Here is a 57,671-nt window from a genome sequence, read left to right as displayed (position 1 = left end):
TGTCGGAGAGCGTGGGCGCCGCCTGCGCCATGGTCACCACGGCGTGCACCCGGGTGTCCCGGATCTCGCAGCCGTCCAGCGCCGGGGCCGCGTCGTCGCTGGCGAGGAGCCCGACCTCGCCGCCGAGCACGGTGGTGCCGGCCAGGTGCGGCCGGGCCGCCTGCTGCGCCACGACGGCGTACTGGCCGACCTCGTCGATGTGGCAGTTCTCCAGCCGCGGGGTGCTGACGCCCACCGCCAGCAGGGCCGCCTCCGCGATCCCGGTGAACGTGCAGTCGCGGAACACCGGGGCGCTCGGTCCGGACGTCAGGATCGCGTACCTGGCGATGTCGTGCACGCGCACGCGGGTGTACTCGCCCGCGCCGGCCTCGTGGACGATGCCCGCGCCGCCGGGGTTGCTGATCGCGCCGGCGCGCATCTGCACGGAGCCGCCGCGCACGTGGACCGCGGCCGGCGCCGTGGCGTCGATGGTGCAGGCCTCCAGGCGAACCCGGCCGGCGGCCACCTGGAGCAGCGGGATCCGCTCGTCGCCGCCGCGGATGGCGATGTCCTGGATCAGGACCTCGCCGCCGGCGACCAGGATGGCCGCGCCCGCGGGCACCTCGATGGTGACGGTGCCCGGGCCGTCCTCGGCGACCAGGACGACGTTCTGGCGGAACAGCGGCGCCTCGCGGTACACGCCGGGGCGTACCGCGACGGTGTCACCGGGTGCCGCCGAGTCCAGTGCCCGGGTGATGTCGGTGAGGCATCCGGTGTCCCTGGCCGACACCGACAGGACGCTGGTGGTCACGAATCTGCTCCTTCATGGCTGTCGCCGGCCGGTCGGGGCTGGAGCGCGAACGGGCGGCCGTCGGCCGCGAGGCCCAGCGGCCACGGCAGCGGCGGGGGCGTCGCGCGTTGCGACCGTGCGGCGAGCGCGTCTCGCAGCTTGCCGGCCACCCGCTCGTCGAGCCCACGTTCGTGACTCCCGAAGACGATCTCCCGCAGCAGTACGCACGGCACGCCGTCCGGCCCCTCGCCGGCGTCGAGCACCGCGAAGCGGGTGCCGGCGGCGAACATGGCCCGCCCGGCCCCGGCATCCGGCCCGCCCGGGACACCCAGGTGATCCAGCCGCCGCGCGGTCGCCGACCAGATCGCGTAGCGGCCCGCGCCGCCCTCCGCGCCGGCGTTCACCGACACCGTGGTGAACGCCGGCTCCACCAGCAGTTCTCCGGGGCCGTACCGGCCGGCCACCGCCAGCCCGGCGGGTGCCGCGGCGAAGACGGGACCGCCTATCGCCGGCAGTTGTCTCAGCCCCGCGCAGGCGCACCGGGCCAGCAACCGGACGTCCTCGTCGGGCGTCCCCCCGCCGCGCAGCGCGTCGTTGACCCGCTCGCCCACTGCGTCGAGCAGGGCCAGCACCGCGACGAGTCCGGCCATCGTGTCGTGCTCGCCGACCGCGCTGCGCAGCCCGGGGTGCAGCGACAGCGCCCGGGTCACCGTCCGGGAGTGCGCCTGGAACTTCCAGCCCAGCGCGGTGCGCAGCCGCTCCCGGTCCGCCTCGCCGGTGCGCGCCCGGATCCCGAACCAGGCCGCCCCGGGCCGCGCGGCGCGCGGCGTCGGCGGTGGGCCGACGTCCGCGCCGTTCCCGGGCGCACCGGTGGCGGCCGGGCCGCCTACCGGGGCACCGGCTACGGCCGGGCCGGTCGCCGGGGCATCGGCCGCGGCCGGGCCGGTCGCCGGGGCAGCCGCGGCGAGCGTGGCCACCGCTTCAGTCGAGGGGACGGCAGCGGTGGCCACGGCCGGCGGCCGGCAGGTGTCCAGCTCCAGCCGGGGCGGCTGGAACTCGGGCAGGACCATGCGCCGGATGCTGAGGTCGGGCCGGGGCACCTCGAGCACCGGAACGGCCAGCCCGAGCACGCCCGGCCCCGCTTCCGCAGACACCCCCCGCACAGACTCCGGTGCCGCAGGGCGCGACGTCGCCGCCGTCGGATCGGCGGGCGACGGGGCGGTTCCCGGACCGGCGATCACCGGCGGCGGTGCCGACCCGGGCGGGGGCGACGACACCGGCGACGACGGCTGGCGGTTCCGGTCACGGCCGGACGCGCGCTGACGTACGCGTACCGGCCCGAGTGGGGGCAGCAGGGGACCAGCCGGCTCCGGTTCGTCCCCGCCGTCCGGGCGCCAGCGCCAGAACAGCCCACTCGTGGAGGCGCGCCCGAAGGTGAAGCGGATGGCGGCGTCCGAGGCGTAGACCGGTGTCCCCAGGTCGACCGCGAGCTGGTGCAGCAACGGCCCGGCCCCGTCGGCCGGCGCGGAGGGCTGGGTGACCAGCAGCACCGGCCGGCCCCGCCACCGGGGGCAGTGCCAGATCGCCTGGGCCAGGTCGGTGCCGGCCAACGACCGGCCGCCCAGCTGGAAGCCGGACGGGCCGGCCTCGACCGCGAGCGCGAACCAGCCCGCCGGGCCGGGGGTGACCGATCCCTGGGCCTCCCACGGCCCCGGATCGAGCGCCGGCACCCGCGGACCGGCGCCCGGCAGGATGCGCGCCACCGCGGCGCCCACGGCCTTCGACGCCTGGCGCAGGTAGCGCGCCACCTGGTGTCCGGCCGGTACGCCCCCGGCCGGCTGCGGCAGTTTCCAGGACGACGGCAGGGATGCCCGCTGCCGTAGGACGAGCATGTCGGTCACGGCGACACCGGCCGCGGCGTCGCGTGGTCGTGCCGTGCCTCGGGCGGCACGCCCGGCAGCTCCGGGTGGGCCGGCGGCACGCCGTCGGACGACGGGACGTCGGGCGAGGAGGGTTCGGCCGGCGACGCCGGGTCGGCGTCGGCACCGGACGCCGGCCAGAGGACCGCCTCGGCGTCGGGCCGGCACAGGTGCACCAGGGCACGGTGCACGGAGATCTCGTCCAGGGGCTCGGCACGCTCGGCCCCGGTCAGGTGCGTGACCAGCTCCGGATCCGGGGCCAGGCCGTAGTTCTCCAGGTAGTACCCGACCGCCTCGCTCCACAGCCAGGTCCCGTCGGTGCGCAGGTGCATCGGCACCACGTCGCCACGGTCCGGGGACAGGATGTCGGCCATGGCGGCGCTGCTCCACGCGACGACCACCCCGCCGCGCAGCGCGGCGAGCAGCTCGTCGCGTCGCGCGGGATCGGAGACCACCGGCCGGTTGCTGGCGAACCACGGGCCGCGCACCGGATCGACGCCGTCGAAGAGCCGGGCGGTGGCCACCGGCACGGCCGGCCGCGCCGCCCACAGCAGCGAGCCGGACGAGCGGGCCAGCGTCTGGTAGAACGGCGCTCCCCCGGCCCCCCGCCAGCAGACCTCGACCTGCGCCTCGGCGTCTCCGGCCTCGACCATGCTGCGGCGCAGGCGTACGCCGAGCGCGGGGAGTCCGCCCGTCGTGTCGTCGACGCTGACCACGGCCACCCGCACCGGGTCCTGCCAGGGACGTGCGGTGTGCGGCATCCGCCACGCCCGCCACACGGCGCGAACCGCCGGGATCGCCGACGCCGCGGCCACCAGCGCCTGGTCGACCGGGTCGAGGACGTCGACCGGATCGGCGCTGCGGTCCTGCGGGAGCACCATCGACGCCAGCTCCTCCTGCGTGGTCGGCAGGTCGGACAGGAACTGCCAGGGTGCCTGCGGGCGGTCCCCGCGCAGTTCCTCCAGCGCCAGGCCGAGGTCGAGGTCCCCGCCGCCGAGGGCCAGTTCCTCGCGCATCGCCGAGATCTCGTCGGCGTCCAGTTGCAGCGGCTGGGACACCGCCTCGAAGGCGAGCGCCTGTACGACGTCCAGCCGCCGGCCGGCGGCCAGCGCGTCCTTCGCGTCGGTCAGCACCCGGTCCGGCAGCGAGCCGGCCAACCGCAGCAGCAACGCGTGCATGCTCTCGTCACGATCGGCGGCCCGGGTCGTTTCCGCCGCCACATCCAGGTCCGTGTCCACGTCCACGGTCACCGCCCTCCTTCACCCGGTGCAGGGTTCATCTCTGGCACGGCGGGAGCGGCCTGCGGAGTTCACGTGTGTCGCGGCCCGCGTTCGCCTACTTGTGCCGCCACCACGACTCGGTGCTGGTCCGGTCGTCCTTACGGAACTCCGTGCTGACCTGGCGGCCGTGCACGATCATTCCCGCGTACCAGGTGCGGGCCACGTAGTTGAACGGCCCCATGTCGAGCGGGCCGGCCTCCCTCGCGTTGGTGACGCAGAAGTCGAACACGTCCCGGCAGAACTCCAGCACCGTGTCCCGCCGGCCGCCCGTGAGCCCGCAGTTGAGCAGCGGGGCGGCCCGGTTGTCGGACAGGAACTGCAACAGCGTGGCGCTGCCCCCGTGGTGGTACACCATCCACGGGATGCACAGCGGCGCAGGCTCGTCGCCCACGTACAGCCGGTCGTCCATCTCCGGGAACGGATCGCGCAGCATCTCCACGTCGGTACCGTCGACGCACCACACCTGGTCGATCTCGGGGTGCTCGCGCAGGTACCGCCACCAGCACAGCCAGCGGTGGAAGTACGGCGAGCTGAGGTCCCCGCCCGGCGTCACCCGGACGTGCGTGACCAGGTCGGTGTCCGGCTCGTCGAGGCAGTCGTGCAGCACCACCAGCCGCCGCCCGTGCCGCTCGACGGAGCGGCGCAACTCGGCCAGGTCGGCGTAGTCCGGTGTCCAGGTGACGCCGCGCTGCGGGTCGGGCTGCACGGTGAGGTACGTGGTCAGCACCACGTTCTGCGCCGTCGCCGCGGCAACGGGAACGGTGCGGAACTCGCGGTACTCCGACGAGGTGCAGCTCGCCTCCGACCGGGTCCTGAGGTTACGCACCAGGTGGAAGCGCTCGATGTCGGACACGCTGGAGCCGACGTGGGTGCGCTCGTCGCAACTGAAGATGAGGTCTCCGCTGCCGACCACGTCGGCGAACCGGAACGAGGTCAGGCCGGCGTTGTAGATCCGGTGGGACAGGTCCACGTGCTCGTATCCCCACCGGCCGAACCGGGTGTCGTATCCGCCCACCCGGTCCAGCACCCGCCGCTCGAAGTAGAGCATGCAGCCGCGGGGATGGGTGTACGCCCGGTGCCGCTCGTCCCGGTAGATCTCCGTCGCGTCGGTCAGCCGGCCCCGCGCGGTGTCGGTGAACATGTACATCAGATGCGGCTCGGGGCTGTCGACGTAGGGCCGTTCCCAGCCGTCCGCGACCGGCCAGCAGTCGTCGTCGAACAGGAACAGGTGCGTGCAGCCCCGCTCGACCAGCAGTTCCAGGCACTTGTTCTTGGCGCGCGCGATGCCGACGTTGCGGTCGAAGCGGAACGTCGCCTCCTCCACCGGCTCGTCGCTGGCGTCGTCGACCACGACGATCGCGGCCCCGCTGGGCGCGTGCTTGCGGATCGCCTCCAACGCGGTGCGGAACACGACGCCCCGGTTGTGCGTCGTGATCCCGATGCCCACCGCCGGAAAGTCCGTCTCCTGCATACCCACCTCTTCGGTCGGGCGCCACGGCGCCACCACTCGGGCCGCCGCCCGGCCTCGGTCCCGGCCGTCGCGGCAGTGCCGGACGACGTCGTCGCCTGCCCTCCGCCACCGGGCCGCGAGGTCGTCCACATGGGGCACGGGATCGGGGCACCGCCGGGTTCACCGGTCGCCGCACGGACCAACGGCGGGGTGGCGGCGGCGCGGGTGCCAGCGCCGGGCGTAGGGATAACCCTCCCCAACCCGCGGGGCCGCACCATGTCGGGCGACCGGCCCACGCCGGCAGTGTCAGGGCATGGCCGAACGAGTGCAGCGCAACCGACACCGCAGCGCGCCGGAGAGCGACTCCCGCCTGCGTGAGCTGATGGACACCTACCAGCAACCGCTGCTGCGGTACGCGCAGCGGCTGACCGACGGCGACACCGGACGCGCCGAGGACGCGGTGCAGGAGGCGTTCCTGCGGGCATGGAAGCACCTGGACCGGCTCACCGGCGACCACGGATCGGTGCTGGGCTGGCTGCGCCGGGTGGTGCACAACCTGGTGATGGACGGGTACCGCATGAGGAAGGCCCGGCCGACCGAGGTGGACATCGAGAACGCCGCCGAGGTGGCCACGGCGGACCCGATGGCCGGCGTGGTGGACTCCCTGCTGGTCGAGCAGGTGCTGCACAGGCTGTGGCCGGAGCACCGGGCCGCGCTGGTGGAGACATACCTGAACGACCGGACCGCCGCCGAGATCAGCGAGACGCTCGGGGTGCCGGTCGGCACGGTCAAGAGCCGGGTGCACTACGCGCTGCGGGCGGCCCGCAAGGCGACGACCAACCACCTGCTCTGCGCCGCGTGAGCCGTTGGAGGCGACCGTGGCGGGGGCCCGTCGCGGCCCACGGCTCCGGTCGGGCCGGCCCGGCCGGAGCCGCCTACAGTAGCGGCATGCGCCGCTCGACGCAGCGAACCGACGGACCGCCCCCGACGCCGGGCCCGTCGGACCAGGTGGCGCGGGTGGTCGACGCGGTGCACAGCCTGCCGGGGCGGCCGCTGCCGGGAGCGCAGGCCGAGGCCCTGGCCCGGGCGCTGGGTGGGTGCCTGGAGGCCGCCAGGGTCACCATCGGGCTGTGGCTGCCCCGGCCGGCGGGCCACGACGCGGACGCGACGGCCGGGCACACCGTGCAGGAGCACCGGTGGGCCGCCACCGGCGTCGAGGCGGTGCCCGTGAGCCGGGCGACGCCGGTCCGGCTGTGCGACGGCGAGCAGGTCCTGGCCGACCTCGTGGTCGAGCCGCCGGCGGCGGCCGAGCGGCTGCTCCGATGGCCCGAGCTGTACGCGGTGACCCGCCTGCTGGTCAGCGACATCCAGGCCCAGCTGATCGCCGCCGACGCCGAGAGGCTGATCGGCCAGAGCGACCTGCTGCTGGCCGACGCCCGGCAGCGGGCCGCCGGCGAGATGGAGCACCAGCGGCACCAGCTGGAGCGCGACCTGCACGACGGCGCCCAGCACCACATGGTCGCGTTGCAGATGTCGCTGGCCATGGTGGAACATCAGCTGGACGCCGGCGACGCCGCGGAGGCGGGCCGGCACCTCGACCGGCTGCGGGAGTTGCTGGCCAGCACCGAGGAGGTGCTGCACACCACCGCGACCGGCCTGCTGGCGCCGTTGGCCGACCACGGCCTGGTGACCGCGTTGACCGCCCGGCTGGGCGCTCTCGACACGGTCACCCTGAACGTCGACGCGCAACTGGCCGGCCGCCGGTACCCGCCCGAGGTGGAGACCGCCGTCTACCTGACCTGCCTGGAGGCGGTCAGCAACGCGCACAAGCACGCCCCGGGCGCCGCGGTCACGCTGTCGCTACGCGTCACCTGCCGGGGCCTGAGCTTCAGGGTGGCCGACACCGGGCCGGGCTTCGACACCGGCGGGCGGATGCCGCTGCGTCAGCTCGCCGCCCGGCTGGCCACGGTCGACGGCACGCTGACGGTGCGGTCCAGCCCGACCGCCGGCACGCTGGTCAGCGGGTTCGTGGCGAGCTGAGCCACCCCGCCGGCACCGCCGGGCCACCCGCCCGTGCGTGCCTCGCGCCGGTCAGTCGGCGCCGCCGGTGAGCAGGCGCTCGCACGTCCGGACCAGCAGCGCGCACGCACCACGCCCGGCCGGTCCCGCGTCCGGCGTCATGGACTGGGTACGCCAGAACAGCAGCGCCCGGCTCGCGGCCCGGGCCACCTGGTCCGAGTCGGCGTCGCCGGCCAGGCCGAGCCGGGACCGTGCCTCGGGACCGTGCGCGCCGAGCAGGCGCAGCGCGTCGTCGTGCCCGCGCGGCAGCCGGATCCGCCGGCCCTGCAACGCCTGCAACAGGTCCAGCTCGGCCACCTCGTACGCGCCCGCGACGGCCGCCTCCACCGCCCGGGCGAACCTGTCGTCCAACTGCCTCGCGGCCAGGCAGGCCGCCAGTGCGCGCAGCGCCCACCGGGCGGCCGTCACCCCCGCCCAGGCGCGCACCCGGGCGCGCAGCGCCGCCTCGACCGCGGCACCGCCGCCCGGGGCCGCACGCCAGTCCACGACCGCGTCGCACATCGACCCCAGCTGCTGCTGTGATCCGGCCGTCGCGGCGGTGCCCGCGCGCGGCGCGCAGATCACCACCGGGCAGAACCCGTCTCCGCCCGGCGACCGCAGGACGGTCAGAAACTCCGACTCCGCCGTGCTGGCCGGCCCGGACAGCACCAGCACGACCGCGTCGGGGGGCCCGTCGACGGTGCCCGACCAGCGGCGCAGCCGGGCCGCGAGGTCGGCGTCGACCCGGTCGCGGTGGTGCAGCAGCCGCATCCCGCGCAGCGCGTCCACGGGTCGCTCGACGAGGACCCGGTCCACCCCGGCCGGTGTTCCCGGCCAGGCGGTGCCGGACCGGTCGGGCAGCCGGACCGGCCGCCACGGCGCCGCCCCGGGAGCCGGGTCCAACGTGACCCGCGGGTACGGCTGGTACTGGTAGCCGGTCGGCGGGGCCGCCCCGACCGGTGGATCCCAGCGGGCGGCACCGCCCGACCCGCACAGCACCGACACCAGCTCGGGTGCGGACACCCCGACCACCGCCACCCGGCTCCGGCCGTCCTGCCGGTCGACCGCGAGCCGTATCGACGGGCTGTCCGCAGGTGCCTCCCGGCTGGTCACGAGCAGGGTCAGCAGCCGGCGCGCGGTGACACCTGTCGGTAGCTCGGGTGCGCCGGCGGTGGCCTCGCCCGGCCCCGGCCCGGCCGGCTCCGGCCCGGCGGTCTGCGCGGGCACCGGCCGGTCGCCGCCGAGCCGCTCCGGCAGCAGGATGTCCACCACGGTCGCCGCTCCCCGACCGGCCCGGTCCACCCGCAGCCGACCGCCCAGCGCGGCCAGCCGCCGGGAGTCGTCCCGCAGCGCCGCGCCGACCCGGGCCGGGTCGGCGCCGGCCCGCTGCGCGCGGATCGTCAGCACGCCGTCGGACCGGCCCAGTTCCAGGTGCACCGGCTGCTCGCCACCGCTGGCGCCCAGCGCCGCCGCCGCGGACACGCCGGCCTGGAACAGCCCGGACTCGACCTCCCAGCCCTGACGCCGGCCCAGTTCGCCGCGGAGCACCACTGGCACCGGCAGCGCGGCGGTGACCTCCTCCAGCGCCGCGCGCACACCGGCGCCCCGCAGCACCTGCGGGTACACCCCACGGACGACGGCGCGGAACTGCTCGATCATCTCGCCCAGCCCGGCCCGAATGCCGCCTGTGATCACCGTGGCCTGCGGTGAGCCGGCGCGCAGCGCCCGTTCCAGGTCCGCGGTGCGGTCCAGGATCGCCCGCAGTTGCCGGCCGGGCGTCGCGGTGACCGCGGTGGCGAGCCGGTCGCGCTCCACCGCCTGCACCGTCAGCAACTCCGCCTGGGTCGCGCCGACCCGTCGTGCCGCCGCATCGGCCCGGGCCCGTGCGGCGGCGCAGGACGCGCGGTGGCCCGCCTGGCGCAGCAGCAGGCCGACGCAGACCGCCATCTCGCCCAGCAGCGCCGTCACGGCCAGCGGGCGCCGGGGATTCTCCGGGTGCGCCAGCACCACCACCCCGCGCCGGGCGCCGCCGTCGGTCACGTCCGCGGCCGCGACCACACCGGAGCAGCCCAGCAGCAGGTCCGGGTCGGCCACCAGGTCCGGCAACGCGTCCGTCACCCAGCCCCGGGAACGCCACGTGATCGCGGACGTCCATGACGGAGCGCCGGTGCCCGGTGGCGTTTCCGCCGGCAGCCACAGCGCCGCGTAGCGCACCGCGTGGGCCCGGGCAACCTCGCGCAGCAGCGTGCGCAGGATCGGCCGGTACCCACCCAGTGGGTCCTGCGGCCCCGCCGGCGCGGGCAGCGCACCCGAGGACGCCAGCCGGGCCAGGACGCTGAACGGCCCCGCCGGGCGGGACGGGTGCGCCGGCTCGCCGCCCGTGTCCCGGGGCACCGCGCTAGTCCGCCATCTGGCTCGAGCGCAGGTACGCGAGCACCGCCAGGACCCGCCGGTGGTGCGCGGCCGACTCGGCCGGCAGGTCCAGCTTGGTGAATATGCTCGCGATCCGCTTCTCGACCGTCTTGACCGACAGGAACAACTCTATCGCGATGCCGGAATTCGACCGCCCTTCCGCCATGAGTCGCAGCACGGTGCGTTCCTGCTCGGTGAGATCGGCCAGCACGCTGCGCACCGGAGGGCTCGGCCGGTCCACCAGGTTGGCGGCCAGCGCCGGCTCGATCACGAGCTCGCCGGCGGCGATGCGTACCAGCGTGTCGGCGAGCACGGCCACCCCGGCCACCTGGTCCTTGAGCCGGTATCCGATCCGGTCGGTGCCGATCTCCAGCAGCCGGAACAGGTAGTGCGCCTCGGCGTGCTGGGACAGCAGCAGCAGCCCGACGTCCGGATGCTCCGCCCGCACCCGCTGGGCGGTCTGTAGTCCGCCGTCGGCGCCTGGTGGCATCCGGATGTCCATGATGGCCACGTCCACGGGAGTGTGGGCCAGCAGATCGAGCAGTCGGTCGCCGTCCTCCACGCCGCCGACGACCCGGTGCCCGGCTGCGGACAGCAGCAGTTGCAGCCCCTCCCGGAACAGCGCGCCGTCGTCGGCCACCGCAACGTCCATGGCTCGCCTCCCGATGCGAATACCGACGATCTTGTCGCCCAGATTACGGCGGCGTATCGTGATGCGCTGTTGACCAGCCACGACGTTGTGAATGGTAACTGCGGCAAGCCTGGCGAGGGGAAAACTGGTATGTATGGAGTGGGTATCGACCTGGGTACCAGCTTCACCGCCGCAGCGACCGCCTCCGCCTGGGCCCTGGACATGGTGCCACTGGCCGGACAGTCGATCATCACCCCGTCAGTCGCCTACCTCGACGAGCAGGGCACCCTGCTGACCGGTGAAGCGGCCGACCGCCTCGGCCTGCAGAACCCCGACCGGGCGGCACGGGAGTTCAAGCGCCGCCTCGGCGACCCCACCCCGGTGATCCTGGATGGAGCACCATACTCCCCCACCGCCCTGATGGCCGCCCTGCTCCGGACCGTGGTCGACACCGTCACCCAGGCCCAGGGCGCCCCGCCCGACCGGATCGTGCTGACCCATCCCGCCGTGTGGGGCCCCTACCGACGCGAACAGTTCGCCGCCATCCCACACCTGGCCGGCCTACCCCGCCCACAGACCGAGCCGGAAGCCGACACCGACGGCCCGACCGTCATCACCGTCACCGAGCCGGTCGCCGCCGCCACCTACTACTGCTCCACCCAGCCGCTGCCCCCCGACGGCCTGCTCGCCGTCTACGACCTCGGCGGAGGCACCTTCGACAGCGCCGTGGTCCGCAACGGCCGCGACGGACTGGAGATCATCGGCACCCCCGAAGGCATCGAGTGGCTCGGCGGCGCCGACTTCGACCAGGCACTCATGGACCACGTCGACCGCCAACTCGGCGGCGCGATCACCGCGCTGGACCCCACCGATCCCGGCACCGCCGCGATCCTGGCCACCCTCCAACGCGACTGCATGCACGCCAAGGAAACACTGTCCACCCGCGAGAAGACAGACATCACCGTGCCCCTGCCCGGCGCCCCCCGGCACGTGACCGTGACCCGGGAAACGTTCGAGCAGATGATCACGCCACCCGTCGAAACCACCATGGAGACCTTCCGGCGCACCCTCACCGCCGCCGGCGTCACCCTGCAAGACCTCACCGCCGTGCTCCTGGTCGGCGGGTCATCCCAGATCCCCCTGGTCACCCAACTGCTGCGAGACACACTCCGGCGACCGATCATGACCAACACCCATCCGAAACACGCCGTCGCCCTCGGCGCCGCCATCCTCAGCTCCGACACCCACACAGCCCGGAACACCCCACCACCCCGACGCCCCACAGCCAACCCCCGCAACCCCACCGGCGCCGCAGGCACTGCGGCCGGACACGACAGCGACCCGCCCGCCGACACCGGTCGAACGGCAGCACCCGGATCGGCCGAGCCCGCGGACACTGACGCTGACACGGGCGCAGTGGCGGGCCCGGGTGCAATGGCGGGCACGGGCGCGGGCGCGGGCACGCCGGCCCCCAAGGCGAAGCGTGGCGCGAAGCACCGGGCACGGTCGGCGGTCCAGCCGGTCAGCGGCCCTGCCGGAGACACCCACCCGGCGAGCGTGCCGCCCCCGACGCGGCGGCGATGGTCACGGCTCGCGATCGCGCGCGTCGTCGTCGCGCCGGCCGTGGTCCTCGCCCTGCTGGGCGTAGCACTCGCGTCCGGGGCCGGCGACCCGAGCGACCGGCCAGAGGTGTCCGGCGCAACGTCCGGGACCGTCGTCCCGAGCGACCAGGCGCAGGCGCCCGGCGCGACGCCGGACACCACCCCGAGCGGCCAGGCGCCGACGCCCAGCCCGACGCCCCAACCCAGCACCCCGAGCAAACGACCCCAGAAGCCCAGCGCGGCGCCCCGAACCAGCGCCCCGGGCGGCCGGCCAACCCTCAAACTGGATGACGTCCAGGTACAGCGACCGTCGAAACTGTCCACGGTCCGCACCGCCGCGGTAGGAACCAAACACCTCATCGACCGGCCGCCCGTCTTCACCAGCCTCCCCGCCCCGCTCGCCGGAGCAGTGCTCATCCCCGGGGCCAGCGACGACAAGCGACTGACCTCCCCCGCGGACTACCTCGTCTTCAACGTCGCACACGACGCCACCGTCTACGTCGCCTTCGACAGACGCGGGGCGCCAGAGGTGGACAACTGGTGGCCGGCGTGGGTCAACCAGAAGGGCTTCAAGCGCACCAGCATGACCATCCCCACCAACGACAAGGACCAACGCCACTTCGTCGTATTCGCCAAAGAGGTGCCGGCAGGACGCGTCACGCTCGGACCGAACGCGGCAGATTCCGTCTACTCCACCGGCTACATCACACTCCTCGTCGCTGACGAATGACGATTCGAGCCCGCGACGCGGGCCGGTTCCGCAGCGCCTCGTGACTCATCCCCCGCCCACTGGGCCTGTTCCCTCAGGGCCGGCGACGTCGAGCGGAACAGGGCAGCGGCGTTGCAGCAGGCGACCCGTCGCCGCCCCGACTGTCGTCACCGTCCGGTCAGTTCCTGGGCGACCGGTGAGCCAGCCCATGAAGGGCGTGACCTCGCCAGCAGTGGCAGCAAGACGCAATGTCAGCGGCAGTTGAGCGCGCGGCTCACGTCGAATTCGTGACCCGCAGTCCCCTCTCCGGGAGGGTCCCGCCGTCATTGAGCGAGGCCAGCAGGCGGAGGCCGTCTTCGGCGGGGCTTTCCGGTGGCGCCGACAGGACTATCAGCTCCATGCCCGACTCATCGGGTAGGGCGAAGTTCTCCTGGTGCAGTTCCAGCAGTCCGACCAGCGGATGCCGGTAGGCCTTGCGTCCGTGTGTGCGGGCGCGCACGTCCGCCCGGGCCCAGAGCCGGCGGAAGCGCTCGCTGCCCATGGACAGCTCGCCGACGAGTGAGGCCAGGCGGGGATCGTCGGGGTGTTTTCCAGCAGCCAGGCGAAGGTGCCCGACCACGTCGAGGGTGCATTTTTCCCAGTCCGCGTAGAGGCCGCGCTCCGCTTCCTCGAGGAAGATGTGCCGGGCGGTGTTCAGGCCTGTCGGGTTTCGGCCGTAGAGGAGTCCGGCGAGGCGGTTGCCGGCGACGACGTCCATCCGGTGGTCCATGATCAGGGCGGGGACGTCGATGATCAGATCGAGTACGCGCAGCAGCTCCGCCCGTGGGCGACCGGTGGGCGACCTGGTGCGACGGCGGGGTTGCCGGGCGAGCCGGTGCAGGTGACCGCGTTCGGTCTCGTCGAGTCCGAGAACGCGGGCGAGCGCGTCGAGGACCTGTTCCGATGGCTGGGTGGCGCGGCCCTGTTCCAGGCGTACGTAGTAGTCGACGCTGACCCCGGACAGATGGGCGACCTCTTCGCGCCGCAGCCCCTCGACGCGGCGTCGGCTGTCGGTCGGGATGCCGGCGGCGGACGGGTCGACCCGGGAGCGCCGGGTACGCAGGAAGCCCGCGAGATCGTCCATGGCCGCAAGTATCGCTCCGGCGGCGCGGGTGCGGGTGGTCCTGCCATTACCAGGATGTCCCGTCCGACGGAACTCGCGTCCCTGAACGGCGGAGTCCCGGCCGTCGAGCATGGGTGGCGACACACGTCGTCGGAGGGACCAGCCATGAAGACGCTCATCGTGTACGCCCATCCGGAGCCGCGTTCGCTGAACGGCTCGCTGAAGGATGTCGCGGTGTCCACCCTTGCGGCCGCCGGCCACGAGGTGCGGGTGAGTGACCTGTACGCGATGAACTGGAAAGCGGTCGTGGACGCAGCCGACTTCGGCGGGTACGCCACGAGCCCGCTGCGGGTGATACCGAGTTCGGGCGGGGCGTACGACGCCGGCGCGCTCACCCCCGACGTGACGGGCGAACAGGAGAAGCTGCTCTGGGCCGACACGGTGATCCTCCAGTTCCCGCTGTGGTGGTACACGATGCCGGCCATCCTCAAGGGCTGGGTGGACCGAGTGTTCTCCTTCCACTTCGCGTACGGCGTGGGGGTGCACGACGAGACCCGCTACGGCGAGCGTTTCGGCGAGGGAATGCTGCTCGGGCGGCGGGCGATGCTCTCGGTGACCGTTGGCGGCCCGCAGTCGCACTACACCGATCGCGGGATCAACGGCCCGATCGAGGACCTGCTGTTCCCGATCCACCACGGGATCCTCTACTACCCGGGCATGGAGGTGCTGCCGCCGTTCGTGTCGTTCGGCGCCGACAGGATGTCCGATGGCGAGTTCGAGGACGCCGCGAAAAGGTGGAGGGAGCGATTGCTGACGCTGGAGACAACCGCGCCCATCGCGTTCCGGCGGCAGAACTTCGGTGACTACGAGATCCCGTCACTACGGTTGAAGGAGGGCCTGGAAGCTCCTGGCCGCAGGGGGTTCGGCCTGCATGTGCGAGGTTAGCCGCTCCGTGTCGATGCGACTCACCGCACACCTTCCGCAAGACCGCGAACACCGTCATCAAGGAAGAACCCAACACCAAGAACGCCGCGGCCCAGCTCGGGCACGCCAGCGAGGAGGTCACCGCCACCTACTACCTCGCCAAGCCCGTCCAAGCACCAGACGTCCCCGAACGCCTCGGCCACCTCCAGCCATCTGCCCACCGGCCATCACCTCCCACCCTGGGCGCGTGGAGGCAGCCTGCCCGATCCATCCTCAGAACCGACGCATCACCCGATCAACGTTCAGGACGAGGCACTAGCGGATGCGGTGCGCCGTGGGCCGCGCCGATCCGCCCGGCCGACGTTCGTGTCTCGTCGCGCCCAGGAACAACAGCGCCAGGGTGTCCCGGATGTCGGCGACGGCGGACGTCCGGTCGTTGCCCGCCGATTCGGTGTCGCCGAGGTGCTCCGCAACTCTGGTGTTGGAGCGGGAGTGAGCCCAGAGGGCGCCGGCGATCACGATGCAGCGGGCGGTGAACTGCAGCACGGCGGGGCGGCCGAGAGGTGCCAGCTCGGGCAGCGCGCCGAGCAGCCAGTCGCCGGCCCGGCCGAGCTGCTCGGATGTCGTCGCCTTGAACGCCGCGGTGGTCTCGACCCGGACGTTGCGTTCGAGGACGGCAGCCTGCACGCTGATCAGCTCGCAGAAGTGTGGATGCCGCTCCATCGTTGCGGCCACGGTGGCGGCGACGGCTCGGCAACGGTCGGCGTTCTGGCCCGAGACCGGCGGTTCAGCGAGCAGGTCCGTCAGCCAGGTCTCAGTCTCGGCGGCGACGAGGGCGAGCAGCACCGCCTCACGGGAGTCGTAGTACCGCAGCACGTTCGAGGCCGCGAAGCCGGCCCGCCCGGCGATCGCGTTGAGGGTGACCGCCTCCAAAGGCAGCTCATCCAGCAGATCACGGGCGGCGCGGAGGATGGCCGTGGCGCGTTCGGCCCGCTGCTCGGCCGTCCGGGCTCGCTGGAACGTCGATGCCATCCCACCATCGTACGGGATAACGGAACGACATTCTCTAGACAAGAGAACACCATTTTCTTATTCTGAAGTCATGACTGCAAGCAGCACCGATGCCGGCATCCAGGCGCACCGGGTGACCTTCGACTCGGCCGGGGAGACCCTCGCCGGGTCCCTCTACCTCCCCGGTCACGGCGACCCGTCCCCCGGACTGGTGATCGCCGGCCCCTGGCGGACCGTCAAGGAACAGGTGCCGTCGGTCTACGCCGAGCTCATGGCCAGGCGCGGCTTCGCCGCTCTCGCGTTCGACTTCCGCGGCTGGGGGCAGAGCTCGGGGCGCCCGATGCGGATGGAGGACCCGTTCAGCAAGGCCGACGACATCGTTGCGGCCGCCGCCTTCCTCGCTGGTCGACCCGAGGTGATCGCACGTGGGGTCGGCGGTCTCGGCGTGTGCGCCGGCAGCGGCTATCTGGCGCGGGCAGCAGCCTTGAGCGACACGATCCGATCGGTCGCCCTCGTCGCCCCCGGGCTGCCGAGCCACCCGACCGTCGTCGCCGAGGTCGGAGGCGAAGCCGGCGTCGCCGCGATCGAGCGGCTGGCCCACGACGCCCGGGAGGCATATGACCGTACGGGCCAGGAGACGCTGGTCACCGCAGTGCCCGCCACCCCAGAGAGCACCGTTGCAGGAGCCGACTACTACACGAACCCGCAACGGGGACTCGTCCCGGCCTGGGACAACCTGTTCAATCCAGCCTCCTGGACGTCCTGGCTCACGTTCGACGCCCAAGACGCCGCACCCCACCTGACCGCACCGCTGCTCGTCATCAGCAGCGACGCGGCGGTCAGCCCGAGCAGTGTCCGCGAGTTCATCGCGAAGGTGCCGCATCCGGTCGAACAGATCTGGATTCCCGGCGTGCCTCAGTTCGACTGGTACGACCAGCCCGGCCCGACCGGCCTGGCCGCCGACGCGGTCGCCGCCCACTTCGACGCCACGCTGCGGTAGGGACGCGATGGGGATCGACGAGAACAAGGCCATCGTCCAGCGATACTACGATCATGTTTCCCGGGGTGAACGTGCCGAGGCCGACGCGCTGTTCGCCGACGATGCCACCTGGTGGGTCGCCGGAATACCGGAGCAGTTTCCGATCGCCGGGCAGCGATCCCTGACCGAGCATCAGGCGATGCTGCGCGAAAAGCTCGCGCCCCGCCTCCCGAACGGAGTCCGCACGACGATCACCGGCATGACCGCCGAAGGCGACCGGGTCGCGGTCGAGATGGAGAACTTCGCCCGGACCGCCTCCGGCAGGATCTACAACAACCGGTTCCATCTCCTCTTCGAGATCCGCGACGGTCGGATCCATGCCGTGCGGGAGTACCTCGACACGCTCCATGCCGAAGACGCCCTCCTGGACGGCTGGACCGGGCGTCCCGATTAGGACGGCTGCTCGCTGCCCGGCCGGGCTCCGGCAAGGCGTTCAATTTCGTGCCAGAACTGTCCGTCGCTCGGCGCGCGGGCGAGCAGCACCGCCCGGACCGCGGCAGCATGAGCGCGCCGAGCCGATGCCGCCGCCGCCCGGCCCCGGTCGGTCGCCTCCACCGTGGACGACGTCGGCGTCGCGGTCCGGATGACCAGACCCCGCTCCGCCATGCGGGACAACTGCCGCGACAGCCGGCTACGGGACCACCCAAGCTGGTCGGCCAGAGCCTGCTGACGCGGTGGCACCGCAGCCTCGACCGTACGGGTGAGCACGGCGAAGTCGGCCGTGGACAACCCGGTCGCGTCGGCTATCTCCTGGCCGACGCCGGCCCAGACCTCGTCCGTCGCGCGCTTCCACAACTCCCATCGGCGCAGCTCGTCAGCGGTCAGCAGATCGGTCATGAGGTGACCCTAGCCCTTGTTTACATGGAAACACCAACGGCGTAGCCTGTTTACATGGAAACACGATCGAACGTCCTCGTCACCGGCGGAAGCCGGGGAATCGGGCTGGCGCTGGCCCAGCGCTACGCACGAACCGGAGCACGGGTGATGGTGACCGGCCGACACGCCGCCACTCTCAGGCGGGCCGCCCGGGACAACCCCGGAATGGAGACCGTCGTCAGCGACATCGCCGACCCGGCGTCACGGACCGAGCTGGCCGAACATGTCGTGCAGGTCATGCCCGACCTCGACATCGTGGTCAACAACGCCGGCATCCAGCGCCGCGTAGCCTTGGCCGCCGACACCGCCCCATGGACGGAGCGGGCCCGCGAGGTGGAAATCCTCCTCGGCGGCCCGGTCCACCTCAACGACCTTCTCATTCCGGTTCTGCTGGCCCACGGCCGACCAGCGACGATCGTCAACGTCACCTCGGGCGGCGCGTTCGTCCCGCAGCCCTTCGCGCCGCTCTACAGCGCGGCCAAGGCCGCCCTGCACAGCTACACCGTCAACCTGCGGTTCGCCCTGCGCGACACGGCGGTCCGCGTGACCGAACTCATCCCGCCAGCCGTAGCCACCACGCTGTCCGGCCTCAACGACCCGCACGGCGCGAGCGTCGACGACTTCGCCGACGCCGTCTTCCCCAAGCTCGCGACAGACCTGGAAATCGGATTCGGACCGACCGGCACCGACGAGTTCCGCACCGCCCGGCGCCAGGAACGGGACACCTTCACGGCGTTCGCGGCCCGCTTTCCGACCGCCGTCTACGCCGCGCCCCCTGCGCATTAGGCGGGGTCTTGGGCAGGCGGCGTGCGACGTCGTGGTTCGATGACGCGTGTCCGCAACAGGGCCTCGCGCGGACAGCGCGGCGGTGAGTGTTCAGGTTCCGGGGCCCCTGCCAGGGCCTGTCGGGGCCACACGGGCCGTCAGTTCCTCCGCGTCCCGGGTGCCGGGCGACGCGAACGAACTCGATGTGCGGCGAAGGCCAGGCCGGACAATGCAGTTCCTACGGCACGGAACGTATCGGTCAGGCGACGCCGCGAGAAGGAGTTCTTGTCGTTCTTCCGAGGAAAGTCCGCGGCTGGGACGCCAACCTCCAGGAACGAGCACAGCGGGTGCCATCCCTCCGCGACATCGAACACGAGAAGACGCTCGCTGGGAACGGTCCGCCGGACCTCGCTGATGTGTGAGTCGAAGGTCGCCAGCGCGTGGTCCCGGTCGAACCGGCTTCCACCGAAGACACGGTCTGCGATCACGCGATTCAGCTCCGCCGGAAAGTACCGGTAGGCCGGGTTGCGCAGGGCCATGGCGCCGAGGAGGACCGAGGCGAACGGTGAGCGAAGGAAACGCCAGGCAGCGAAGACGGTCTTCGTCGCACTGTCATACCATCTCTCCGGATCACGTACGGTCAATATGATCTTGGCTTCCGGATAGGCGTCGACAAGATCCCGCCAATAGGCGGCGCCGGGCCAGTCCACGGTTGCCCGGTATCCCGCGAAGATGGCGTCCCAGGCGGGCCGGACGGGGTCACCGAGGTCGACCCAGGCCTTCGCCCGTTCGGGTTGGCCGGCGATCTCGAGCATGTGATAGCAGGGGCCGAAGCCCAACATCTCGAGAGCGGCCTTCAACGACTCGGTACCGGTCCTGCCGAACCCGACCCCGATCACCCGCAACGACATCTGCACCATCCTTCAGCCCGAACAGTCTCCTGTGGCTGGACCGGGTGCGGACCACGGCCACCACACCCGGAATGACGGACGCCGGGTGGATCTCTTCACCGGGTGACAGCTCGAAAGCCGGAGTCTCGGCATCGCCCACACCAGCTGCACCGCGCGGGCAGGAGGCCCCGACCGCCACATGCCCTGGCGGGGAGCCGCAGACGTCGCCGCTTCGATGCCTCGTCGACCCGCATCCGGAGTCCCGCTCGCCTGGCGGCGGGTGGTGAGGTCAGGCGCCCCTATGGTGCGCCCGATCCGGGCCGGATCCGCTGCAGGCCGCCGCAGCCCGTAAGCGGCTCTCTCGCCACAGGGGTCTTCCGCGCCGTCGTCCAGAATCGGCTCCAGCGGAGCCTCAGCCGGACGATCGATGGCATCCAGCGGCTGGCGGTGAAGGCGAAAGCGACGAACATGCCCGGCGTGAGCACTTCCTCGACTACGCCAAGCAGCTCACGCCGCCGACCGGCGGTGAAAGCCGCCCACGGCAACCCACCGGCGACGCTCGCACTGGCGACCGCCTGCCCGACTGGGCGGTCATCGTGGCCTGACGAACCGTGTCCAACGGTCACGGTGACACCTCCTGGTTCGTGGATCTGCGATCAACTCTCGGCGGCTCCCGCCGACGGCACATCGGTCATCTGACTTCGATCACGAGGATCCATCCCGACTCGGACCCGGCGCTGATGGGCGCCCCGGGCCGCTGGTGCGGCTGCGATCCGGCCGGTCTTGGGCACTCGCCTGAGATCAAAGCGGGGCGGTTCGGTGCGCGGTCCGGGACAGGCGGACAACCCAGCCGTAACCCGGTGAAAAGCCTCAGCGAAGTTGCCGGAGCGAGGTGCCCGCTGACGCCGGGTCGAGGCACGCCGTCGATCGAGACGTACGCGGCGAGGAAGTCGGCGCGACCGTCGGGCTGGCGACTGCCGCGTGCAGCGCCGCGGCAGACGAAGGCCATGCCTTGTTCACGCATTCCATGGCTACTCTGCTGCGGTGGCAGGCTGGTCGCCCGGTCGACCTGCCAGGCGAGGGCCCAGGAGGGCGATCATGACCACGAAAGCGACCACGGTGGCCGAGGGTTTCCACTTCCTGGAGGCACCACGTTGGCGCGATCAGCGGCTCTGGTTCGCCGACTTCTACGGCCCCCAGGTCTGGTCCATCCGGGAGGACGGCGCTGACCTGCGGGCCGAGGCCGACGTGCCAGGGCAACCCTCCGGACTGGGCTGGCTCCCCGACGGGCGCATGCTGATCGTATCGATGCGCGACCGCAAGGTGCTCCGCAAGGAGCCCGACGGAACGCTGGTCGTACATGCCGATCTGGCCGGGCACGCCACCGGGCACGCCAACGACATGGTCGTGGACAGCCACGGCCGCGGGTTCGTCGGCAACCTCGGCTTCGATCTCATGGCCGGTGATCCGATACGACCAGCCGGGCTGCACCGCGTGGATCCCGACGGCCACATCACGCAGGTGGCCGACGACCTGTGGTTTCCCAACGGCAGCGTCATCACCCCCGACAACGTGCTGCTCGTGGTGGAGACGTTCGGCAACCGGGTCACCGCCTTCGATATCTCCGACGACGGGGACCTCAGCGGCCGGCGACCGTGGGCAACATTCGGGCCCCTTCCGATCGGCCACCGGGTCGATCAGGTGCTGACCGAGCTACGGGTCGCCGGCGACGGTGCCTGCCTCGACGCGACGGGCGGGCTGTGGATCGCCGATGCGGTCGGCAGCCGGCTGGTACGGGTGGTCGAGGGCGGAACGATCACCGACGAGATCAGGCCCGGCTCGCCGGTCTACGCGTGCGCCCTCGGCGGTGCCGCAGGGACGACCTTGTTCGCCTGCGCAGCACCCGACTTTCACGAGAACGCTCGCAGGTCGGCACGCGAGGCCCGCATGCTGGCAGTGCAGGTCGCTGTTCCAGGGTGCACACCGTGACGACCGCATCGAGACGACCGGTCGGCTGACGGGAGGTCTCCGGCAATCCTGCGGTCAGCCGGTCACGCTGCCCGAATGTCCGCTGCCAGCGGTGCCCAAGACGTGGAAGGCCAGCACCGACCCCGCCCTCACCTCGAAGATGCGCCGGTCCCCGGACCTCTACAGGCTGACTCCGCTGCTCGCGCCGCATGGGGAGCGCCGCCTGATCGGCCTGGATCCTGGCGACGAAGCGAGGATCAGGCAAGAAGTCGCGGGGATTGCTCTAACACACCGTGAGGCCGTCGAGGTTGTCTGGAGGGGTGAACACCCAGACACCCAGCCAGGCAGTAACCGTGGTGACCGGCGCGAGCGCCGGCATCGGACGCAGCGCCGCGGTCGAGATCGCCGCACGCGGGATGGGGGTGATCGTCACCTACAACTCCCGGCCCGACGGCGCGGAGGAAACCGTCGCGATAATTCGAGAGAACGGCGGCCACGGAGTCTCGTTGCCTCTGGACGTCGGGCAGAGCGACACCTTCCCCGCGTTCAAGAGCGAGCTCTGTCGCGTCCTCGGCGAGGAGTGGGGCACCGACAAGATCCACGCGCTTGTCAACAACGCCGGCTTCGGAGGCGGCCGCGGGTTCGAGGACATGAGCGAGGAGGCGTTCGACCAGTATTACCGGGTGCTCCTACGCGGGCCGTACTTCCTCACCCAGGCGCTCCTGCCGCTGATCCACGACGGCGGCTCGATCATCAACACCTCGAGCAGCTCCGTACGGCCCGGTGACACCGAGGCCGGCTACTCGGGATACGCGGCGATGAAGGGCGGCCTGGTGGTCGCCACCAGGTTCCTCGCGAAGGAGCTGAGCCCTCGGGGCATCCGCGTCAACTCGATCGCCCCGGGGCCGACTCGCACTCGCATCGGCGACGACGCGTTCGAGAAGCACCCGCAGATCATCGACGGCCTCGCCGCCAAGACCGCGCTCGGCCGTGTGGGCGAGCCGGAGGACATCGGCAAGGTCATCGCGTTCCTCGCCTCGGACGAGTCCGCGTGGATCACCGGGCAGGACATCCTGGTCGCCGGGGGCTACGCGCTGTGAAGACTGCCGGGCAGCGGTTCGGCACGGTGGTGCTCACCGGCGCCACGAGCGGCATCGGCGAAGCGACCGCCCACCGGCTGGCGGCGATCTCCGAGACGCTCATCGTGCTCGGGCCCGAGCCGGAAGAAGGGGCACGGCGCGTTCTCACGCAGATCCGTGGGGCCGGGCCCGCCGAGGTCCACTACGTCGGTGCCGACTTCACCCACCTCTCCGACGTCGTCGAGGCTGCCCGCTCGATCAGGTCGCTCGTCTCGACGATCGATCTGTTGATCAACGATGCCGGGGTCCCGGGCGCGGCGCAGCGGGTCGTCACCATGGATGGATTCGAGCGGACGCTGCAGGTCAACGCACTCGCGCCAGCGCTGCTGACTCGGCTGCTCGTTCCTTCGTTGGCTGAGGGCGCACGAATCGTGAACGTGGGGTCGTCCGCGCACCGCCTCGAGCGGTTCCACTTCGACGACATCGACCTGGAGCACGGTTACTCGCCGGTGGCCGCGTACGCGCGAGCGAAGCTCGCGATGGTGACCTGGTCGTCTCTGCTCGCGGAAGAACTCCGGTCGATGCCGGTCAGTGTCGTCGCCCTCTGCCCCGGGCTCAACGACACCCCGCTCAGTGCCGCGATGATGGGTCGGATCGGCGGTCCTCCCGCGCGGGGCGCAGCCCGCGTCCTCCATGCCGCCGTCGCCGACGTGCGGTCCGGCTCCTACCTCGAAGACGACCACGTCGTGTCGTCGAGCGCGGACGCCACCGATCCCTCGAACCGGAAGCAGCTCACCGCCCTCTACTGGGACCGGCTTCTGCGCTTCGCGGCTGCGGGACGCGAAGGATGAGCGAGCACAGCGCGACCACGGGCGTCCTTAGTGGTCGGGTGGCAGTCGTGTTCGGCGCGACCGGATGGATCGGGCGAGCGATCTGCCGCGACCTGGTCCAGGCAGGCGCCAGCATCGTCATGGTCGGCCGAGACGCCAACCGCCTCGACGCCCTCCACCGCGAGCTCGGCGGGAGCGACCGGGTGCTGTCCACCATCGCGGACGTCACCTCTCAGATCGAGGTCGACGACGCCCGAGCGGCCGCGATCACGCGGTTCGGCCACGTCGACCTTCTGGTCGTGTCCTCGGGTGTGATCACCGGCTCCGCCTTCGGCGAAGGCGTCCCGGCAGACTGGGCCGAGATGATCGACGTGAACCTCCGCGGGCTGCTGCACGCATCCCAGACGTTCGCCGAGCCGCTCCTCGACAGCGCCGACCGTGGGGCACCCGCCGACATCGTGTTGATCGGCGCCGTCAGCACCGACGTTCGCGCGCCTCGTTTCGCGGTGTTCAACGCACTGTCGGCGGCCATCAAGCAACTCGCACGCGCGCTCCGCCACGAGTACGGGCCGCAGGGCACGCGCGTCCACATCGTCGAGCCGGCTTTCGCGGTCGGCCAGTCCGACGAGCATCGCAACGCGTCAGCGCCCGAGCATGACCAGCAGCACGAACGGGCCGCCTCCGCGGTGAAGCCAGACGCGATCGCCGCGGTGGTCACGCTCGCGGCGGCGCTGCCGAGGAGCGTGAACCTCGCCGAAGTCCTCCTCCTACCCACTGAGACGGCGTGACGAACGTGGCCAGTAGTGCCGCTGCGATCGACTCCCCCGGCGCGGCTCGCCGCGGCCCCATCTCCCGCCTGCTGCGCAGCCCAGAGGCCCTGCGCGGTGCCGTCGTCCTGATCGCCGGCACCGTCGTCGCGCTGATCTGGGCGAATCTTCCGGGAGACAGCTACGGGTCCTTCTGGCATCTCCCTCTCGGCCTGGAGCTCGGGGGCTCCAGGTTCGAGCTCGACCTACGGCACTGGGTCAACGACGCGGTCATGGCCGTGTTCTTCGCCCACGTCACGCTCGAGGTCCGCCGCGAACTCGAGCTGGGTGAGTTGCGTGACTGGCGGAAGGCGAGCGTCCCTGTCATCGCCGCAGTCGCCGGCCTCGTCATCCCGGCGCTGATCTACGTCGGCGTCACCTCGGGCACCGACACGGTTGGCGGCTGGGGGATCGTGGTCTCCACGGACACGGCCTTCGTGCTGGGCATACTCGCCCTCATCGGACGAGTGATGCCGCCCCAGCTGCGGATCTTCCTCGTCACGCTCGCCGTCGCCGACGACGTCGGTGCGCTCGGGGTCATCGCGTTCGCCTACACCGACCACTTCAGCCCGTTGCCGCTGCTCATCGCGGTGGGCGGTCTCACGATGATCGCGGTGATGCGTTTCGTCGGAGTGTGGCGCGGGGGGCTGTACCTCCTGCCCTCGATCGTCGTCTGGGCGGGCTTCTTCCTCTCGGGCGTACACGCCACCCTGGCGGGCGTCGCGATCGCGTTGTTGCTGCCGATCTTCCCCACGCGATCCGACGACCTGCGCAGGGCTCAGGATCACGTCCGTGCCTTCCACATGTCGCCGACCGCCAGCTACGCCCGCACGGCCAACAACTCGCTCGCGCGAGCGGTCTCCATCAACGAACGCGCCCACCGCGCGCTGACGCCGTATGTCACCTGGCTCATTCTGCCGATCTTCGCTCTCGCCAACGCCGGCGTGAGAGTCACCCGGGAGTCGCTGGTCGATGCATTCACCTCGCGGCTCACGTGGGGCATCATCGTCGGGCTGGTCGTCGGCAAGATCATCGCCATCTCGGTGTCGACCTGGATCGTCACCCGGGTTCGACCCGACGCGCTCGGACCAGCGGTACGCATGCCCCACGTCATCGGCGTGAGCATGCTCGCCGGGATGGGCTTCACCATCTCGCTCTTCGTCACGGAACTGGCGTTCGACGATCCTGTCGATGTCAGTCGCGGACAGATCGGCGTGATCGCTGCCACCGTGCTTGCCGCTACGCTCGGCACCGTCGCCTTCGCCGTCATGAGCGCACGCGAGCGGCGACGATCGCCGCACCGCAGCCGCCTCGTGCGGGCGCTCGACCCCGCTCGCGATCCCGTGCTGGGCGACCTGAGCAGCGCCGTCGTGACAGTTGTCGAGTACGGCAACTACGCCACGCCGTACTCGCCTGCCGCGGGAGAGATGCGTCGTGAAATGGAAGGCCGCTTCGGCAGCGAAGTCGCGTACGCGTTCCGCCATCTCCCGCTCGAGCAGCCGCTCGGTCGTTCCGCCGCCATCGCCAACGAGGCCGCGGCCCTCCAGGGACGATTCTGGGAGATGCGCGACGAACTCATCCGCGAGGCACCGATCGAGAACGAACGACAGATCCGCCGAGCGGCCGCAAGCGCCGGGTTGAACCTGCGGCGGTTCGAACGCGACTGGGGCGACGCGACTAGGGCCCAGCGAGTCGACGAAGACCTCGTCGACGCGGAAGCTATGCACCTGCACCAGGCGCCGACGTACTTCATCGACAACGTGCGCTACGAAGGGTCGATCGATGCCGACTCGGTGAACGCGGCGGTGGCAGCAGCAAGAAACTCGGCCCTGCGACGCGACGAGCGCGGCCTCAACGCCGACGCCTAGCAACGGACACCTGCATGGCGTCACGAACTGAAGATGACCGCCAAGGGCACCAAGGAGAAGCGCGCCCGCGTGGTCCCGCTGATCGAAGAGGTGCGACCGGTCGTGGCCCGCCGCCTGGACTCGGTCACCGCGCCGCGATCTCGACTGTTTGGCGGGCCGCGCGGTGGACGGATCAGCAGCGCCGTGCTCGGGGCGCGACGCACTGGGATGAGGTGGTGACGAAGCTGGGCCACGAACACCTGCGCCGGCACGACCTGCGACACACCGGGCTGTCGTGGATGCCGACGCCGGGGTGCCCGGTGCGCGTAGTGCGCAGGATCGCCGGCCACGGTCGCTGGCCACGCCACAGCGGTACCTGCGCCCCGACCGGCAGTCGATCACCGACGCGGGAACGGCGCTCACTTGAAGACACGCCGGTCCCCCAACGGTCCCCGGCTACGCGCCGCCTAGATCAGCAAATCTCTACTGTCCCAGTACGAGTTAGAGGCCGTTGACCTCTGGCCAGCCGAGCAGTCGGGCGCCGAGTACGGCGGCGTGAAGGGTGAATCGTTGGGTGGGTTCGTTGGGTTGGTAGCCGGTCAGGTGGTGGATGCGGTCGAGGCGGTAGGTGACCGCGCGTACGGACAGGTGCATCTGCCGGGCGGTAGCGGTGTGGTTGCCCTGGTTGTCGAAGAGCACGGTGAGGGTGTCCAGGTAGGGCTGGGCTCCCCCGCGGGCGGTGGTGAGCGGGCCAAGAACGGTGGTGACCAGGTCGGTGATGGCGTCGCGGTCGCGCAGCAGGACGGGAAAGACCAGCAGGTCGGCGGCGTGGAGCACGGGTGCGGTGAAGCCGAGCTTGCCGGCGTGGTCGAGGGCGTTGCGGGCCTCGTCGAGCGAGTCGACGAGGCCGTGCACACCGGGGTGGGCGCGACCGACGGCCACCTGCCAGCCGTCCGGGCCGAGTTCGGCCAGGAGCAGGTGCGCCAGTTCCGCCCCGATGCCGCGCAGGCCTCCGGCGCTGATGCAGACCAGGCCGCCGTCGCGCAGGGTGGTGAGGGTGTTTCCTTCGCCGAAGCGGGCGGCGAGCGCCGCGTCGACGCGGTGGACGATGTCGGCGGTGAGGCGGGGCGCGCGGGCGACCAGGACGGTGTGGGTGGCCGACAGGCGGATGCCGTAGCGGTGGGCGCGTTCGGCCAGCCTGCCGGGCTCGGCTCGGCCGGCGAGCAGGTCGTTGACGAATGCGGTTCGTTCGGCGCGGTGTCGAACCAGTTCGGCCCTGGCTTGCCGAAGGTAGCCGTCCATGGCTGCCACCAGCACCGAATGGGCGGATTCCAGCAACGCCGCGGAGCGGGTGTGGACGGCGGCGGCGGTGTCGGTGGGTTCGAGGGGCGTGCTCCACGAGCGGCCGGCCGCAGCGAAGACGCCGTTGACGAGGTCACGCGGTTGCAGATCCTCGTCAGCGGCGCGGGCGCCGAGCCGGGCGGCGGCCTCGCTTCGCTGTTCGCCGGCCGTGGCACGCAGGAGGTCTCGGCAGCTTCGGGTCAGCCAGGTGTCATCGTTTCCGGGCTGTTCCGGCGGCGTGCGACGGTGGCCGCCCCACGGCGGTCGGCCACCCGCACGGTGGGCTTCAGACACCGACGTCACGGCGGTCGAACAGGACCATCCCGACAGCTGCGGTCAGGGCACCGACGCCCGCGAGGATGAGCAGGTGGCCCGGATGCCAGCCGGTGTGCAGCGGGTCCGTGCCGATGAAGTAGTGGAACGGTGAGAGCCAGCGCATCCACTGCCAGCCGTCGGACATGCCGCCGATGGCGTTGGCCAGGTAGGTGGCCACGCCGAGCACACCGGTGACCGCCAGGACGGTGCCACGCTTTCCGGTGGCCGCGCCAGCGAGGAAGGCGACGCCGGTGAAGCACCAGACCAGGGCGATCAGGCCGACTCCGGCGGCCGCGACGTGGGACAGTGCGATGTCCATGCCCACGCGGGGGACGATGATCATCAGGAGGATCAGCGGGACGGCCGCGACCAGCGTGATGGCGCTGCCGGTGGCCGCGAGGCGCTGTCCGGCGAAGGCGGTACGCGACAACGGGGTGGCCAACAGCAGTTCCATGCCGCCGTCCTCCTCCGGCCGGGCGATCGTGCGTGCGGTCAGCGTGATCGCGCACATGAGGACCAGCAGCGGCCCGATCAGGCTGAAGACCGTCGCCTGCAGGTAGCCGGCCGGCGAGAGCATGTCGGCGATGCCGAGGAAGTCGAGCATCTCCTGCGGCAGGGCGTCCTGCTTGAGCTCCGCCGCTCCCTGGAACTGGCTGTAGAAGGAGGTGTAGACGACGGTGAAGAGGGCCACGCCGACGGCCCAGCCAATCAGCGCGCGGCGGTCGTCACGCCAGGTCTTACGCACCAGTGCGGGAAACATCGCCGGCTCCTTCGCAGTGGTAGTAGAACGACAGGAACGTCTCTTCCAGGTCCGGCTCGGTCGACAGCATGTCCACGACGTCGTGGCGCGCCGCCGCCTTGATCAGCGGGTCGAGGCGGCCGTCCACGGTGCACCGGAGCACCGGCCCGGACACCACCACGTCACTGACGCCCGGCAGGACGACGAACTCCGCCGGCTCCACGGGATCACCGAAGTGGATCTCCACTGACCTGACGGCCCGCTTGCCGAGGGACTCCACCCGCTCGACCGCGGCCAGCCTGCCGTCGCGGATGATGGCGACCCGATCGGCGGTGTGCTGCACCTCGGCGAGAACGTGACTCGACATGAACACGGTCTGCCCGGCGTCGCGGGCGTCGCGGACCATCCCCAGGAACTCCTGCTGCATGAGCGGGTCCAGGCCGCTGGTGGGTTCGTCCAGGACGAGCAGGGCCGGTTGATGCATGAACGCCTGCACCAGGCCGACCTTCTGCTTGTTGCCCTTGCTCATCGCGCGTACCGGACGGGACAGGTCCAGGTCGAGCCGCTCGGCCAGGTCGGTGACCTGCGACCAGGCCACGCCACCACGGGCCTCGGCGAAGAACCGCAGCAGGTCCTCGGCCTTCTCCCGGCCGGGAAACGCCAGTTCGCCGGGCAGGTAGCCGATCCGCCGGTGCAGGGCGGCCTTGTCGCGGCGCGGGTCGAGCCCGAGCACGGTCGCGCGGCCCGAGGTCGGGCGCAGGAAGTCCAGCAGCAACCGGATGGTGGTGGTCTTCCCGGCGCCGTTGGGCCCGAGGAATCCCATCACCTCCCCGGTACGGACCTCCAGGGTGAGCCCCTCGATGCCTCGGCGTCGGCCGTAGAACTTCGTCAAGTCCTCGGCGAACACGGCGATGTCGCTTGTCATGCCCCACATCGTTAAGCCCACGCCCGTCCACCATCCAGGGCGGCACCCGGCCGAGATCGAACGACAGGTCCTGCCGAACCCCGGCAATCAGCATGCGGCACATGCCCGGCGCCGAGGAGTTGCTGGCCGTGGGGGCGCGACGAGCTGCCCGACGCGCTTGGCCCCGCCGCCACGCAAGGGTGGTGAAGCGCGGGCCCGGCGGCGGCTTCGGCGAGACGCTGACGAATATTTGTGCCAGTTATTCCTATTCGCGCTGGAGGCGGCCGTGCCCGTCCTGAGGTGCTTCAACTCGCCCGCCGGCCGGTTCGCTCGGGTCGTCCTCGGGCTGGTGCTCATCGTGGTCGGGGCATGGGTCGAGCGGCTGGTGGTGGCTGACACCGAATCCGCCAGCTACGGCTGGAGCACTAGTCCCGCCTGGAGGTGTGATCACTGCGGTGTGGTGGCCGACAGGTCGGCCGCTGCGTGCTGCCACCCAGTTACCTGCAGGACTTCAGGCAGACTACTTAGCCTGGGCGGCGTCCCCATGCCGAGATCAGCGGCGCGAGGGTGAGGTCGAGTTCGCCGGCATCGACGGCGGCCAGGTGCGCGTCGATCTCGACGTCGCTGGCCAGCCCTGCGGCGAGCAACTCGGCACGGACCATGCGCACCGTCGCGGTCTCCAGCCGGTCGCAGGCTACCCCGCCGACCGGGAAGCAGCCGGCCGCCGTGACATCGACCAGGCCCGCCGCGCGCATCGCCCGCGGCAGCGTACGGCCGTAGCGTAGATCGGCGCCGCGGCGGGTCATCAACTCCCGGACGGCGTGCCGCAGCCGGTTGGCGCGCCGCTGCGCCGGGCCGACCTCATCGAGGCAGGCCAACGGCTGCAACTCGGTGTCGGCATCCTCCACCAACAGCCAACCGCCGGGCCGCAGCGCCGCCACCATCGTCGCCAACGCCCGGGCACGGTCGGGCACGTGAACGAGCACGAGCCGCGCATGCACCAGGTCGAACGTGCCTGGCTGCGGCGGCGGGTCCCCGACGACGTCGTGCCGGAGCACCTCGTACCCGCCGCGCGGGTCCAACCAGGCCGGATTAATGTCCGTGGCCAGCACGTGACCCGTTGGTCCGACGGCCGTGGCGAGTGCCTCGGGAATGCTGGGGCCTCCGGCACCGACTTCCCAGCAGCGCCAGCCCGCCATCACTCCGAGCCGGTCGAAGTGTCCACGCGTGACGCCGTCGAACAGTTCGGCCAGCCAGGTGAACCGCTCGCCCGCCTCCACCCGGGCGTTGTCGAGCAGGTAGCGGTAATCCGGGGAGGACGCGGTGGTGTCCGGCGATGGGGGCCTGGACCGCGCGCCAGCGGTATTCACCGGCCCGCCCACGGTCGCGTCCGGCTCGGGTCCGGGATCGACGACGGGCTGCGACGGACTCATGCCCACATCCTGACGCCCGACCGGTGATGTGTCAGCGCGACACAGGATGAAACCAGACACAGCCTGGCTCCAGCCAACCAGGCCGATCCCCAACCCTCGCCACGATCGCCCGCTCATCCAGGACCTCGGTGTCCCGACGCTCCCCGGCTGAGGTTCCCCCCGTAGGGGGACCGACAGATTGCCGCCAGGTCCCACCGCGCCTACTCCGCCGCCGGGACCGGCCCCTCCCGTCCCTGCCAAGAGGAAAACTTGTCTGCGGTCAACCCCGCCTGCCCCAGAAGCCTGTGGTACCAGGCAGGCTTCTTACTCTGCGAACCGTCCTCCCGGCAATTGGATGACGGTCACCATGGCGCCGGGGCGCGGCCGGCGAGCCGCGCCCCTGCCCCCGTCACTAAGGCTCGGCTGTGGCTACGTACGGTCGAGCCCAGTCGACATAGGACGAATAATCGGGGTCGCCCAAGCGACTCAGCACACCGTCCAGCTCTGTGCTGGGTCCTTCATCGGCGAGCAGGACAGCGAGCGCTGTGAAGTGACCCCCTGAGACCGGACACCTCCTGACTTGGCATCCTGCCGGGGAGGAGGCTGTAGAGCAGCGAGCGCCCGTGGCGTGGGGAGGGGGTGGCGCAGGCCGGTGGTCGGCCATGCTCCAGTCTCCGCCGCCCTGCACGGCTGCGGCGGCGGGCCCGGCAGAGGATCCGACACGGATTGCCGAATCGGATCGGGTTTGGTGACCGGAGGTGAATCGGTTTTGTGGTGACCCTCCACGACGTCATAGAGCATCGCCCCGGGCCTGGCGCCGTTGTATACGTGCAGCGCCTCGTTGGGGTGTGAGCTCGGCACGACCACGCCGACTGGGGAATGGCGAGGGCGAAGTCGGCCCGCACCTTGCACCCATCGGCGTCGGCTATCAGTGACTGCTCTGCATTCGAAAGGCCCCCGACGTTCTACCCTGCTGAGTGCTCCGTCTGTGAGCGGATCTGCCTGAACTTCTCCCCTGGGTCGTCGGCTTGGGTGAGACCACCGAAATGGATCATGCCGAGGGTCTGTGCGGATGCCCAGACACAGACATCGATGCGGACGTCCTCGCTCCGGCCGACGCCGCACCGGGCCTTCCCTCCGAGCGGACCCGACGAGACAGGCTTCACCTCGTCGACAGCCGTCAGTCCGGCGAACACCGCATCCAACACGGCATCCGGAGCGGTGACGGTTCCGGACACCCCACTGAGAAGGATGAACCGGTCGTCATCGCGATAGATCCCGCGTTCGGGAGATCGACGCTCCTTCGCCACCACGTAGGCGGTGCCTACTGCACTGGTCGGCTCTCCCTGGACGAAGCTCTTGAAGAAGCCCATGTTCTTCTCGGCCAGCCCGATCAGTCGTCGATCGACTGATTCGTTCCAGCGTCCGAGCAGCTTCTCCGGCTTGTCGAGTCGCATCGCCGCAGGACTGAAGCTGGGCGAAGGCTGGGTAGAGGTCCGCGACTCGACAGTGTCCGCAGAGCGCGAACACCCGACTGTGCCCAGCAGGGCCACCGCGACGAGGAGGCCGAGTCTCGCAGTGTGACGTGCGCCGTCGATCGACGGTCTTCCCATCATGTGCGCCGCTTTCCGAAGCAGTTGTCGGCGCAGGGTATCGCAAGCCTTCCGCCTCACGTTGGTGCGGCACCGGAACGATCCACTGGAAGACCACGCCAGCGAACAGGACTTGGCCGCGTGACGCCATGGCCAACCGAGACAGCCCTGGCCCGTCGATCTTGGTTGTTCAGCCACGAGTCGCTCTCACCCTCCTCGCCCTTCACAGCACCGGGCTTCTTCTTCGGCCGAGAGCTGCCAGGCCAGGCGATCACTCACCGGCAGCAGAATCCAGACCACATGCCGCATATGAGCGCCACTCACATTACGTACCGTTACACCCAGTAAGGGTGTTGACGCGAAGGGTGTCGAGCCTTAGAGAGCGTTTGGGATGTGTGCTGGTCGGGTGTGTCGCACAGTGGGTGCGATCGATGGGCTGGGTTCGATCGGCAGTCGGGTATGGATCGTGTGCGGCGGTACCCGTCTGACCTGACCGATGCGGAGTGGGAGTTCGTCGAGCCGATGCTGCCGCCGCCGCAGTGGATGGGCAGACCGGAGAAGCATCCTCGTCGGGCGATCGTCGACGGCATCCTGTACGTGGTGCGGACCGGTTGCGCGTGGCGGTACCTGCCGGTGGACTTCCCGCCCTGGCAGACGGTGTACTCCCACTTCCAGCGGTGGATCCGGCGGGGTGTGACGGATCGGATCCTCACCGAACTGCATGAGGAGGTCCGTCTGGCCCACGACCGGCAGCCCGAGCCCACCGCCGGGATCATCGACTCCCAGTCGGTCAGGGCCGCGGACACCGTGCACTCCGACACCCGTGGCTACGACGGCGGAAAGAAGGCCAACGGCCGGAAGCGGTTCATCGTCACCGACACGCTCGGACTGCTGGTCACCGTCTGGGTCCTGGCCGCGTCCTGGCAGGACCGTGACGGCGCGAAGGGCGCCCTGCTCGCCACGTACGCGGCGACGCCGATCCGGCATGTGTTCGCCGACTCCGGGTTCGCCGGGCGTCTGGTCGACTGGGCGCGTGACATGCTGCGCACCACCGTGGAGATCGTGCGGAAGCCCGCCGACCAGCAAGGGTTCGTGGTGCACCGCCGCCGCTGGGTGGTGGAGCGGACCCTGGCCTGGCTGACCGCGCACCGCCGGCTGGCCCGCGACTACGAAACCCAACCGGCCACCTCGGAAGCCATGATCCGCTGGGCCGCCATCGCCGGCATGCTCGGCCGCCTCACCCGAAGCGGACCCGCCACCCGCCAACAACGCCGCACCTTCAACACACCCGACTGACAGACATGCGAAACGCTCTCTCAGGGGTCCGAGCCCGCACCAGAATCCGCTCGCCCTCGTCCGTGGCGTCATCGATCACCAGCGGGGACAACCCCGAGAACACCATCTTCATAAGATCATCGATCTTGCACGCACGGTCTCAACGACATCGACCACCCTCGGTCACCACCGAATGTGGGACAGGGCCGAAAACGCCACATTCCCCCCAGGTCAAAGGTCAGCCGGCGTTGACAATGACTCGGGTGCGACGGGTGGAGCTACTCAAAGTGCGTTGGGTTTCACGCGCTGCATGTCCGCTTGAGCGGGCGTGTCTGGCCGTTGAACTGCCGCCCGGCTACCTAGACTCTCGCCCGGTGGCCCAACTCGCGGACGGTGTCGGGACATGAGGGCCTGTCATAGCGCTGGGGGCTGGGGTCGATGAGTCATGCCAAGCTGGTCCGGGACAAGATTCCGGAGATCGTCCGCGAGCGGGGGGCGGAGCCGGTAACCAGGGTCGCTGGCGCTGATGAATACCGTGGCTTGTTGCGGGACAAGCTGGTCGAAGAGGTCGATGAGTTCTTGGACTCGGAGGACCCCCATGAGTTGGCAGACGTTTTGGAAGTCCTGCTGGCACTGGCGAGTGATCTTGGCGTTGATCGAGACCAGCTAGAGAAGTTACGTATGGCGAAGGTGTCCGAGCGTGGAGGGTTCTCCCGTCGGATCGTGTGGTCAGGTAACACGCCCGCAGACGGTCAGGTAGCTCACGTGGGCTTGACCAGCAACGCTTGACCGGCGGTGGGTGAGGTCTTCAGCGGAATTTGCTGCGTGGTGGGTCGCAGTCCGGCCTGGTGCCCGAGGGCGATGATCTCCTCAGTTGGTATGCCCTTCTGGAACGTGCCTTTGGCCTCACTGGACCAGTATCCGTCGTGATGCGTTCGCCAGTTCGCCGAGATGGCCCGAGGATCGATGTCGGCTGGCGAGCGGGTGACGACGAACAGGTGGCCTCCTGGGCGCACGAATCGGGCGGCATGTTGGATCGCCTGGATGCGTTGCCAGGGGTCGGGTAGGACGTTGAGTACGAAGATGTTCGTGACCAGGTCGTACCGGCGTTCGGGTTCGATGGCCTGACCGAAGCCGGGGTGGGGGTCCCACCCGTCGGCGTCCAGTCCCGAAGCCCGGTAGTGGTGGACGTCGCTACCACGCCCGCAGCCGTGGTCAAGGATGGTGGCGATGCCCAACTGAGGTGCGATGACGTCGACGACTGTGCGGGCGAAGGGGGACGGGTGGGCGCGTGTCATGGCGGTCTTGTGGGGTTGGTAGTCGCTGCGCGTGTACAACGATTCGTCGATGGGTTCTGGTAGCAGTGCGAACAGGGTTTCCTGCTCTTCGTCGGTGGCTGGGGGGAGAGTGACCGGAGCGTCGATGAGGATGCCCGAGTGGTCGGTGAATGACTGCTCGCCCTTGCGGGTGGTGTGGTCGTAGCGCACGGTGATTGCCGGGTGTAGGTGAGCGGGGACTAGGGCCAGGTCGCAGCGGAACTGGCTAGGTGCCCCGGCGTGTTGTCGTTCGATGGTGAATTGGGGCGGGTCTGTCGCGGTGCTGTCGACGAGGTTGAGGTCTGCCAGCAGCGCGGACAGTGGTGCCCGGTCCGTGCTGTTGTTGAAGGTGCTGGCCTGGCCGTTGTGGAGTCCGTCTATCGGGCGTGGGGCGATGTTGAAGTCGCCGCAGGCGATCGTGGGGCGTCCTTGTTCGGCAGTGATGATCTTCTGTAGCTGGTCGAGCTGACTGCTACGGGTGGTGGTCGACCCGCTATCGAGGTAGGTGTTGTAGATAACGAGCCAGGCTAGTTCGAGGCGTTGGGCGAAGCGGTCGGGCCGGGAGGTAGGTGGGGTGGCGAAGCGTTCGGCGATCCAGCAGAACAGGTCTCCGTCTCCGGCGACCGGTCGGAAGCCGGCGAGATCGATCGGTGTCCGGTGGATTGGCTTCCACGGTTCCTGGGCGATGAGCACGTCAACACGGTGGTGGTATAGCCAGGCCGTGAGTTCGGCACGGGCGGCGGGGTTGCCGAGACGCTTGTTCAGGTTGATTGATGCCAGGCGCACGTGAGTTCTCCTGCGGGGTCACGAGTTTGCTGATCGGGTCTCTTCGGCGAAGGCGTGCCACAGCATGTTGAGGGGATGCGTGGGTGCGTACTGCTGTCGTTCGCCTTTGCGGGCGAACACGCCGGTGACTAGTTCGAGCATCGGGTTGAAGTCTTCGGCGAAGGCGACAAGCCGGAAGTCGGGGCCGCCGGGCAGGCGTCCTTCGATGGCGTCCTGCCCGATCGCCTCGGAGACGATCATGCAGCCGTGGGCCATGCCGGAGCGTAGTAGCGCTAGGCCGTAGTAGATGTCGTCGATGCTCGCGAGGGTCTGCTGCACCGGTAGGTGACATCTGAGATGGCTTGCCCTGGTGGCGGGCTGGAAGGATGTCGCTGTGCCCAAGCCTTACCCTCGTGAGTTCCGTGATGACGTCGTGCGGGTGGCCCGCGACCGCGAGCCAGGTGTGACGGTCGAGCAGATCGCGAAGGACTTCGGGGTCCACCCGATGACGTTGTTCAAGTGGCTGCGCCAAGCCGACGTTGATGCTGGCGCGAAGCCCGGCACGACCGGTGGCGAGTCAGCCGAGCTGCGCGAGGCCCGCAAGCGGATCCGGTTGTTGGAGCAGGAGAACGAGGTCCTGCGGCGGGCCGCGGCGTACTTGTCGCAGGCGCATCTGCCGGGAAAAGGCTCTACCCGCTCGTGAGCGAGCTGGCCGCCGACGGGATCCCCGTCGCGGTGACGTGCCGGGTGCTGAACATCGCTCGTCAGCCCTACTACCGGTGGCTCGCCCGGCCTGTCCGCGACGCCGAACTCGTCGCTGCTTACCGCGCGAATGCCCTGGTCGACGCCCACCGCGATGACCCGGAGTTCGGCTACCGGTTCCTGATCGATGAGGCCCGCGCCGCCGGAGAGCCGATGGCAGAGCGCACCGGATGGAAGATCTGCTCGGACAACGGCTGGTGGAGCGCCTTCAGCAAGCGCAGGAAGCCCGGCAAGGGTGGCAAGGCCGGTCCACCGGTTCACGACGACCTCGTCAAGCGAGACTTCACCGCCGACGGCCCGAACCGGTTGTGGCTGGCCGACATCACCGAGCACCGCACGGGTGAGGGCAAGCTCTACCTGTGCGCGATCAAGGACGTGTGGTCGAACCGGATCGTCGGCTACTCCATCGACTCACGGATGAAGTCCCGCCTGGCCGTCACCGCGTTGCACAACGCCGCAGCCCGCCGTGGTGACGTGGCCGGCTGCGTGCTGCACACCGACCGCGGGTCGCAATTTCGCAGCCGAAAATTCGTCCACGCCCTAAACCAGCACGACGTGACCGGGTCGATGGGCAGAGTCGGCGCCGCCGGCGACAACGCCGCCATGGAATCGTTCTTCGGCCTGCTGCAGAACAACGTCCTCGACCGCCGAACCTGGACGACCCGGCAGCAGCTCAGGACCGCGATCGTGACCTGGATCGAACGGACCTACCATCGCCGACGACGCCAACGATCCCTGTCCCGGTTGACCCCTATCGAGTACGAGACCATCATGACCCCACCGGCCAGTCAGGCCGCGTGACTGAAACTGTCACCTATCGGTGCAGCAGACCCCACCCCCATCGAGCACCAGTCGGTTCTGGCCACCTGCGACCACCTCAGCCGCGCGGGATACTCCGTCACCACCGTCCCAGTGGATCACCATGGGCGCGTGAACCCAGCCGACGTCGCCGTAGCCATCACCCCGCACACCGTTCTGGTGTCAGTGATGTACGCCAACAATGAAATCGGCACCATCCAACCAATCGCCGACATAGCCGCCATCACCCGCCGCCACAACGTGCTACTACACACCGACGCCGCCCAAGCCATCGGCGCACTCGACATCGACGTCAGCCGGCTCGGCGTCGACCTGCTCACCATCTCCGCACACAAAATCTACGGCCCCAAAGGCATCGGCGCCCTCTACATCCGCCGCGGAACGCCCTTACGGCCCCAATACGCCGGCAGCCAGGAGCACGGCTTCAGGGCCGGCACCATCAATCTCCCCGGCACCATCGCCCTCGCCGAAGCCCTACGCATCCTCGCCACCGAACGCGAACACGAAACCCCACGCATCGCGCAGCTACGTGACAGCCTCGCCGACCGACTACTCGCCGCCCTTCCACACGCTCACATCAACGGCAGCCCCGAACACCGACTACCCGGCAACCTCAGCCTCACCATCCCCGGCATCGACGCCGCCGATCTCATCGACGCCCTACCCGACCTCGCCATCTCCAATGGATCAGCTTGCGCCAGCGGGCACGCCAAACCGTCCCACGTCCTCACCGCCATCGGCCTGCCCGATTCCGACGCGCGAGCTACCATCCGCCTCAGCCTCGGCCGTGAAACCCGGGAGAGCGACATCGAACACGCCGCCCACCGGATCGGCAGCTCAGTCGCCACGACACCACCGCCGGGGTAAGCGTTGGCTACCATGCTCTCTGCATCAACTGCAGTCCATCAGCAGAAGCAAGACGCCACATGAACGGACTGTCAGCCAAAGTGAACAGAACAGTGCAGTCGATCTTTAGCATCCCAGGTCAAGGAGTCTGCTCCCCGCCCATGCCGGGGGATCCGCTGGGCGTGCGTCGCCCTAGTCGTGGCCGCCGCCTGCTCCCCGCCCATGCCGGGGGATCCGTCCGCGAGCCGGGGCGCGCCCTCCCACGGGCGCCGCTCCCCGCGCACGCGGGGATGATCCCCGGTTGCCGCGCGTCGCGACGAAGACCTAGCCCTGCTCCCCGCGCATGCGGGGGTGATCCGGAGCAGCCGTGGCCGACGACCCGCAATCCCGCCACGTTGCACCTGCTCCTCGCCACTCACGGTGCTCCGGACCAGATCCCGCTGTTCCTGGCACCACTGACCGACCTACTGAACCTGCACGAAGGACACCCGCAGTTCCGGCCCGCCGGAAACGCGGGCAGGCCGTACCTGATCTAACGGGCGGTCCCCGAAGTGCTGCAACCGATCCTGGTGGGCCTCGACGGCCAACAGGCTGGCGCGCTGTCTGCGTCACAACGCGACGCCCTGAAAGGTCACCTCACCGCCGCCGTACCCACACCAGCCGACCGTGCGGGGATACTCCTGTCGTGGCTCGGGAGACTATCCGTCCCCGCCGAAGCATACTGAGGCGGAGAAGCGCTCATCCGGCACCTACTCGCGGACATTCCCCGGCAAGACATCACCACCGCAGCCAGTCACGGACCCACCGCATACACCACAATGGGCGTGGTCAAACTCGCCCGACACGCCAGCGACGACGACACCCTCGCCACCGCCCTCGGCCCGACCCTACGGCGGCTGCTCCCGCCCACACACTGAACATCGAACACTTCGATACGCAAGCCGGTCATCCCACGCTCCAATCAAACAACTACCCCGCCTGCGTCGACAACTCGAAGAGTCCACTTGATCATTGGAGCGCCGGCAAGGACTCGAACCCCGAACCCGCGGTTACCGAAAGTAGCGATCCGAACCTCGTCGCCGCCTGTCGAAAGTTGGCGCTGAGCTGCACAGACACGCCCGTGCTGTGATCGCTTCTTGTCAACGCCTATCACTCACAAACGTGGGTTTTCGGGGGGGTAAAAGAGGGAGAAGCCGACAGCGCGTTGCCAGGTTCCACCGACCCTCGCCCGGGGCCCGGGCACTATCGGCACGAGTACGATGAGCGCCAGCCCCATCGTGACCCGCCCGCCGCCGCCGACAGGGGTTCGCGTCGGCGGATTGACACGAACCGATACCCAACTTGGATTGGGCCTGATCGGCGTCATCCCGCTCAGCCGACCTCACCCTTCTGGACTGGAGCGGGGCTCGAGCGTCGGCTCGCGCCCCGCTCACTCGGGATGCAGGGAAGGTTCTCTCGACGACGATGGCGAACAGGCTAACTGACCTCGCAACTTCGGGGCGTCGGTCGGCTACCCGCGAGATCGACTTGCTCGTCTGGCCAGCGAAGGATCGACGCCCAGAAGCGGCCTGGTCAGGCCGCCCGCTCACGGGCGGCACTGACGCGGAACGGGTGGGTGAACTCGACACCGCAGCCGGCGCACCAGCCCCGAAACAGCAGGCTGATTGCGGTGTCGACGGGACTCGGGACTACTTCGTAGCGGACGCCTTCGATGATGGCGTAGAGGCACCGCCAGCGGATCGGGCAGGTGCACGTCGCTGCGCTCATGCCGTTGCCCTTCGGTCATCGGAGTCGAGGGCTCGCCACTCGCGGGGCTTGCCGCCGGTGGCATCGGCCACCTGGGCGACGTCGCGATGGCCGTAGGCGGTGCGCACGCCGGAGATGGACATGCCGGCGGCTGCGGCCAGGTCGCCCAACGTGTAGGGGCGGGGTTGGACGAACTCGCGGCCATAGGCGAGCAACTCGCGGATCCGCTGCTCCGCCTCCTCCTTCGCGCGGCGAGCGGTGGCCAATGCCCCGATCAACGGATCCTGGTCGCCCCCCTCCCACGCGGCCCGCAGGTTTTCGACGATGCGCTCCTGGTCTTCGACAGCTTGGTCGCGCGCGGCGAGGAAGCCGTCGAAGTCTTCCTCGCCAGGTTCGGGTCGCGGGATCGGGCACAGGATCGCGGCCACGTCCGTGAAGATGTCCCATTGACTCATGCCTTACATTCTGCACACTCTTTTACGATGAACGCAACTCTTCGCACTGAACGCAGTCGAGCGCGCCAGGCGAGGACGGCATCCCGTCGGCGGTCACAGACCAGCGACAGACGCCGCGCGGGGCGGCTGGGCCGTCCTCCGGACGAGCACCACCAGATGCCCGGTCACCTGCAAGGCAGGCCATGGGGAGGTTTGCACCTGCACTTGACGTTGAGTTCTCCGCTTTGATGAAGCGGGGTCTGCGCCGGTTCCGGGAAGGCCAAACGGTCACGTCCGCGCTGGTGGTGTAAGAGACGGCCATCGCGTGATCCGGTCTGATGCTATGCGGCGATTGGTGCTGCGTTGGGCTGGTCGGTGTCGTGTTGGCGGGTGTCGACGGTGATCAGGCGGGCTTTGGCGAGGAGTTCCAGGCCCATGTAGCGGCGTCTTTCGGTCCACTCGTCGGTCTGCTCGGCCAGGACCGCGCCGACGAGTCTGATGATCGCCGCCCGGTTGGGAAAGATGCCGACGACGTCGGTGCGGCGGCGGATCTCCTTGTTCAACCGCTCCTGGGGATTGTTGGACCAGATCTGGCGCCAGATCTCGCGGGGGAAGCCGGTGAAGGCGAGCAGGTCGTCGCGGGCGGCGTCGAGGTGTTCGGCCGCAGCGGGGAACTTCGCTTCGATCGTGGCGACGACCCGCCGGAACTGGGCGTGGACGGCGTCGGCGTCGGGCTGGTCGAAGATCGTGCGGACGAGGGTGGCGATCCACGGCTGCGCCGATCTGGGGACCTTCGTGAGCAGGTTGCGCAAGTAGTGGGTGCGGCATCGTTGCCAGGCGGCGCCGGGCAGCGCGGCGCCGATCGCTGCGACGAGGCCGCGATGGGCGTCGGAGATGACGAGCTGGACGCCGGACAGTCCGCGGGCCGTCAGGGACCGCAGGAATGCCAGCCATCCGGCCCCGTCTTCGTCCGAGGCGACGTCGACGCCGAGGACTTCACGTTGGCCGTCGGCGTTGACCCCGACGGCGACCAGAGCGTGGACGTTGACGGTGCGGCCGTGCTCGCGGACCTTCATCGTCAACGCGTCGGTCCACACGAACGTGTAGTGGGCGGCGTCGAGGGGCCGGTTGCGGAACGCCTCGACTTGGGCGTCCAGGTGGGCGGCCATCTCCGAGACCTGCGACTTCGACAGCTGCCGGATCCCGAGCTGCTCGACCAGCTTCTCCACCCGCCGCGTCGACACCCCGAGCAGATAGCTCGTGGCGACCACTGAGACCAGGGCCTGCTCGGCCCGCCGCCGGTGCGTCAGCAGCCAGTCCGGGAAGTAGGAGCCCTGCCGCAGCTTCGGGATCGCCAGGTCGATCGTGCCGGCCCGGGTGTCCCACTCCCGAGGCCGGTAGCCGTTGCGGGAGTTGACCCGCTCGTCGCTGCGCTGTCCGTAACCGGCGCCGCAGATCGCGTCGGCCTCGGCGGACATCACCGCCTGCGCGAACGTTTTGATCATCGCCTGCAACACGTCCGGCGACGCGCCCTCGATCTGCTCGCGCAGCAGGTCAACGGGGTTCACACTCTCTGAAGCGGCCATCGCGTTCTCTCTTCCTTCTCTGACTTGGTCGTCTTGAAGGATCGACGCGATGGCCGTCTCTCATCTACGCAACACGCCCAACACGGGCAAGTCGTACACCACTTCCGTGGACGCAACCGCCCCCTGCGGTACATGCCATCACAGGTTCTGCCCGCGCCCGCAACGGCCAAGGGACCGTAGGATGAGGCAACGACCGACCTCCATCGCGAGGCTGCCCCGCGAACCCGAATCGACCCGATGAGCCGACCGAACTTTTTCGCATTCCCCGCTCGATAAAGCCCCAGGTAAGCAAGTGTCGTCCCCGCACGCGCGGGGGTCTTCCGTCCGTGTGGCAGCACATGATCGGGGCCGCCTAGTCGTCCCCGCATGCGCGGGGGTCTTTCCCCGCGCTACTACCACGTGCTCGGCCTGTTCGTGTCGTCCCCGCACGCGCGGGGGCCTTGGTAACCGGGCTCAGCCGCTCCTGTTGGTGAGAGGTGACGTTGGATAAAAGTGAGGAGTTCGTGCAGCTACCAGTCGATCGGCACGCGGTTGGCGAACAGGCCGCCGGTCGGGCCGCCCGATGGCAGGGTAGCGAGCCACACGGGTGTGTCGGCACCTTCCTCAGGCGTCCGGTCGGTCTCGCCGTACGCCATCCTGGTGTTCATGCGTCCCGGTGAGCATGCGTTGACCAGGATGCCGGTGCCGGCGAGTTCGGCCGCGAGGACCCGGGTCAGCGCGTTGAGGGCCGCCTTGGACACGCGGTAGGAGACGTTCGTGTCGCCCATGGTGGCGAGCGAAGCGAGGTGGCTGCTGATGTTGACGATGCGGCCGTAGCCGTTCTTTTTCATCTCCGGCACGGCGGCGGCGCAGCAGCGCCAGGCGCCCAGCAGGTTGGTGTCTAAGGCGCTGCGGACCCGCTCGAAGTCGGGGCTCGCTGCGGTCTGACCGCGGTCGATCGCGATGCCAGCGTTGTTCACCAACACGTCCAGCCGGCCGTGTCGCTTGGCAGTGTCGGCGAAGGCCCGAGCCACGCTGGCCGGGTCGTTGATGTCGAGTTGGTGGCCGCTGGCGGACAGTCCGCGCTTCGTCAGGTCGGACACCACGCGGTCGACGGAATACTCGTTCCGGCCGGCCAGCACCACATGCAAACCTTGCTCCGCCAGCCCACGAGCGATGGCTGAGCCGAGCCCACGGTTGGCGCCGGTCACTACGGCGACCTTGATGTCGTCAGCCATGATCAGACCCCCAGGGTAGCGAGCTGGTCATCGAGGGCGCGAGCGCGCGGGTCGGCCTTGGTGAACGGGAGCCGTTGCCGCACTCGAACGACGCGGCGCATGTTCCGTTCCGATGGCGCCTCACGGATCAGCGGTATCGCCTCCGCGACAAGCGACGCGGCGTAGTCGGCGTCCCCGAGCTGCGCCTGTGCCGACGCGCGGCGGATCACGTAGGTAGCCCGGTCGCGCACCTTGGTGGCGGGGACCACCCGCAGCGCATGACTGAGGTACGCGTCGGCTTCTTTCGTTCGCCCCAGATCCAGGTAGCAGGTTCCGACCTGGGCGTTGAACTCGGATTCGTCGAAGTATCCGAGGAAGGCGGGCTCTGTGTCGGTCGACGTTACGCGATCAAACTCGGCGTCGGCTTGTTTGAGGAGGCGTTCGCATGCCTTGCTGTCGCCGATCGCTGCGTGAGCCCTGGCCTCCCGTAGCGCCAGCATCGCGGCGGCGCGTGGGGTCACCCCTTTAGCGCCCTCCTGGGCGCTTCGCGCCAGCTCCAGCGCCTCTCGGGGACGGCCAAAGTCGTAGCACTGAAGGCTCATCGATTTGAGGATGTTGGCTCCCAGCAGTCGGTCGGCGGCGGCGTGTAGTGCGGCGATCCAGTAGCGCTGCGCCGCTGCGTGCAGGCCAGCATCGAACGATGCCCAGCCGGCCATCCGGCCGAGTTCTGCCGCCAAGGCGTACAGTCGCTGACCTGCCACAGCCGTGTAGGCGGATCGGTCAAGGACATCCACCACCATGCCGAGTTCGGCGTGGATGAGGGCCCGAGCTTGGTCACCGCCCCGGGTCGCCTCCAGGAAGCGTAGTCGCGGAAGGCCCTCTTCCATCCGGTCGACCAGTTCGACGGTGACCTGGCCGCCTCGTAGGACGGCGACGAGCTCCTGGGGTTCGATGGTCAGCCACCCTTCGGCGATGCCAGCCAGGGGCACACCCGTAATCTTCATCTTACCGACGCAGGTTCGTGTCGGTCTCGTCCCACACCGGCGCGTCCAAATCGGCCAGCGCGGAGGGGCGTAGCGCGGCATCTGCCTCAAGCTCTACCCAGCCCCGCTGCCGGCGCAGCCGCTGCTGGTGCCGCGAGCGCCTGCACCGCCATATCTGCTGCGGTGGCGAGGTGGCGTACCACTTCCTCCGGTAGTTCACCGAGCCCGAGGCCCGCCGTGGTGGCGATGTGGCGCAGGGCCGCGTGCTGGTCGGCGGTGATGCCTTGCAGGGGTTCGCGGAAGCCGAGGATGTCGCGGGCGGCGTAACCGTCGGCGGTGTCGATGGCCTGTCGCGCGGTGTGGTGCAGAAGTCGGGTCGCCAGTTCGGGCTGGGTCGCGTTGGCCAGGATGGCTCCCGCGAGTCCAAGCCGCGCGCGGTAGGACGCGTAGTTCGGTGCCGTGATGGGAAGGGCGAGCCGCTCCGTCAGCACGGTGAGGTGCTGGGGCATGGCGGGGCGGGCCTGCGTTGCACACATGAGGCTGAGGCAGGCGGCGACCTGTTGCTCCCACGGTTGGGTGAGCGCGCTTTCCGTAAGGACCCTACGGCCGTACTCGGGGTCGCCCTGAAGGCACGCTGCGATGATGACGGCCTGCCGGCCCTCCATCAGGTGAGCACCGATGCCGTTGTGACTTCGCGCGTGCTCGGCTGCCTCGTCCCATCGTCCGTCCAAGGCCAGCACGCGCGTGCCTTCGCCGATGAGTTGAAGCCAGACCCACTGGCGGAGCATGCGTCGTTCGGCGCGATCACCGACGAGGTTGGCGGTGGGCAGGGTGCGGGCGCCGACAACCAGGTCGATGTGTCGGGTGACCGCTTCATGCATGGCCTCCATGAGTCGCAGCGCTGGCGCGCCTTGTTCTGCGCGGATCTGCAGGCGGGCCAGGTTGAGGACGGGTTCGAGCATGTAACGGGCTTCCAGAACGGTGAGAGGACGCGCTAGTCGCAGGTAGGCGTCGATGTGCTGCCAGCAGATTCGTCTGGCGAGGTCCGGCAGTCCGGCGTCGCTGGCGATGAGGGCGGCCTTGTTGAGTACGTGCGCCGCGTCGGCCATGCCGTGACCGGGTTTCCGTAGTGCGGCGTTCGCCGCGTCCGTGATCTCCTTCATGCGTAGGGGCAGGGCTGGGCAGTCGGGGCGGGGGCGGCCGAGGAGCGGGAAGCGGCGCGCTGCGGCGGCGACGGTGTCGTGGTGCACGATCAGCTCCCGGGCAGGATGGCGGTGGTCGCCGCATGGGCGAGGATGCCCTGCGCGTGGGCGGGCAGGGCGAGCCGGTTCCAGTGGAAGATCACAATCTGGGCGAGGATCGCCCGGATGCCCCGGCCGAGGCGTCCGCTGGCGGCAGCCAGGCCGAGCTTGCGGCCAGCGTCCGCGAATGCTGTTTCCCAGTCGCAGGCGTCGGTGAGCGGTCCGTCGGGGGCGAACAGTGCCGTGCGGGCCTCGTCCGGAAGCGCGAGCAGGGGTCGCATCCGCGCGGCGAGGTCCGCGACACGTGACGACTCGGTGGCCGCAGGTGCGGGACGCATCTGGGCTACCCGGTCGAAGACGTCTGCGGCTTCGAACCAGTCCAGGCCGGCGTGGTGCTGGAGCGTCCGCAGCAGCAGTAGCGACAGTTCGCGACGGCCGATCGGTGGTTGGTCGTGCCCGGCGTAGGCGAGGACGCCGCGACTGTCAGCGCAGAACAGTTCGTGCACGATCGCGGTGGCGGACAGCCCGCCGAACGCGGCCGTCTCGGGCTCGTAGATGCCCGGGTCCCAGCCCGCGATCACTCCTACGGCGGCGAGGTCGTCGAGGAGCGCACCGACTGCGCCATGGTCGGTCGTGCGGATCCTGATCCGCCAGCTCGGGTGTTTGCGTAGGAACCACCAGGATGCTCGGTTATCACCGAGCCGGTCGAGCTGTGGGCCGATCCGTGTGCGGAAAACGGCCTCGGCGGTGGCCCAGTCGATCGGCCGGACGCGCGCCTGGAACCAGGCGTTGTCGTGGCGGATCTCCAGGGCGGCGATACCCCCGGCCCGGTACGTCTGAACGGCGGTGTCGAGCTCGTCCGGGGCGATACCGGCGGCTGCGGCTGTCGTCTCCAGCGCGGCCCCGCCGAGGACGGCTTCGACGAGGGCGACGACCGCGGCGGGCGCTCCGGTGGTCAGACGATCAGCAGACATGCGTCCCACCTGGTCCTGGGTGGCGCGGCGGCGCGGGCGGTCTCCATCGCGAGGAGGTGGCCGGTGCGACCGGTCAGGAAGCCGTCGTCCGGGTCGGGTTCGTGGCGGGTGAGGCGTTCGGTGAGGGCGGGCAGCCGCGCGGCGATGTCCGGGGTCTTCGCGTCGGCGGCAGCCCGGAGCACGGTGTGGTGGAGGCCGGCCAGACCGTGGCAGACCCCGGGTTCGGTGAGCCGGTCGAGTTGCTGGTCGTTCAGGCAGGCCACGAGTACGGCCTCGGCGTCGGCCTGCCGGGCGGCATGGTTCATGGCGATGGCGGCGAGTTGGAGGGCACGGGCGATCCCGGGCGCGCCGTAGCACCACGAGGGCCTGCCCGGCCCCGCCTGGGTGGGACGGCCGGTGCGGAGTTGGTCGCGGGTGAGCCACTGGGGCCACCACGATCCCTGGGCAACGTCGTCCTGCCGCCAGCGGTCGAACCAGGCGCACAGGCGCTCGATCGCCTCCGTCTGGCCGCGAACCCGGTGGCCCGCCCTGTCGGCGAGGGCGAGCAGGGAGAGCAGGCCGGCTGCGCCGTGGGCCATCCCGAAGTTGGCGTGGCCTCCGGGGGTGGGCAGGGTCGGGTCGGGGTCGTGGCCGACCCACCAGCCGGGTAGTCGCTGTCCGTCGTGGGTGCAGGATCGGGTCAGTCGCGTGATGTACGTCAGGAGGTCGCCGAGTTCGTCGGCGTCGGGCAGGTGGCGGAGCAGCAGGGCTCCGGTGCCGACGAGGCCGTAGAAGATGTCGTACTCGGCGAACGTGCTGGGCTGGCCACGTCGGAGGCGGTCGTCCGCTGCGGTCAGCCGCTGGCGGACGAGCCGCCGCACGTGGCGGGTGAGGCTCTGACGCGCGGCGGCGTAACGGTCGCGGCCGTCGGCGGTCGCCGCGTTGAGCAGGAAGAGGACGGCGGGTGCGCCGTGGTAGAGGCCGGTGTGCCTTCCGGCGTCGATGGGGCTGCTCGTGGCTCGGGTGACGAGGTGGTGTGCGGTGGTCCAGTCCCCCGCACCGTTCAGGGCACGTTCGATGGCCAGGAGCGCGGGGCCGACGGCGCCGGTCGCGAGGGACTGTCGGCCCGCTCCGGAAACGGGGGTGCCGGTGGGCCCGGCGGTGGCCGTCATCGCGGACCTGCCTGTGCCAGGCAGCGCATCGCGGCTGCTCGCGCGGCGTGATTTGTCCTGCGCTCGAAGTCGGGATCGACGCCGACCGCACGCATGTGGTGCTCGTGCAGCAGGGTCCGCAGCACGCTCCCGGGGTCGCGCTGTGGCAGCAGGCAGTCGTGGTACGCGCGCACCGCGAGATCGCGGATCTGCCAGGTGTCCGCGACGGCGTCCCCGCCGGGCAGGGCTCGCAGGCTCTGATGGTCGCCGGCGGGGTCGGCCAGGCGACGGGCCAGGTCGGTGAGCGTGCGCTCGGCTGGTTCGGTGGCTTCGCGGAGGCAGGCCAGCAGCGCCCGATAGCCCGGGTGGGGGCGCGAGGCGAAGGCTGCGGCGAGTCGCGCCATCGATGCGGCGGCGAGCGCCTGCGCCGGGATGCCGGCCAGGTCGGCGGTGCGAAGTTGCGCGATGGCGGCGGCGGTGTCGGCGGCGAAGACCTTCTCGGCGGCGAGGAGGGCGGGGCCGTGGCCGTAGCGGGCGGGATGCTGGTGATAAGCGGCGAGGACGAGTTCGGCGGGCAGACTCTGAGCCGCCAACCCGTTGGCGAACTCCGCCAGGATGGCGGCGGCGGGTCCGTACGCGCCTGGTTCGCTGAACCGAAGGAACAGGGACAGGTGCTGGTCGGCCTCGACGCGGATGGTGTCGCGGTGCCGCCTGAACCACCAGCGCCGCAGACCGAGGCCGATGAGGTTGTCGACCAGCTTCGGCAGGTGCGCGGTGAGCAACTGGTCGGTGCGGGCCGGGTTGCCGACCAGCCGGGCGTGGACGATGGTGGACGCTCCGGGCCGGAAGGTGTCGCCGGGTGGGGCGGTGACCGGCGGCGTGCGCTTCGGGACCGTGGTCAGGGTCATCGAGGTGAGAAACTCCGCAGGTCTGCCTGCGGTCCATCCGTAACCGTCGGGCGGGGCATCTTCTCGTAGCTCGAGCCGACCGGCACGGATCAGCCGGGCTCGCAGGAGGGCACGGTCGAGCGGTCGGCCGAGGTCGAGGGGCAGGCGAAGCTCGCCGTGGCAGGCCACCACCCGGTCCGGTACCCGCCACTGCTGCCGCCAGGCGGCGAGGGACGTTTCCCACCGGCCCGCGGCCGGCTCGTCGCCTCGCGGGTCACCCGAGGCGAGATCAGTTCCGGCGAGCAGCCAGCGCGCCGGGCTCAGGATGATGCGGCCGTACCGGATACGGGGAAGGTAGGGCAGGTTGCGGGCGGCTGCGCCGTGGTCGAGCGGACCGAAGACGACGCTGCGGGCGTCGGCGACCTCGGCGAGGAACCGCGCCAGGGGCGGGGTCTGCACGGTGGTGTCCAGGGCATGCGGGATGTGCGGGACGACGCGCCGACCGGTCGGCCAGTGGACGAGGTACATCTGTTCGGCGTCGGCGGTGACGGCGAGGTCGTCCACGGTGACCGTCGGGCCGTCGGGATGCTCGGACAGGGACAGCACGTCGGGCAGGAGTGTGCCGACGCGGGTGACGTTCTGGTTGTGCGTGCGGCGGGGTGGGAACGACAGCTGGACCGGGTGCGTCGGGTCCGCGTCAGAGGCGTGGTGGGCGTAGGACGCGGCGATCTGCGCCTGTTCGGCAGGGTCGAGAAGGTAGGCGAACCGCCCGACCATGCTGGTCGGCGTTCTGGGGGCGGCCGTGATCCGCAGCTCGTAGGCCCCGCGGTCCACCTTCTCGGCGCTGGCCGCGTACACGGCGAAGCCCAGTTCGAGCCGGCAGGGCGGGACTGCGGTGGCGTGGTTACCTACGGTGAGTGCGTCGACGTCGGCATCGGTGAGGCGGATCTCGTCGGTGCCGTCGAGGGTCGCCTTCTGGATGAGCGCGGCCAGGCGTACATCACGCTCGGTCAGCATCCGCCAGGCCGGGCGTGCTCGGGGTGCGCCGAGAAAGCCGGTGGGATAGCCGAGGCCGGAATCTGCGACCAGGTCGCGGACCGGCACCAGAGCTCCGGGGCCGTACCGGTCACGGAACCGGGCGTGGTAGTCCAGCCAGGCGACGGATCCAAACGGCTGAGTGGTCAGGCGGAGCAGCAGTTCGGCGGCGAGTGCCACCTCGTCGAGCACCCGGGACGGAATGCTGATCTTGGCGTCGAGCCGCAGGTCGACGGCGAGCTGGTGCTCGGCGTCGGGTGCCAGCGTCGCCATGGCCCTGATCGCTGCGGCCCGGGTCCGCGCCGCCTCGCGGGAATCTGCCAACGCGTTGTGTCGCGCGATCAGCTCACCGATCGCCTTGAGCCGGTCGAGGATCGGTGCCACCGCGCTCAACTCGGCGGCCCCTGCGGCATCCAGCACGTCGATGACATGGGCCAGGCCGTCCGTGGCGGTCATGGGCGGGCGGAGGCTGGTGATGAGGAAGCCGCCGCCCACGAGGCCGTGCAGCATCGCCCCGATCGTTGCGGGAGCCGCGTGGGGTATCTCGTCCGCGATCCGCGCGGCGAGCTGAGGAAAGTGGATCGGCCGCGCCGCGTGGGCAAGGGCCAGTCGTACGGCCCGGTTGTTCGTGGTGGAGGTTTCGCGGGGTGGTCCAGGCGAGCGCTGGCCCGGCAGCGGCCGGGCGGCGACGATGACGCGGCCGTCGCGCACGAACCTTGCGCTGTCGGCGACCACGGTCAGCCGTCGTTGGAGATCGGGGCGGGACTCGAGGCTGTCGACGACGTGCGTCAGCCATTCCCCGTCGACCCGTGCCGCAGCGCGGTGCCTGTCCCCGATCGTTGCCGCCGCCGGACCGACGGTCGCTGTGGTGACGGCGGCGAACAGTCCGAACGGCGTCGTTCGGCGTTGCCATCGCAGCAGATAGGAGGCGGTGGCGAGGACCGCGCGGCGGACGGCGGCGGCTGTCGCTTCGGCGGCCCTGGGGGTGAGGAGTTGGCTGACGCGTGCAGCGAGGCCGGGGCTGGCCATCGAGATGGCGTCCCGGACGTCAGGGCGTGTCCACCGGTTGGCCAGCCAGGCGAGGCCCTCACGCGCGGGCGCTGCCGGGCCGATGAGGTCGGCTGACGGTCCGGGGCCGAGGTCGCCGGGATCGGTGCTGGCCCGGACCAGTGCCGGGCCAGTTGGCTGGTAGCTGGTGTGCTCGGGCGGCATGGGGTGCCTCCTGGCGGGCGGGGGGTGGGGAGAGGGTCACCGGAGCCCGCAAAGCGCGGGCTCCGGCGGTAGGTGGGCGCGGTCAGGCCGGGTCGTACGACGAGGTGTTGCACGCGCTGGTGCTGCAGGTGCTTCCGCAGCCGTCGCTGGTGCTGCACGCCATGACGACCAGCGGCGTCGTGGCCTCGACGACCCGCAGGTCGAGCACGAAGTCGTCGTCGGTGACGACGTCGGCGTCGGCGGTGGGGGCGTCGAGGACCGCAGTCGGCGGGGCCATCGACATCACTCTCCTCAGCTGGAAGGGTTGGGTGGTACCACCTGGTCTAGGGCCAGGAGATCGTGACGACGCCGTGCGTCTTGTCCATGACGGGGGCGTCGGCGGGGATGAGCGAGGGGTCGCTGCCGACGGGCCAGTAGTGGAAGGTCGGTTCGGTGTGGCGTCCGTCGCGATCCCAGGCCTGGATCTGTTCGACCATGGAGGCAGCGGCTCGCTGTCCGTCCGGGCCGTAGGCGCGGGCGCCGAACTCCGCCCCCTCGCCCTCGGCAGCCGGGCGCACGGCCAGGTAGGCGAAGCCCGCCCCGGAGACGACGCCGAAGGGGAACCAGCGGCGCTCAGCGGCCAGGCCGGTTCCCTCGTCCGGGGCGATCCGGCAGAAGCCGGGGAGGAACCACGCGAACCACAGGTGCAGGTCGGCGAACGAGACGCCGTTGTCGATCGTCACGCTCGACCAGCGCTCGACGCGCTCCGTCCCCAGGACGCCGTCGAGCCGGCTGATCTCACGGGGGGCACCGGAGTCGAACGAGAGCCGGACGTTACGCCCGTTGCCGTCGGGCAGGAGGAACACCCGGTCGGGGTGCCGACCGTCGCCCTGCATCGGCACGAAACCGGCGACCTCCGCCGACGTACTGGAGAGGCGCTCGGACGCCCGGCGGAACCCGATCGTCCTCGTGACACCGTTCATGATCAGCGGCAGGACGAGCACGCCCGGATTCCGCAGTTGGTCGAGCAGGGCCGGGGGGATGTCCCAGGCGCCCACCGTGACGATGACGGCGTCGAAGGGACCCTCGCCCGGCACACCGTGCTCGGCGTCGGCGACCAGGACCCGGACCCGGTCGCCGTAGCCGTTCTGTTCCAGCAGCGTCGTCGCGCGGGCGGTGACCTCCGGGTCGATGTCGACGCTGACGACCCGTCCCTGTGGACCGACGATCTCGGCGAGGTACGCGGCGTTCAGGCCACCCGAGCCGACCTCCAGCACCGTCATGCCGGACCGCACCTCGGCCTGTTCGAGCATCCGCGCCTGGATGTAGGCGGCGGACACCGAGGAGATCGCCACGCCGTGCTCGTCGCGTTTGGTGACCACCGAGTTGTCGACCCCGTAGGCAACGGTGAGATCGGTGCCGTCGGGCATGAACCGCTCACGTGGCACCCGGCGGAACGCCGCCTCCACCGCTGCGGTGGCGATCTTGCCTCGGCCGCGCAGCTCGTCCACCAGCACGGCGCGCAGGTCGGCCGCCCGGTCGGCACCGTCATGCGTGTCAGCCACCTGGATCACTCGGTACTTCCTTCTTCTCGGGTGCCGGGCACCTTCCGTCGTGGTGCACCAGCGTCGCGGACCGGACCGCCGGCTGCACCGGGCCGGAGAACCCGGGTGCGTCGTCGGTCGCTCCTCACACTCTGGCCCGGACGAGCGGCCGGGTGAACGCACGCCATGCGGACGAACCACGTGTCCGCATACCCGGATACGGGCACGGCGGCGCGACGCGGGACCGCCATGCGCGTGAGCCCGGCGAGCCACGCGCGGCCGAACCCACGTCTGGCGCATGCTGGTGTGCGGCGGCGAACGACGGTGCCGGCGGGCGTACGGGTCTACGCTGCTCGATACCGTTCGGTGGAATCCTGAGGAGGGCGGCGTCATGGCCCAGGCCCCGAGGACGCTCCAGCCGTCCGCGTCGGAGCGTCACTTCTTCGGTGCCGAGCTGCGGCGCCTACGGGAACAGGCGAATCTCTCCCAGGCGCGGCTCGGCGCGAAGATCCGCTTCAGCGCCGATCTGGTTCGGCGGGTAGAAACAGCGGACCGCTTCCCGTCCCGCCAGTTCGTCGAGGCCTGCGACACGGCACTGGCCGCAGGCGGGGCTCTACTGCGGCTGCTGCCGTTGCTCGAGACGAAACGGGGCCTCGAACGAAACATGAGGCCCGCCTCCTCACCTGCCGATCCGGTCAGCCCGGTGATCCCGCCGAACGCGGCTCCGCCCGGGTCCACCGAGCCCGGTGACCTGGTCAGGCGGGTTCCCTTCCAACCGGGCGTACTTGATCGGGCCGCACTGGACTGGCTGAACGCCGACCGTGGCCCCAGCCGCCCCACGCCGGGTCGACGGGACGCCGCGGGCCCCGTCTCCGAGGACGAACTCGCATCGGCCGAGACCGCGCTCACGGTGTTCCGGCAGTTGGATCACACCCACGGTGCCGGCCGGGTCCACGCGCAGGTACAGCGGTACATCGAAGGCGAGCTCAACCGGCTGCTCGCGGCCACGCCCGCGTCCGAGTCGATCGGTAGACGCCTACACACGCTCGCGGCGGGCTTCTTCGAGCTCTGCGGCTACCAGGCTGTGGACACAGGCGCGCACGGACTGGCCCAGCGTCGTTACTTGCGCGCCCTACGGCTGTCGCAGGCAGCCGACGACCGGAGCTACGGCGGGTATCTGCTCGCCGTCAACATCGGCCACCTGGCGCTCCACTGCAATCATCCCGAGGCCGGGATTCGGATGGCCGTCACCGCGCTCACGGGGTGCGAGGAACAGGCGACCCCGGCGCTACGCGCCGCACTGCATGCCGTGGTGGCCCGCGCGCACGCCCGCCTCGGGCATGAAGCCGACTCGGTAGCCCATCTCTCCGTCGCCGAGAAGCAGCTCGCCCGCAGCCGGCCGGAGGACGAACCGGAGTGGATCCGTTACTTCACCCCGGCCTACCTCGCCGACGAACTGGCCCACTCCTTCCACGACCTCGGCCGGCCGCAGCAGACACAGCATCATCTGGGCGACGCGCTCACCTCACTGAGTCCCTCGCACGTCCGCCGGCTCGCCATCGACACCGCGCTTCTGGCCTCGTCCCTGGCCGCCGCCGGGCGTATCGACGAAGCGTGTGCGACCGGGCGGGAGGCCGTCGATCACGCGGCCAGGACGGCCTCGCACCGGTGCGTGCAGCGCATCGTCGATGTCCAGGTCGATCTCGATCCCTACCGCGGCGAGCCGGAGGTCCGCGAGTTCGGCGACTACGTGCGGCATCAGCTGCCAGCGGCAGCGGTGTAGCACCCCGGATCCCCGCCGGCCTCGCCCGTCCACGACCGGTAGTGGGCCAGCTCAGCCTCCAATGCCGCCCCAGCATGTCCGGAGGTGGCCACGTAGTGACCGACGCCGTCGAGCAACAGCAGCTCGTGTGGCAGGCCGCGGCGGGTCAACTGCGCGGCGAGGTCCCGCGCGTCGTCGACGGTGGCAACGGCGTCGACGGTGCCGTGGACGAGCAGCACCGGCCGGCGGATCGCGTCGGCGTGGACCCGGCCCGCTCCACTCCGCAGGCGCAGGGCATGGGCGCGCTGGAATCTGGGCACGGTGGTCGCCCACCGGTCGGGATCCACGATCGCCGAGATGGCCGTGGCGGCGGCGAACGGCCCGTCCTGCGTCGCCGCGTGGAGGGCCGTGTACCCGCCGGCGCTCGCACCGCGGATGAAGACCCCACCCGGCACCGCTCGCCCCGTTACCAGCAGGTGCTCGGCCACTGCCCGGCAGTCGTCGACGTCATCGACACCCCACCGGCCGTACAGCGACTCGCGGAACGCCCGCCCGTAGCCGGTGCTGCCGAGATAGTCGACATCCACGACGGCGAACCCACGGCTGGTGAAGAACTGCGCCTGCCAGTCCAGGCGCAGCAGGCAGGAGGCGGTCGGGCCGGGGTGCGCACGGACGATCACGGGCGCCCGCCACCCCGGCCCCGCGCCTGTCGGCGGATACACCAGGGCCAGGACCTCGCGGTCGTCCGCGACCCGCACCCGCAGCTCCGTCGGCGTCGAGACCGCGAGTCCGGCAAGGCGGGCGTGTTCCGACCGGGCCAACACCTCCAGGCGGGGACCGTCAGCAGCCAGGTGTACCAGCGCGACCTGCGGCGCCACCGTCGGTGACGAGGCGATCAGCGCGACTGCCGTCCCGTGCGCCGCCACGTAGGGCTTGATCGACGTGTACGGAAGCTCGACCGACGTCGCAGCACCGGACGGGTCGACGAGGAGCAGGCGGTGTCGCGGCCCCTGCTGCACCGCCATCATGATCCGTCCGTCGTCGAGGAAGTCATACGACGCGTAGCCCAGTTCCCAGGGCTCCGCCACGCACTCACCCTCGACGGGGACGACGGCCTGGACCTCCTGTCCGTTCCACCGGAAGAGGTTCCACCAGCCACTGCGGTCCGACATGAAATAGAGCGCGCCGTCGGGACCCCACCGTGGCTCCACCGCCGACTCGTCTGCCCCGCCCGCGACCCGCACGGGATCCCCGATGCCTCCGCCAGGCTCGTAGGGCGCCGCCCACAACTCGCAGGCATCCCACGGCATGTCCCGCTCGCTCCACCACGACCACGCCAGCAAGGCCGGCCCTGGTCGGGGCGCGCCGAAGAAGCCCGCCGACTCGGCGAGGACCCTCACCTGCGGCGGCCCCGTGAGCGCCACCGCCACCAGCTCGTCACCCTGCTCGGACTCCCGCACGGCCAGCAGCTCGCCCACACCGACGGACAGGTCCCCCATCGCCCCTGGACTGATCAGTTCCAGTTCGTCATCTCCGCGGCGACGCCGGTACAGGCCGCCCTCGCCGACACACCACAGGTCGCCGTCGACGACGGCGAAGGAGCCGCCGCCGTACGCATGCACCGCGCTGCCGATGTGGAAGTTCGCGGGACCCGCGTCCCGCGTTCCTTCGCCGGGCCGCCACCGCATCAGGGTTGCGGCTCCGCCGGCATCGGGGCGCGTCTCCAACCAATAGAGCGAACCGTCGAAGATTCGAAGCTGGTCATAACTAACGGATGCCCGCACCGCGTCCGCCGCCGCAATGGGAGCATCGGCGGCCTCCGCCCTCACGCGCACCTCCTCGCGCAGCCCGGCGTCAAACAGGCAGGACGGCAGACGAAAAGCCCTCTCGGATGCCACACTCGGCGCGCCGGCAGCCGGGGTGGAGGCGGGCTCGGCCTCGGGGACTCACGGGGGTGGGCAGCCACAACGCCGACTCTACGCCCGCCGACGCGCACGCCCTGCGGAGTCTCGCCTCCGTGCTCCAGCAACCTTCCTGCCCAACGCCGCGGCTGGGCGGGAGCTACAGCTGACCCAGAGGGGATGAGGCCCGAAACGTGGCCGCATACAGGTAGTGCACATGTGAAGATCGCGCCGATAGCGATCTTTCACCGCTTCGGCAAGGAAAGGTCTGCTATAGATCGCAACATAAGGTCTTGCGGTCGGTATGACTGGTGGTTTGGCGGCCCAGATCCCACCCGCTGACGATGGTGGGCATGACACGGCGTGCCCACCGGCGGCCCATTGGTCGATCGCCTCCACCACGTTTTCCAACGTCCGTCCCCTCCCGGGCACGGCGTAGCGGCGACGGTTTTGATGGGACGACGAGCGATGACCCCCACCTCCCCGATCGCCGACACTCAGGCGGGCGTTACCGGCCCCGGACGGTCATCTCCCGGACCGGCGACTCGGCCGTGACACTCTCGCAGACGCCCAACAGCTCGGGATGGTTCCGCAACTTCACGTATCCCTGCGGCGGGTGGAACACACCCAGCTCCGCCTTGAGCTCAGCGATCGAAACACCCGGATACTCCGAGACACGCTCGATCGGAATGGCGAAGGCCCGCTCCAGGTCCCGGACGTACTCCAGCACCGACGCGCCGTTACCGACACAGGCCCGCTCCGCGATCGCCGCGATCCGCTGCGGTGTGTCGACGACAGCCGGACCGAGGTCGATGACCGGGCCGAGGCGAGCAACCGGAGCATTCAAGTACACGTACCAGCGCACCGGTCGGCCGCTGAGGAACTGCCTCCGGAACTCATGGGTCCTCTCATCCGCCCAGATCAGGTCGTAGTACACCGCGTGCAGCGACATCAACACCGGCTCACGACTATCGGCCAGGGAGTCGCAATCGCCAAAGGGGCGCGACTGTTCGGAGGCAGGGAAGAGATTCATCGTTTACCGATCCGTACTGCGGTCCATGGTGGCAGAGGTGTGGTTCCGCTGGCCCTTCCACTTCCCAGCACCGGCAGGACCCCGCCCGATCCCGTATCAACTTGACCCACGCAGGAAAAGGTGATCATAGCGGCCCAACTATCGTCCCCAGGCCCGAACATCTGCCCCACCGCAAGTCTGCCAGTGCCCTGCGCCAGCAGAGACTTACGGAGCAGCCGGGCCGCTGCGGTGCGCGGCGAGCACGGAGCTGACGACGATCGCGCCGAGCCCGAGGACCACGGCGACGCTGATCTTCCTGCGAAGGAAGGCCACGCCGAAGGCGACGGCGGCGGCAGGTGACATCTGGAACGCCAGTGCCCGCCGCATGGGGCCGACGCGGGTGCGACGACTCAGACTCAAGGCACAGGCACTTCACGGGCACAGCGTGAACCACCTATGCCATCCGTTCCGGCCTTGCCCCTTGGGCGGGGAGCAAAGCAGACAGGGCCATTGGCTGACCGACGAACACCACCATCCCATTCAGGGTGACGGCCGGACGCCGTGATCACATAGATGTTCACCTGGACCAAGCCGGCAATGCTACGCGGAATGGTGCGAGCGAGACCTTGCAGGTCTCCAAGAAGAGCGCCCAGCCCCATGGCATCTGCGGAGTCCGACGTGCGGGAGGCGTGAGCGGGCGTCGGACCCGCAGTCGTGGTCACTGGTTCGGGTCGTATGAGCACGCCCGGGAGAGCCGCTACCGCAGTGTTCGTCACCACACAGAGCCCAGCCACGAGGGCACCCATCACAGCACCGGCCACTGTGATGCGAGCAGCGCCGCGGACACCCTTCGCCTGGATCTCCGCACTCGTCACGATGGCTTGAGCGTTGATCTGGGCAGCCCGCACCTCTGGCTCGATACTGCGCTTCTTGCTTCGCCGACTCATTCCGTCCCTCCCGACCCGAAAGGATCCCATGAGCCGACAGCGGTGGCCGC

General features: G+C 70.3%; 47 protein-coding genes and 1 pseudogene (1 of these 48 running past the window's edge). 17 read left to right on the top strand and 31 right to left on the bottom strand.

Annotation, left to right across the window (positions count from 1 at the left end; genetic code table 11):
* The 4 genes from HDA31_RS10230 to HDA31_RS10215 all read right to left on the bottom strand — a co-directional run.
* Positions 1-790: the 5' end (the start) of an AAA family ATPase gene (locus tag HDA31_RS10230; protein WP_178064858.1), read on the bottom strand. The gene continues 2,705 nt to the left of window position 1, outside the view; 790 of the gene's 3,495 nt are visible here — the first part of the coding sequence; it begins with the start codon at positions 788-790; its stop codon lies off the left edge, out of view.
* On the bottom strand, positions 787-2,670 hold the full coding sequence (locus HDA31_RS10225; RefSeq protein WP_178064857.1) for a hypothetical protein: 1,884 nt from the start codon (positions 2,668-2,670) through the stop codon (positions 787-789). The genes HDA31_RS10230 and HDA31_RS10225 overlap by 4 nt, the downstream gene beginning before the upstream one ends.
* Positions 2,667-3,938: a hypothetical protein gene (locus HDA31_RS10220; RefSeq protein ID WP_184871952.1), complete on the bottom strand. Its 1,272-nt coding sequence runs from the start codon at positions 3,936-3,938 to the stop codon at positions 2,667-2,669. The genes HDA31_RS10225 and HDA31_RS10220 overlap by 4 nt, the downstream gene beginning before the upstream one ends.
* Positions 3,939-4,023: 85 nt before the next feature.
* Positions 4,024-5,439, bottom strand: coding sequence for a glycosyltransferase family 2 protein (locus HDA31_RS10215; RefSeq protein ID WP_178064855.1), 1,416 nt, complete (start codon positions 5,437-5,439; stop codon positions 4,024-4,026).
* 292 nt (positions 5,440-5,731) lie between these two features.
* Here HDA31_RS10215 and HDA31_RS10210 point away from each other — a divergent pair, with 292 nt between their 5' ends.
* Positions 5,732-6,280 (top strand): sigma-70 family RNA polymerase sigma factor, encoded by a 549-nt coding sequence (locus tag HDA31_RS10210; RefSeq protein ID WP_246383848.1) that lies wholly within the window; start codon positions 5,732-5,734, stop codon positions 6,278-6,280.
* Positions 6,281-6,366: 86 nt separating this feature from the next.
* The gene (locus HDA31_RS10205; RefSeq protein WP_178064854.1) at positions 6,367-7,458 is read left to right on the top strand and encodes a sensor histidine kinase; all 1,092 of its coding nucleotides are present in this window, start codon (positions 6,367-6,369) and stop codon (positions 7,456-7,458) included.
* A gap of 51 nt (positions 7,459-7,509) precedes the next feature.
* Here HDA31_RS10205 and HDA31_RS10200 read toward each other — a convergent pair whose 3' ends face one another.
* Positions 7,510-9,870, bottom strand: coding sequence for a hypothetical protein (locus tag HDA31_RS10200; protein ID WP_178064853.1), 2,361 nt, complete (start codon positions 9,868-9,870; stop codon positions 7,510-7,512).
* Between the two features lie 4 nt (positions 9,871-9,874).
* The gene (locus tag HDA31_RS10195) at positions 9,875-10,540 is read right to left on the bottom strand and encodes a response regulator transcription factor (RefSeq protein WP_178064852.1); all 666 of its coding nucleotides are present in this window, start codon (positions 10,538-10,540) and stop codon (positions 9,875-9,877) included.
* Between the two features lie 69 nt (positions 10,541-10,609).
* On the opposite strand from HDA31_RS10195, the gene HDA31_RS10190 reads away from it, so the two are divergent.
* Positions 10,610-12,850 (top strand): Hsp70 family protein, encoded by a 2,241-nt coding sequence (locus HDA31_RS10190; RefSeq protein ID WP_178064851.1) that lies wholly within the window; start codon positions 10,610-10,612, stop codon positions 12,848-12,850.
* Between the two features lie 253 nt (positions 12,851-13,103).
* Here the strand turns inward: HDA31_RS10190 and HDA31_RS10185 are convergent, their stop codons facing one another.
* Positions 13,104-13,952, bottom strand: coding sequence for a helix-turn-helix transcriptional regulator (locus HDA31_RS10185; protein WP_178064850.1), 849 nt, complete (start codon positions 13,950-13,952; stop codon positions 13,104-13,106).
* A 144-nt stretch (positions 13,953-14,096) separates the two neighbouring features.
* Between HDA31_RS10185 and HDA31_RS10180 the strand changes: the two genes are divergently transcribed.
* Complete coding sequence (locus tag HDA31_RS10180; protein WP_178064849.1) at positions 14,097-14,876, top strand: NAD(P)H-dependent oxidoreductase; 780 nt, start codon at positions 14,097-14,099, stop codon at positions 14,874-14,876.
* A gap of 294 nt (positions 14,877-15,170) precedes the next feature.
* Here the strand turns inward: HDA31_RS10180 and HDA31_RS10175 are convergent, their stop codons facing one another.
* Positions 15,171-15,887, bottom strand: a complete 717-nt coding sequence (locus HDA31_RS10175) for a TetR/AcrR family transcriptional regulator (protein ID WP_178064848.1) — start codon at positions 15,885-15,887, stop codon at positions 15,171-15,173.
* Between the two features lie 70 nt (positions 15,888-15,957).
* On the opposite strand from HDA31_RS10175, the gene HDA31_RS10170 reads away from it, so the two are divergent.
* Both HDA31_RS10170 and HDA31_RS10165 read left to right on the top strand, forming a co-directional pair.
* Positions 15,958-16,866 carry an alpha/beta hydrolase gene (locus tag HDA31_RS10170; RefSeq protein WP_178064847.1) on the top strand — a complete coding sequence of 303 codons (909 nt, stop codon included), beginning with the start codon at positions 15,958-15,960 and terminating at the stop codon, positions 16,864-16,866.
* 7 nt (positions 16,867-16,873) lie between these two features.
* The gene (locus HDA31_RS10165) at positions 16,874-17,299 is read left to right on the top strand and encodes a nuclear transport factor 2 family protein (protein ID WP_178064846.1); all 426 of its coding nucleotides are present in this window, start codon (positions 16,874-16,876) and stop codon (positions 17,297-17,299) included.
* Here the strand turns inward: HDA31_RS10165 and HDA31_RS10160 are convergent.
* Positions 17,296-17,742: a MarR family winged helix-turn-helix transcriptional regulator gene (locus HDA31_RS10160; RefSeq protein WP_178064845.1), complete on the bottom strand. Its 447-nt coding sequence runs from the start codon at positions 17,740-17,742 to the stop codon at positions 17,296-17,298. The genes HDA31_RS10165 and HDA31_RS10160 overlap by 4 nt on opposite strands.
* Positions 17,743-17,796: 54 nt before the next feature.
* On the opposite strand from HDA31_RS10160, the gene HDA31_RS10155 reads away from it, so the two are divergent.
* The gene (locus HDA31_RS10155; RefSeq protein WP_178064844.1) at positions 17,797-18,567 is read left to right on the top strand and encodes an SDR family oxidoreductase; all 771 of its coding nucleotides are present in this window, start codon (positions 17,797-17,799) and stop codon (positions 18,565-18,567) included.
* A 137-nt stretch (positions 18,568-18,704) separates the two neighbouring features.
* Here the strand turns inward: HDA31_RS10155 and HDA31_RS10150 are convergent, their stop codons facing one another.
* The gene (locus tag HDA31_RS10150; protein ID WP_246383846.1) at positions 18,705-19,457 is read right to left on the bottom strand and encodes a sulfotransferase family protein; all 753 of its coding nucleotides are present in this window, start codon (positions 19,455-19,457) and stop codon (positions 18,705-18,707) included.
* 1,077 nt (positions 19,458-20,534) lie between these two features.
* On the opposite strand from HDA31_RS10150, the gene HDA31_RS10145 reads away from it, so the two are divergent.
* The 5 genes from HDA31_RS10145 (at position 20,535) to nhaA (ending at position 25,987) form a co-directional block, all read left to right on the top strand.
* Positions 20,535-21,425, top strand: a complete 891-nt coding sequence (locus HDA31_RS10145) for an SMP-30/gluconolactonase/LRE family protein (RefSeq protein ID WP_178064843.1) — start codon at positions 20,535-20,537, stop codon at positions 21,423-21,425.
* Between the two features lie 299 nt (positions 21,426-21,724).
* Positions 21,725-22,504 carry an SDR family NAD(P)-dependent oxidoreductase gene (locus HDA31_RS10140; RefSeq protein ID WP_178064842.1) on the top strand — a complete coding sequence of 260 codons (780 nt, stop codon included), beginning with the start codon at positions 21,725-21,727 and terminating at the stop codon, positions 22,502-22,504.
* Complete coding sequence (locus tag HDA31_RS10135) at positions 22,501-23,334, top strand: SDR family NAD(P)-dependent oxidoreductase (RefSeq protein WP_178064841.1); 834 nt, start codon at positions 22,501-22,503, stop codon at positions 23,332-23,334. The genes HDA31_RS10140 and HDA31_RS10135 overlap by 4 nt, the downstream gene beginning before the upstream one ends.
* Positions 23,335-23,372: 38 nt before the next feature.
* Positions 23,373-24,101: an SDR family oxidoreductase gene (locus HDA31_RS10130; RefSeq protein ID WP_219824887.1), complete on the top strand. Its 729-nt coding sequence runs from the start codon at positions 23,373-23,375 to the stop codon at positions 24,099-24,101.
* Positions 24,098-25,987 (top strand): Na+/H+ antiporter NhaA, encoded by a 1,890-nt coding sequence (gene nhaA / locus HDA31_RS10125; protein WP_178064839.1) that lies wholly within the window; start codon positions 24,098-24,100, stop codon positions 25,985-25,987. The genes HDA31_RS10130 and nhaA overlap by 4 nt, the downstream gene beginning before the upstream one ends.
* 480 nt (positions 25,988-26,467) lie before the next feature.
* Here nhaA and HDA31_RS32100 read toward each other — a convergent pair whose 3' ends face one another.
* The 5 genes from HDA31_RS32100 to HDA31_RS10100 form a co-directional block, all read right to left on the bottom strand.
* On the bottom strand, positions 26,468-27,268 hold the full coding sequence (locus tag HDA31_RS32100) for a PucR family transcriptional regulator (RefSeq protein WP_281370174.1): 801 nt from the start codon (positions 27,266-27,268) through the stop codon (positions 26,468-26,470).
* Positions 27,269-27,593: 325 nt separating this feature from the next.
* Positions 27,594-28,382, bottom strand: a complete 789-nt coding sequence (locus HDA31_RS10115) for an efflux permease Rv1217c-related protein (RefSeq protein WP_178064837.1) — start codon at positions 28,380-28,382, stop codon at positions 27,594-27,596.
* Entirely contained in the window at positions 28,360-29,286 is a 927-nt protein-coding gene (locus HDA31_RS10110; protein WP_178064836.1) for an ABC transporter ATP-binding protein, read from the bottom strand. Before HDA31_RS10110 ends, HDA31_RS10115 begins: the two co-directional genes overlap by 23 nt.
* A 503-nt stretch (positions 29,287-29,789) precedes the next feature.
* Positions 29,790-30,698, bottom strand: a complete 909-nt coding sequence (locus tag HDA31_RS10105) for a methyltransferase domain-containing protein (RefSeq protein WP_221486599.1) — start codon at positions 30,696-30,698, stop codon at positions 29,790-29,792.
* Positions 30,699-31,642: 944 nt separating this feature from the next.
* On the bottom strand, positions 31,643-32,134 hold the full coding sequence (locus HDA31_RS10100) for a hypothetical protein (protein ID WP_178064835.1): 492 nt from the start codon (positions 32,132-32,134) through the stop codon (positions 31,643-31,645).
* A gap of 566 nt (positions 32,135-32,700) precedes the next feature.
* Between HDA31_RS10100 and HDA31_RS10095 the strand changes: the two are divergent.
* A pseudogene (locus HDA31_RS10095) lies at positions 32,701-33,602 on the top strand (IS5 family transposase); the annotation flags it as partial.
* Positions 33,603-33,982: 380 nt separating this feature from the next.
* Positions 33,983-34,333, top strand: coding sequence for a nucleoside triphosphate pyrophosphohydrolase (locus tag HDA31_RS10090; protein ID WP_178064833.1), 351 nt, complete (start codon positions 33,983-33,985; stop codon positions 34,331-34,333).
* Here the strand turns inward: HDA31_RS10090 and HDA31_RS10085 are convergent.
* Positions 34,306-35,646, bottom strand: a complete 1,341-nt coding sequence (locus tag HDA31_RS10085; protein WP_178064832.1) for a methyltransferase domain-containing protein — start codon at positions 35,644-35,646, stop codon at positions 34,306-34,308. The genes HDA31_RS10090 and HDA31_RS10085 overlap by 28 nt on opposite strands.
* Positions 35,647-35,664: 18 nt before the next feature.
* The gene (locus HDA31_RS10080) at positions 35,665-35,964 is read right to left on the bottom strand and encodes a hypothetical protein (RefSeq protein ID WP_178064831.1); all 300 of its coding nucleotides are present in this window, start codon (positions 35,962-35,964) and stop codon (positions 35,665-35,667) included.
* 55 nt (positions 35,965-36,019) lie between these two features.
* On the opposite strand from HDA31_RS10080, the gene HDA31_RS10075 reads away from it, so the two are divergent.
* Together HDA31_RS10075 and HDA31_RS10070 are read left to right on the top strand one after the other, a co-directional pair.
* A protein-coding gene (locus HDA31_RS10075) for an IS3 family transposase (RefSeq protein ID WP_178067077.1) occupies positions 36,020-37,188 on the top strand; the annotation gives its coding sequence in 2 pieces (ribosomal slippage) (positions 36,020-36,304 and positions 36,307-37,188; 1,167 coding nt in all).
* Positions 37,189-38,073: a cysteine desulfurase family protein gene (locus HDA31_RS10070; RefSeq protein ID WP_178067423.1), complete on the top strand. Its 885-nt coding sequence runs from the start codon at positions 37,189-37,191 to the stop codon at positions 38,071-38,073. It abuts the gene before it with no gap.
* 1,551 nt (positions 38,074-39,624) lie between these two features.
* Here HDA31_RS10070 and HDA31_RS10065 read toward each other — a convergent pair.
* The 11 genes from HDA31_RS10065 to fxlM all read right to left on the bottom strand — a co-directional run bounded on the left by HDA31_RS10065 (position 39,625) and on the right by fxlM (position 52,020).
* Positions 39,625-39,819 carry a hypothetical protein gene (locus HDA31_RS10065; RefSeq protein ID WP_077940425.1) on the bottom strand — a complete coding sequence of 65 codons (195 nt, stop codon included), beginning with the start codon at positions 39,817-39,819 and terminating at the stop codon, positions 39,625-39,627.
* On the bottom strand, positions 39,816-40,253 hold the full coding sequence (locus tag HDA31_RS10060; protein ID WP_077940424.1) for a hypothetical protein: 438 nt from the start codon (positions 40,251-40,253) through the stop codon (positions 39,816-39,818). Before HDA31_RS10060 ends, HDA31_RS10065 begins: the two co-directional genes overlap by 4 nt.
* Positions 40,254-40,573: 320 nt before the next feature.
* Complete coding sequence (locus HDA31_RS10055) at positions 40,574-41,818, bottom strand: IS256 family transposase (protein WP_178062888.1); 1,245 nt, start codon at positions 41,816-41,818, stop codon at positions 40,574-40,576.
* Between the two features lie 509 nt (positions 41,819-42,327).
* Positions 42,328-43,035 carry an SDR family oxidoreductase gene (locus tag HDA31_RS10050; protein ID WP_178064830.1) on the bottom strand — a complete coding sequence of 236 codons (708 nt, stop codon included), beginning with the start codon at positions 43,033-43,035 and terminating at the stop codon, positions 42,328-42,330.
* A gap of 2 nt (positions 43,036-43,037) precedes the next feature.
* Positions 43,038-44,099 carry an NsdA family TPR-like regulatory protein gene (locus tag HDA31_RS10045; protein WP_501039825.1) on the bottom strand — a complete coding sequence of 354 codons (1,062 nt, stop codon included), beginning with the start codon at positions 44,097-44,099 and terminating at the stop codon, positions 43,038-43,040.
* Positions 44,100-44,104: 5 nt separating this feature from the next.
* A complete protein-coding gene (locus HDA31_RS10040) occupies positions 44,105-45,247 on the bottom strand; it encodes a hypothetical protein (RefSeq protein WP_178064829.1) in 1,143 nt (380 codons plus the stop codon).
* Between the two features lie 2 nt (positions 45,248-45,249).
* Positions 45,250-46,212, bottom strand: coding sequence for a thiopeptide-type bacteriocin biosynthesis protein (locus HDA31_RS10035; protein ID WP_178064828.1), 963 nt, complete (start codon positions 46,210-46,212; stop codon positions 45,250-45,252).
* Positions 46,194-47,363: a lanthionine synthetase C family protein gene (locus tag HDA31_RS10030; protein ID WP_178064827.1), complete on the bottom strand. Its 1,170-nt coding sequence runs from the start codon at positions 47,361-47,363 to the stop codon at positions 46,194-46,196. Before HDA31_RS10030 ends, HDA31_RS10035 begins: the two co-directional genes overlap by 19 nt.
* Positions 47,360-50,476, bottom strand: a complete 3,117-nt coding sequence (locus HDA31_RS10025) for a lantibiotic dehydratase (RefSeq protein WP_178064826.1) — start codon at positions 50,474-50,476, stop codon at positions 47,360-47,362. Before HDA31_RS10025 ends, HDA31_RS10030 begins: the two co-directional genes overlap by 4 nt.
* Before the next feature lie 82 nt (positions 50,477-50,558).
* Complete coding sequence (locus HDA31_RS10020; protein ID WP_246383842.1) at positions 50,559-50,753, bottom strand: FxLD family lanthipeptide; 195 nt, start codon at positions 50,751-50,753, stop codon at positions 50,559-50,561.
* A 46-nt stretch (positions 50,754-50,799) separates the two neighbouring features.
* Positions 50,800-52,020, bottom strand: a complete 1,221-nt coding sequence (gene fxlM / locus HDA31_RS10015) for a methyltransferase, FxLD system (RefSeq protein WP_246384632.1) — start codon at positions 52,018-52,020, stop codon at positions 50,800-50,802.
* Between the two features lie 370 nt (positions 52,021-52,390).
* Here fxlM and HDA31_RS10010 point away from each other — a divergent pair, with 370 nt between their 5' ends.
* Positions 52,391-53,782: a helix-turn-helix domain-containing protein gene (locus HDA31_RS10010; protein WP_178064823.1), complete on the top strand. Its 1,392-nt coding sequence runs from the start codon at positions 52,391-52,393 to the stop codon at positions 53,780-53,782.
* Here the strand turns inward: HDA31_RS10010 and HDA31_RS10005 are convergent.
* From HDA31_RS10005 to HDA31_RS09995, 3 genes are all read right to left on the bottom strand, one after another.
* On the bottom strand, positions 53,758-55,659 hold the full coding sequence (locus HDA31_RS10005) for a S9 family peptidase (protein ID WP_246384631.1): 1,902 nt from the start codon (positions 55,657-55,659) through the stop codon (positions 53,758-53,760). The two genes, HDA31_RS10010 and HDA31_RS10005, sit on opposite strands and share 25 nt — an antisense overlap.
* A gap of 511 nt (positions 55,660-56,170) precedes the next feature.
* Complete coding sequence (locus HDA31_RS10000; protein ID WP_246384630.1) at positions 56,171-56,695, bottom strand: hypothetical protein; 525 nt, start codon at positions 56,693-56,695, stop codon at positions 56,171-56,173.
* Between the two features lie 204 nt (positions 56,696-56,899).
* Complete coding sequence (locus HDA31_RS09995) at positions 56,900-57,061, bottom strand: hypothetical protein (RefSeq protein ID WP_178064822.1); 162 nt, start codon at positions 57,059-57,061, stop codon at positions 56,900-56,902.
* Positions 57,062-57,671 lie beyond the last annotated feature (610 nt).

This window comes from Micromonospora carbonacea (assembly GCF_014205165.1).
Classification (GTDB): domain Bacteria; phylum Actinomycetota; class Actinomycetes; order Mycobacteriales; family Micromonosporaceae; genus Micromonospora; species Micromonospora carbonacea.
Note: the sequence above shows the minus strand (reverse complement) of the source record. Positions and strands in the feature narration are given on the sequence as shown.

Excerpts from the sequence above, each read along its gene's own strand:
- HDA31_RS10215 (WP_178064855.1), bottom strand. The coding sequence starts at position 5,439 with ATGCAGGAGACGGACTTTCCGGCGGTGGGCATCGGGATCACGACGCAC.
- HDA31_RS10210 (WP_246383848.1), top strand. The coding sequence starts at position 5,732 with ATGGCCGAACGAGTGCAGCGCAACCGACACCGCAGCGCGCCGGAGAGC.
- HDA31_RS10205 (WP_178064854.1), top strand. The coding sequence starts at position 6,367 with ATGCGCCGCTCGACGCAGCGAACCGACGGACCGCCCCCGACGCCGGGC.
- HDA31_RS10195 (WP_178064852.1), bottom strand. The coding sequence starts at position 10,540 with ATGGACGTTGCGGTGGCCGACGACGGCGCGCTGTTCCGGGAGGGGCTG.
- HDA31_RS10185 (WP_178064850.1), bottom strand. The coding sequence starts at position 13,952 with ATGGACGATCTCGCGGGCTTCCTGCGTACCCGGCGCTCCCGGGTCGAC.
- HDA31_RS10180 (WP_178064849.1), top strand. The coding sequence starts at position 14,097 with ATGAAGACGCTCATCGTGTACGCCCATCCGGAGCCGCGTTCGCTGAAC.
- HDA31_RS10175 (WP_178064848.1), bottom strand. The coding sequence starts at position 15,887 with ATGGCATCGACGTTCCAGCGAGCCCGGACGGCCGAGCAGCGGGCCGAA.
- HDA31_RS10170 (WP_178064847.1), top strand. The coding sequence starts at position 15,958 with ATGACTGCAAGCAGCACCGATGCCGGCATCCAGGCGCACCGGGTGACC.
- HDA31_RS10165 (WP_178064846.1), top strand. The coding sequence starts at position 16,874 with ATGGGGATCGACGAGAACAAGGCCATCGTCCAGCGATACTACGATCAT.
- HDA31_RS10160 (WP_178064845.1), bottom strand. The coding sequence starts at position 17,742 with ATGACCGATCTGCTGACCGCTGACGAGCTGCGCCGATGGGAGTTGTGG.
- HDA31_RS10155 (WP_178064844.1), top strand. The coding sequence starts at position 17,797 with ATGGAAACACGATCGAACGTCCTCGTCACCGGCGGAAGCCGGGGAATC.
- HDA31_RS10150 (WP_246383846.1), bottom strand. The coding sequence starts at position 19,457 with ATGTCGTTGCGGGTGATCGGGGTCGGGTTCGGCAGGACCGGTACCGAG.
- HDA31_RS10145 (WP_178064843.1), top strand. The coding sequence starts at position 20,535 with ATGACCACGAAAGCGACCACGGTGGCCGAGGGTTTCCACTTCCTGGAG.
- HDA31_RS32100 (WP_281370174.1), bottom strand. The coding sequence starts at position 27,268 with ATGGACGGCTACCTTCGGCAAGCCAGGGCCGAACTGGTTCGACACCGC.
- HDA31_RS10115 (WP_178064837.1), bottom strand. The coding sequence starts at position 28,382 with ATGTTTCCCGCACTGGTGCGTAAGACCTGGCGTGACGACCGCCGCGCG.
- HDA31_RS10110 (WP_178064836.1), bottom strand. The coding sequence starts at position 29,286 with ATGACAAGCGACATCGCCGTGTTCGCCGAGGACTTGACGAAGTTCTAC.
- HDA31_RS10105 (WP_221486599.1), bottom strand. The coding sequence starts at position 30,698 with ATGAGTCCGTCGCAGCCCGTCGTCGATCCCGGACCCGAGCCGGACGCG.
- HDA31_RS10100 (WP_178064835.1), bottom strand. The coding sequence starts at position 32,134 with ATGCGACTCGACAAGCCGGAGAAGCTGCTCGGACGCTGGAACGAATCA.
- HDA31_RS10090 (WP_178064833.1), top strand. The coding sequence starts at position 33,983 with ATGAGTCATGCCAAGCTGGTCCGGGACAAGATTCCGGAGATCGTCCGC.
- HDA31_RS10065 (WP_077940425.1), bottom strand. The coding sequence starts at position 39,819 with ATGAGCGCAGCGACGTGCACCTGCCCGATCCGCTGGCGGTGCCTCTAC.
- HDA31_RS10060 (WP_077940424.1), bottom strand. The coding sequence starts at position 40,253 with ATGAGTCAATGGGACATCTTCACGGACGTGGCCGCGATCCTGTGCCCG.
- HDA31_RS10055 (WP_178062888.1), bottom strand. The coding sequence starts at position 41,818 with ATGGCCGCTTCAGAGAGTGTGAACCCCGTTGACCTGCTGCGCGAGCAG.
- HDA31_RS10050 (WP_178064830.1), bottom strand. The coding sequence starts at position 43,035 with ATGGCTGACGACATCAAGGTCGCCGTAGTGACCGGCGCCAACCGTGGG.
- HDA31_RS10045 (WP_501039825.1), bottom strand. The coding sequence starts at position 44,099 with ATGCCGCGCTACGCCCCTCCGCGCTGGCCGATTTGGACGCGCCGGTGT.
- HDA31_RS10035 (WP_178064828.1), bottom strand. The coding sequence starts at position 46,212 with ATGTCTGCTGATCGTCTGACCACCGGAGCGCCCGCCGCGGTCGTCGCC.
- HDA31_RS10030 (WP_178064827.1), bottom strand. The coding sequence starts at position 47,363 with ATGACGGCCACCGCCGGGCCCACCGGCACCCCCGTTTCCGGAGCGGGC.
- HDA31_RS10025 (WP_178064826.1), bottom strand. The coding sequence starts at position 50,476 with ATGCCGCCCGAGCACACCAGCTACCAGCCAACTGGCCCGGCACTGGTC.
- HDA31_RS10020 (WP_246383842.1), bottom strand. The coding sequence starts at position 50,753 with ATGGCCCCGCCGACTGCGGTCCTCGACGCCCCCACCGCCGACGCCGAC.
- HDA31_RS10010 (WP_178064823.1), top strand. The coding sequence starts at position 52,391 with ATGGCCCAGGCCCCGAGGACGCTCCAGCCGTCCGCGTCGGAGCGTCAC.
- HDA31_RS10000 (WP_246384630.1), bottom strand. The coding sequence starts at position 56,695 with ATGAATCTCTTCCCTGCCTCCGAACAGTCGCGCCCCTTTGGCGATTGC.
- HDA31_RS09995 (WP_178064822.1), bottom strand. The coding sequence starts at position 57,061 with ATGCGGCGGGCACTGGCGTTCCAGATGTCACCTGCCGCCGCCGTCGCC.